We start from the raw sequence: 57,671 nt of genomic DNA on the forward strand, positions 1-57,671 counted from the left end.
TTGCTAAATCAATAGCAATTAAATTAGACTGTGCCATGTATGGACTCCTTAATTGGTAAAAGTTGTTTTGCAATTTCTTTATACCGTACTCTCCCGTTAATGGGGAGGAGTCCATACATCTGCTACGCGTTTTACCTAACCCATAAAACTATTTCGGAGGTCTATTTTGAGTAATCTAATTTTCAGTGACTCGTTTATTAATGGTGAATTTTATAAAACCAATAAACGTTTTAGCGTTGACGACCCCGCGACCGAAAAAAGTATTGTTGAAGTAAGTGATATAGACGAGCAAGGCGTTAATAGCGCAATAAAGGCAGCGCAAGGTGCGTTTGTTAAGTTAAAATCAACCAATGCCACTGAGCGAAGTGATACGTTAATGCGTTGGTATGAGCTGGTAATAAAACACAAGCAAACGCTTGCTGAGCTAATGACCAAAGAGCAAGGAAAGCCGCTTAAAGAGTCGTTAGGTGAAATAGACTATGGCGCTGGGTTTATAAAATGGTTTGCAGAAGAAGCTAAACGCAGTTACGGCGATGTGATCCCCCCAACCGACGATACACATAGATTAACGAGCTTTAAACAACCTGTAGGCGTTGTGGCTGGCATTACTCCTTGGAACTTCCCGGTTGCTATGGTGACACGTAAAGTGGCGCCAGCATACGCTGCAGGCTGTAGCTTTGTGCTAAAACCTTCTGAATATACACCTTTATGTGCTTTGGCGTTGGCATACCTTGCCGATCAAGCCGGGTTTGTAAAAGGAGCTTTTAACGTACTGATTTCGCAAGACGCAAAAACAGTCGGACAAATACTTACAGACTCAGAAGTGGTGCGCAAATTTACTTTTACAGGTTCAACAGGCGTAGGCAAGCAGTTACTTTCTCAGTGTGCGGGTACGATTAAACGTACCTCCATGGAACTTGGCGGAAACGCCCCCTTTATTATTTTTGATAACGCCGATATAGACGAAGCAATCGGCGGCCTCATGGCGGCTAAGTTTAGAAACAGTGGCCAAGCATGTGTAGCCGCAAACCGCATTTTTATTCAGCGCAGTATTTTAGATGAAGTGCTGAGTAAAATTACGCCTAAAGTAGCCGCATTAAAAGTAGCCAATGGTTTTGAAGAGGACGTAGACATTGGCCCCCTTATTTACCCAAAAGCGAAAGAAAAAGTGCAGCAGCTTGTGCAAGATGCACTTGATAAAGGCGCAGACCTAATAGGGGATAACGGCGACTTAGGCGGCAGCTTTCAAAACCCGCTCATTGTTACTAACGTAACGACCGAAATGGATATATACCACGAAGAAGTATTTGGCCCGGTATTAACGGTTATTCCTTTTGATGAGGAAAGCGAAGTACTAGCCCTTGCTAACGATGTTCCATATGGCTTAGCGGCTTATTTTTACAGTCAAAATATCAAGCAGATCTATCGTATTAGCGAAGGGCTTGAGTTTGGCATGGTTGGTGTTAACGAAGGGATTATATCTAACCCTGTGGCACCGTTTGGTGGAGTTAAGCAATCAGGCTTAGGCCGAGAAGGGGGCCATCAAGGGCTTGATGAATACCTTGAAGAAAAATACGTGTGTATCAAAGTTTAAAAACGATGACACCATAAACCATGAAAAATTGATTACCCAGCACGGTTTAGGTTACTAATACCAATTTGCTTAATTAAGTAATCAATTTGGGGATGGAAAAACGTGTTGATAGCTAGGCAAAAAATTCGCTATTTAGTTGTTCTCGGCAATTGCTCCTGCATTGCTCTACCTTGTGCATCCATGCAGTCGTAAATGAGCATTTTTTAACGCCAGTAGCGACACGTTTAGCCCAAAAAAATGATTAAATATTATTGCGAATTGGTATAGGTTTATAACTACAGGTTACCTTTTTATTGCTAGATATAGGCCTTAGTGCTACATTTACGGCATAATTTTTGTTTAAAAATAATCAAAAATAAAAAGAATTTCTACTTGTAGAAATAACCCGTGTGTAAATGCCACCGCAAGGTGGCATTTTTTATAGCTTGAGTAAGTTAACCTGGCTTATTTTATAGGTGAATAGCCCGGTAGGGTGGTTAAATCGACAAAGTCTAATTGCTCTGCAATTGCGTACTCATTTATGTAGTGCTTATACACTTCACTCTCTACAAATACCGCGAATATATCGGCGTCTAAATGGTTGTTCTCTACCATTTTTCCTAAAATAGCTAAACACTCACTCACAGGCTTTGCTTTTTTATAAGGCCTATCTACTGCTGATAAGGCTTCAAAAATGTCTGCAATAGCCATTAGCCTTGCCGGAATCGACATTTGCTCTTTAGTTAATCCTTGCGGGTAGCCTGTACCATCTAGTTTTTCGTGGTGGCCCAATGCATATTCAGACACATTACTTAAATGCTTAGGGAATGGCAGTGTGTCTAAAATATTTTTAGTCACATCCATATGGCGCTTCATAACGTCGCGCTCGCCGAGCGTTAGTGTGCCCCTGCGTATTTGTAAATTCTCTACTTCATCTGCGTTTAGTAACGGGGTATCTTTGCCGTTTATAGTTAAATGATAGTGAGATGCTATGCGGTCAATATTCGCAACATCTTCATCTAATAAAAACTCGCCACCCACATTAACTCTTTGCAGAAACGCGCGATCTAAAGAAAGTTGTTTTAATTCGGTATCGAGTAAGCGCTCAAATTGTAAAACCTCAATTGGCCTATTGAGCTTCATTGCAGAGATAATTTGTTTTTGATAGCTTATTTCTAAATCACGTTTAATAACTTCAAATTTAGCTTCAATGTGTTCAATACGATCAAAAATAGTTTCTAACTTGGTCGACTTTTCCATGATGTGATCGGGAGTCGCTATTTTGCCGCAATCATGAAGCCAGCCCGCTATATCTAGCTCATGACGGTCTGCATCACTCATTAAAAAGTTAGCCAAGGGACCACGGTCAATTTTATGCACAGCATCAGCAAGCATTAAAGTAAGCGCAGGAACTCGCTTACAGTGTCCGCCGGTATGAGGCGACTTTTCGTCGATGGCCATAGCAATGGTTTCTACAAATTTAGAAAATAGCTCTCCCATTCCATTAATAAGGGTAGAGTTTGTCAGTGATATAGCGCCTAACGATGCAAATGATCGTATCAATGTGACAAGTTCGTCACTATAAGTGATTATATTGTCGTGTTGATCTTTTACGTTGATCAGTTGGATCACACCAATAATATCATCGGTATGATCTTTTAGCGGAATCGTTAACATAGACTGAGTACGATACCCTGTAAGCGCATCCATATTACGCGCAGCGCTCATATCAAAGGGCAGGGCCGCGTAGACATCCGGAATATTAATAATCTCGCCAGAGTTAACCGCATGAGCGACAATAGCTGTTTCGTTTTCTTTTCCATTTATAAACAAATCTATATTAGGAAAGTCAACGGGCTTCCCTGAAGCTCCCCCTAAATAGAGGTCTAAAGATTTATTAATAACCGTTTCAAACTTTAGCTGCTTGTCATCTGTAATAGAGTAAATAGTCCCTGCGTCAGAGTTAGAAATAGACATAACAACTTGTAGAATTTCTTCAAGAAGTTTACTCGCATCCTTTTCTGTTGTTAGCCTAATACTAATATCAATAAAGTGATGAAGATTTGTTCTATCTTTAATGTACTCAGACATATCATTACTACTTTGTTTTGTGAATAAAGGCGCCATTCCAATCCTGTGCTAAAGTTTGCAAATCGGTATTTTTAATTCGGTTAATAAAAATGTGGTAAACGTGGTCAGTCAATAAGCTAGTTTCACTTAGCTCTTCAAATAACGATAGAGCCAGTTGCCAATTTTTATTATTGTAATGCTGCATAGCAGTGAACGACTTTTTAATTTCAAATAGCTGGCTTTCGCTTATATCAGCTATAAAGTTGACAGGCTCATATAGCTCAGTTGCATTTACTTTACCCACTACCTGTACTTTATCAATTAAGCGAAATGCAATATGTGGACAAGCGAGCATTGTCTCTTCTGTAACCAGAATAGCTACCCCGTAAAATTTGGTCAAGCTTTCTACTCTTGAGCCTAAATTAACTGCATCTCCAAGTACTGTATAGGCTTTTCTGTACACCGAGCCCATATCGCCAACATTCATTTCGCCAGTGCTTATACCCACACCAATGCTAATGGGAGGAAGCCGCTGCTCAGCAAATGCCTTATTAAGGCTTGTAAGGCCTGCTACCATTGCCATTGCTGCTTCAACACCGTGTTTTGCGTGGTCGCTATCTTCAAGTGGGGCATTCCAAAAGGCCATAATCATATCGCCTACGTATTTGTCTATTGTGCCACTGTGATCAAAAATAACTTTTGTAGTCGCCGATAAGTACTGATTTAAATAATCACTTAATTGATTTGCGCTCATTCCTTCCGACAGCGCAGTAAAACTTCTTATATCAGCAAATAATACGGTCATATTTCGTTTTATACTTTGCTGAGTAAGCTGTTTACGTTGGCGAATTAACTGCTCAATATGGTCAGGCGGTACATACTGATTAAACATCGATTTGATTTTTCGGCTGTGCTTCATTTCTGCTATAGAGCCAATAAAAACAAAGTAGGCTGCTAATAGGGAAATAAGTAACAGCGGCATAAATAGCGGCAGACTAATTTTTTGTACTGACCATAAATAAAAATTAAGCAATATAACCAGCCCAGCCACACTCACTGAAAGTGTGACAATAAAGCGGGCGCTTTTACGAAAGCTTAAAAACGATAAGCAACAGCCCACAAAGGTAATTATTAATAATGTTGCCCCTAAAGCCCATGTGGGTTGAGAAGGTAAAATTTCTGGATGGAGTAGCCCTTCAAAAGTATTGGCATGGACTTCTACCCCTGGGTATTGTAAACCCACTGGTGTTGCTCTTAAATCAGCTAAACCAATTGCGGATGTACCAATAAATGCTACGCTGCCTTCTAATTGCTGCTCGGTAACTTTTTTGGTTAATACATCTGTGGCAGAGTAATATTGAAAACTTTTAGCACGGCCTTTGTACGGGATATAAATTTGGCCGTACTCATCTGTTTGAATCCAATGCTCATGAAATTTAACCCCTTCAAAAAAGGTCAGGTCGCCTTGGGCACTCGCGCGTGTTTTAACACTGTCCGCTAAGGTATATAAACGTGCTGCCTCAAGTGCTAAAGAAGGATAGAGCTTATCACCGACTCTATTAACCAGTGCCGCTTTACGGATAAATCCGTCGTTTTCGCTGTGGGCATTTATAAATCCGTTGCCCGTGGCACTATTTTGCAGCATAGGTATATTAACAGTAGCGCCTAAAAACTGGGTTACTTGGGAGTTACTTTGCTCGCTCTTTGGCCATAGTACGCTTGTATCTGGCAACGGGTTACGCTGTTTGTAGGTATCGTTGTTTAATAAAAAACCCAATACGGTATCGTTACTATTGAGTGCTTTAGCAAAAGTGGTATCAGCATCTACCTGATGTTTAATATCATTTAACGCTACTTTGTATGCACTTAATAAATCAGGGGCTCTAGATTGAATTTGGTTAACAGGGTTTGTTTCCGGTTCAGAAAAAAATATATCAAATGCAATAACTACAACACCGGCCTCTGTGAGTTTATTTACCAGGTCTGCCATTTTTGCCCGGCTCCACGGGAAACGCCCTTGCTCTTGCATCGTTTTTTCATCTATGTCGATAATAACAACGGTTTCGTCGAGCTGACGGGGAGTATCGGGTAAAGTTAGCAATAGCCTAGAGTCGTAAATAATACCTTCGACCCTATTGAGCAGCTTGGCTAATGCGCCACTAGAGAATAATTCTACAGCAGCTATAAGCAGCGTAATGGCTAAGCCTACAAATAGGTGGCGGTAAATTTTAGGAATATAAACGCGAGAAATAACTATTAATCCTTACTTGGCGTAAACTCAAAAGTTCGGCCTTCTCTGGCACATTCAATATTAATATGCTCGCCATAATTTGCCTGTAAATGTGTTTCTATTGCGAGTAGCTCGTCATCGGTTCTTGCTGGGTCGTGGCTTATAATCGCTAAATTTTTAATACACGATTGCATTGCTAATTCAGCTACTTGCTTAAATGTACTATGCCCCCAACCGTGCTTAAGCGTGAGCTCTTCGGTAGTAAATTGTGCATCATGAATTAATAAGTCTGCACTTTTAATAAACTCAGCCCACTGGGTAACTGTGGTTTTAACAACACCGGGTGGGGCCAATTCGTTATCTGTTATATAAGCAATTTTTTTGCCTTCAGCATGCACACAATACGCTGTGCCGCCGCCTGGGTGATTTAACGGCGCGGTAAATACGTTAAAACTATTTAGAGTAAAGTTTTTTTGAGAAGCAAGCTGAGTGTTTAATGTAATGTTTGCAGGTAAGTGTTGGTAGCTAACCGGAAAAAAAGAGCCAGACATTTGCATTAAAATCGCATTTTTAGTTTGCTCGTCTTCAACATCACCTACAACAATGGTTATATCGCGATCGGCTTGGTAAATAGGCTTAAAAAAAGGAAAGCCTTGAATATGATCCCAATGATTATGCGTTAATAAAATTGCAATGGGGGTCGTGTGCTCTATGAGCTTTTCACCTAACTGTGCAATGCCCGTTCCTGAGTCGAGTATCAGGCTTTTGCCATTTGTTTGCTCAACATACACACATGAGGTGTTACCACCAAATTGGTGCGTATGTTCACCCGGAGATGGCATTGAGCCTCTTACGCCATAAAATTTAACTTTCATAATTTAGGGCTTAACTCCATCAGGGTAAAAGTTAAACTTAGATAAACTGACATTATTAGAGGCATTATCAAAGCATGTACTGCTAAGTACCACTTGGGTATCTGTTTGTAAAAGCATTGATGTAAACTGATGTGTGCCATCGCATTGATTAGCCTGATAATAACCAAGCGTATTTTCTCCAAATAAGGTGTCGATAGTGCCATTAGCTAATATACGGCCAATCACCCCTTTAGAATCACTCATGCCTGATAAAATTATATTACCTGTAGTATCAATCTCCGCATCGGTAACTTTAGTATCAGAACTTGATGCTAATTGGTATTGCCCCACACCACTAGTGGCAAAGCTAGTATCTTCGCTACCATCTGGTTGTAACTTGATGATCACCGCTTGGTTTGGCGTAGTGCCTCCATTAGCAACTAAATAGAGATTTGCCGCACTATCGGTGAGTATTTTTGCTGCTCTATTACTAATATCTGTCGAAGAGCGGCTATCTGTATAGCTAAATAGCGCGTTAGCATCATCGTCTATTTTCAACATTATTAATTGCGAGTCACTGCCAGATACTTGCTTGCCTGCAATATATATATCTTTATTTGCATCAATATAGAGTGTTTCAAAAAACTCATTTACGCTGCCGTAATAAGTACCGCTTGTAGCAAAGCTATTTTCTAATTTACCATCGCTTTTTAACATCGTTGCAAACGATCTTGTTACGCTTAAAGCATTAGTCGAAGAGCCTACAGCAACAATATAGCCGCTGCTATCTACTGCAACATCTGCAAAGTTAATATTGATATTTAATATATCTACAGTGGTATAAATACCTTCGCTGGCAAAGCTTTCATCTAGGTTACCGTCCTGGTCTACTTTTGCTATAAAGCCTTCTTCGTTTAAACCGTTTATGAGTGTACCCGCAATAATGATGCTGCCATCGCTAAGCTCTTTTAAAGTAATGGTTTTAAACGCAACATCAATATTTAAGGCTTTACTACCATCAAGGCTAAAGCTGGTATCAATAATGCCTGCACTGGTATAGCGAGTGAGCACTAGCTTATTATTAGTATTAAGTTGTGCAATAGAGGCACTTAAAAATTTATTGGCTTGCACGCCGTTTTGTAGCTGCAATACATTCATCGATAAGTCGTCTGAGCTAACACTTAAGTCATTTATACTTGTATAGCCATTTATTGCAAAGTCGGTGTTTAAATTTGCATCACTCGTTATTGACGTTACAAAAGGCTCATTAGATGAATCGTTAAATTTGCCTGATAACCACAGAGTGTCATTTACATCAATAGTTGATGCATTAGCAGATTGATGACTGATAACGTTAGAGACGATGTTTATGCCTGCATTGCCGTAGCTAGTGTCAAGCGCGCCATCAGATATAGATACTCGCGCCGAAAATAGTTGCTCGTTTTGGGTATCACCAGAGGCTTCCACACCTGTAGTACCTGAGAGAATGATTTGATTACTCATAGGGGCGTATTGCACACCCGTTATTTGTGCGCCGCCATTAGCAGAACCCGAGTTTTCATCAATATTGTATACGGCGATTCCTTCATCCCCTATATTCTCATCAATATTGCCATTGTTATCAATTGAGATCATTACAGCCTCTTTCTCACCTGAAGAGCGAGTAATATATCCCCCTAAAAAGGCATTAAAATTAGCTGCGTCTACTCCGCCAACTGCAAGTAGCTCATCGTCACCTTCTTCGTCCGATAAATCTAATATAAGCGCATCGCCAGAGTTAAAACTTCCATTATTGTTGCCATCCGGAATAAGGTATCTGATGGTTGCATCTAAATCACCTTCTTCACCTATGCTGCTGCCCACTACAAGTAAATCAGAGTTACCAAAGTTTTTAATAGCGTGCGATTCATCATCCAGGTTCTGGCCACTTACATCTACTATACCTGGGCTGCCTGATTCATAAGCGAGGGTCGATACATCAAATTTAAGAAATAAACTGTCTTTGTCTGAACCATTTACCGAGTAGCCAACGCCTTGTATTTTATTGTCGGTGAACTCAAGGTCGTTTATTACAGATTCACTAGCCAGTGTTGTACATTTAGTACCGCTGTTAGCGTCGCCAGAGTTAGTACTTATAACGCCTGCAGCACTCATTTTTAATAAACATGCTTCAGTTTCTGAGCCATTAAAGCTTGAATAACCTATAAATAATTCACCATTACCAGAGATAATAGCCGTGCCTGTTTCATCTTCACCAAAATCTATCGTTTTAAAGCCGCTGCTATTAAATGCAGTGTTTAAATCGCCCGTATTGGTATAAGAAACAACAACAATATCTGTATCTGTGTTGTTATTGTAACCTACAAAATAAAGGTTAGTGTTAAGCTCAATGCTATCGTTAAATTCACCATTTGAAAAAACGCTCGAAAGATCTAACTGTTCGTTAATCGCTCGTCCAAATGTATCATCTTCTACAGGAATTAACGGGTTTTCTTCATCCGTAATATTCACATTAATGGTTATTGTAGTGGTTTCATTTGGAGAGCCGTTATCGGTAATATCTATATTAACTGTGTGCTGTGTAGCTGTTTCAAAATTAAAGGCACTGTTGCCATTTACGGTTAACAACCCGCTATTGCTATCAATATTAAATAATGAGGTTTCGCCACCGCTTAGGCTAAATGTGAGGGTATCATTTTCAATATCAGACGCTGTTATAGTACCAATTGTTTCTCCATCAGTGGCATTTTCACCAATAGCAAAAGTTTGGTTTACTGCCGTTGGAGCATCGTTAATTGCTACAATTGTAATGGTTAAATTACCTTGCACCTCATCAGTACCATCACTTAACGTGTAGGTGAGTGTTGCTGTGCTTTCGTTGTTTAAGGCGGGGGTATATTTAATCTCATTATTTTCAACGCTCGCTGTACCAATATCTGCTGTAACGGCTGTTATAGCTAGGGTATCGGTTGTATCTGCATCGGTGTCGTTGCTTATAACGTCAATGGTTGTTTCGGGAGCATCTTCATTGATTGTTGCTGTATCAGGTTGCGCTACAGGCGCATCATTTACAGGGGTTACATTAATGGTTAATGTTCCCGCAGCAGTGTCTGTACCATCGCTTAGGATATAATTTACGATTACTTGGCCATTAAAGTTAGCTTCTGGCGTGTAAACAACGTTAGCACCAGAGCTAGAAATGGCGCCAACATCAGCATTTACAGAAGTAATAGAAAGAGTATCGTTTTCTATATCTGTATCGTTGCTCAGCACATTTATATTTGTTGCTGCGGCATCTTCTAAAATAGTGGCAGTATCAGGGTTTGCAACAGGTGCATCGTTCACTGGGGTAACCGTAATAGTTAACACGCCATTGGTTGTATCGGTGCCATCACTTAGAGTGTAATTTATAGTAGCTTGACCGCTAAAGTTTGCATCTGGGGTATAAATTACATCACCTGCAGAGCTTGTCACTGTGCCCGATGTGGCAGTCACAGCACTAATAGAAAGTGTATCGTTTTCTTCATCCGTATCGTTGCTCAATACATTTATACTAGTTGCTGAGGCATCTTCTAAAATGGTGGTAGTATCTGGGTTGGCAACTGGCGCATCGTTCACTGGGGTAACCATAATAGTTAACACGCCATTGGCTGTATCGGTGCCATCACTGAGGGTGTAATTTATAGTAACTTGACCGCTAAAGTTTGCCTCTGGAGTATAAATTACATCATCTGCGGAGCTTGTTACTGTGCCCGATGTGGCAGTTACAGTACTAATCGAAAGTGTATCGTTTTCTACATCAGTGTCGTTGCCCAACACATTAATATTTGTTGCTGCGGCATCTTCTAAAATAGTGGCAGTATCAGGGTTTGCAACTGGCGCATCGTTCACTGGGGTAACCGTAATAGTTAACACGCCATTGGCTGTATCAGTGCCATCAGTTAGGGTGTAATTTATAGTGGCTTGACCATTAAAGTTTGCATCTGGAGTATAAATTACATCACTTGCAGAGCTTGTTACCGTGCCCGATGTGGCAGTTACAGCACTAATAGAAAGTGTATCGTTTTCTACATCAGTGTCGTTGCCCAACACATTAATATTTGTTGCTGCGGCATCTTCTAAAATCGTGGCTGTATCTGGGCTTGCTACCGGCGCATCGTTCACGGAATTTATTGTGATATTAAGTGTAGCTGCTGTAGCCGCCTCGCCATCACTAACTGTATAGGTAACAACTGCAGTGCCGTTATAATCAGCTTGCGGTGTATATTGTATTTGATTCGCCACAATGGTTGCGCTTCCTGAGTCAGCAGAAACCGTGGTAATAGTGAGTGAGTCGCCCTCAGTGTCAGTATCATTAGCCACTACATTTACAGTAGTCGAGCTGTCTTCATTTATTGTGGCTGTATCAAGGTTGGCAACTGGCGAATCGTTCACAGGTGTAACCGTAATATTAAGTACCCCAGAGGCTGTATCGGTGCCATCACTTAGGGTGTAATTTATAACTGCTTGGCCGTTAAAATCGGCCTCTGGAGTATAAGCAAGGTTGCTACCGGCTACCGATACGCTACCAGTATTGGTACTTGCCTCGCTTATCGTGAGCGAGTCATTTTCAGGGTCTGTGTCGTTACTTAATACATTAATGTTTGTTGTTACGGCATCTTCTAAAATGGTTGCGGTATCAGGGTTTGCAATTGGGGCATCGTTAACGGGCGTTACAGTTATTGTTAGTACGCCCATAGCCGTATCAGTACCATCACTTAGGGTATAATTTACCGTTACTTGGCCATTAAAATTAGCCTCAGACGTGAAGATTACATCATTACCTGTACTTGTAACTGCACCTGATGTGGTCGTTAGCGCACTAATAGAAAGAGCGTCGTTTTCTTCATCTGTATCATTGCCAAGTACGTTAATATTTGTTGCTGCAGCATCTTCTAAAATAGTCGCTGTGTCGGGGTTAGCAACAGGTGCATCGTTAACTGCTGTTACTGTTACCGTAAGCACACCTGCGGCGGTAGTCGTGCCGTCAGTAAGTGTGTAATTTACAACGGCTTGGCCGTTAAAGTTTGCCTCAGGTGTATAAACTAGGTTACTGCCAGACACCGATACTGAGCCGGTGCTTGCACTTGCTGTGCTAATAGCAAGGGGGTCGTTGTCTACATCTGTGTCGTTAGCTATTACGTTAATACTCGTTGGCGCAGCATCTTCTAAAATGGTTGCGGTATCAGGGTTTGCTACCGGCGTATCATTAACAGAGGTGATTGTTACTGTAAGTATCCCCGAAGCACTTTGCGTACCATCGGTTATTGTATAGCTGACTGTTGCAGTGCCATTATTGTTTTCTGCGGGAGTGTATTGAATTTGAGAATTTACAATTGAGACACTGCCAATATCACTGCTAGCAGAGCTAAGAGTTAAGGTATCACCATCTATGTCTGTGTCGTTACTTAATACATTTATTAAGGTAGCAGTAGCGTCTTCTATAATGGTAATGCTATCGGCATTTGCTATTGGTGCATCATTAATTGGCGAAATGGTTACTTGTAAATTAGCCGTTGCTTCTGCGCCGTTATTATCGGATACACTGTACGATACAATTGCCACGCCATGGGTATTAGGTGCAGAGCTATACTGAATTTTATTATCAACAATGCTGGCTGAACCAAATTCGGTGCCAACACTTGTTATAGTTAAATTGTTACTGTCTATATCAGTGTCATTGGCAAGCACATCAACTAAAATTGGCGATGCATCTTCTTGCATTGCGGCGCTATCAGCCACCGCAATGGGGGCATCGTTAACCGGTATAATAATGAGGGTGGCCATTGCGCTACTTTGAGCTGGCGTGCCATCTGCAATGCCATCAGAAATCGTATAGTTTAGGGTTACTTCACCAAAGTAATTGGGCTCAGGTGTATACTCAATTCTATTGTTTACAATGCGTGCGCTGCCGATTGTATTTGTAACATTAGTAAGGGTAAGTGTATCGCCGTTGGCATCGGTATCGTTTTCTAATACGTTTAACAAAGTAGCAGGGCTGTCTTCTAATAACGTATATTCATCATCATTAGCTTCAGCAGGGGAGTTAGACCCTGTTTTACTTAATACAACTTGTGCTGTGGATGTTAGCCCTTGTTCATTTGAAACTGAATAAGTAAAACTATCAACATCTAATGCATCTGAATCAGGTTGATAGGAAAATGACCCATCAACGTTAAGTGCCAAAGTACCGCTTTGTACGTTAACTACGGGAGTGGTGTTAACGGTGAGATTACCTGGCTCTATGTTTACATCGTTTTTAAGTAAGCCATTTTCAGCTGAAATAACCAGTGTTTGATTATACTGAAATTGGTATTCATCATTTTGAGCATTAGGGGTATCAGGCATGCTATTTATTGTGAGTGTTGCCGTTGCAGTGGCAGTTGCACCGAAAGTGTCGATCACTTGGTATTGAAATTCATCGATACCGTAGTAATTAGAATCAGGAATATATGAAAAACTACCATCGGTAGCTAATTGCAATTGCCCATGGGCAGGTGAAATAAGATAAGTATCATCAATGATGAAAGTATCATTATTAGGGTCTGTGTCGTTAGCAAGTAGACCCTGGCTTGCATCAACTACAAGTGTGGTATCTTCATCTACACTATAGCTATCGTTTGCAGCAGTAGGCGGGCTATTTTGATCCAGTGCATTAATTGTAACACTTGCAATAGCCTCAGCACCTTGAGCATCAAAAATACGGTACTGAAAACTATCAGTGCCTTGCATATTTGCACTACCTACATATTCAAAGCTGCCATCAGCAACAAGTGTGAGAGTACCCTTACTCGGTAGGCTAACAGGCGTTGTATCTAGAGTGAGTAGATCTTGGTCTATATCGCTGTCGTTATTTAATAAGCCGGGGGCGCCAACTAATAACGTTCCGTCAGCACTTATATTGTATGTGTTATTAAGGGCTATGGGGGCATCGTTTACAGCGTTAATCGTTATTTCTACAATACCGGTATCTGTCATCCCAAGTTCATTAATTACTTGGTAACTAAATGCATCAATGCCGTTAAAGTTAGCTCGTGGCGTATAAGTAAAATCACCGCTTTCGCTGAGTGAAATACTGCCATGCTGAGGGGTAACTAAAGGGGTTGTGTTTATATATAGCTCCCCTTGGTACTCATCAGTGTCGTTAGTTAAAACGTTGCCTTGCAAGGCTTGATCTTCATTAACTAAAAATTGATCGTTTACCGCTTTTGGCGCAAAGTTTAGCTCTCCTCCTTGCGGTGCTACGTTAATTAACTCAGCAAAGCCACTTTCACCACTGCCATCTACACCAGTTATTAAAACTTGATAGCTTTTATCAGCTAATAGGTTGTCTACACTAAAGCTAGAGCCAGATACACTTAAAAACTGCTGGCCATTTTCTAGCGTATTTATATTGCTGGTGGTAATGCCAGCTTCGGTTGCTAAGTAAATATTGTAGCGGTTTAAGTTTTCGTTTTCTTTCCACGCTAAATTAATCGTTTGTCCGTCTCGCTGTGCTGTTGTGCCTTCTATTTGGTAGGGTTGCCAATTAGCCGTCACTGCGTCTGCAAGTACCTGGTTGTTAAGGCTATCGGTGATCCATATCTCTAAGCGTAGATCACCAGGATCAACGCCATAAAAGTAAGGGCTCAATCCTATAACCGGCTGCTCAAAATCTGTTCCACATGCTTGTGTGCAAAGTGCTAGGCTTTTATTTACACTCGGCAGTACTAAATTTACTGCGCTAATGCCATCGGGATCAGACACGCTAAGTAAAAAAGTGATATTGCCTTGTATAACTTCATTAATTTGTGAAAGAGTTATTGTAGCCTGAGAGTTTGCAACCGTTGTGCCTACAACCCCTCTGCTAGAGGCCACGGCACCCGACACCTGTGTTTTAGTAACAACAGAGTTACCCGTTATACCTGTAAGGTTTATCGGTGTAGCAGAAGGGGTGGGTGTAACTTGTTCTACAGGTAGCTGTTCAGAGTCTTGTTGAGCTGTCTCATCGGAGCCTCCACACGCACTAAGCAAAAAAACCATTGAACCGAGCAAAAAAAGGTTCTTTGCTGTCATTCTACATACTCCAATAAAAAGCTTTATATTCAAGTTACTTAATCTGAATACTAGTTAAGAAAATTATTACCCAAAGTGCAGGTTACTTAAGGTTCTAATCTAAAGTCGCCACCGGCATTTACAGCAGGGTTATTAATTTCACTAAGGCTAAAATCACCCGTGATGGTATCTATGTCATTTAAAAACACAGCATCAATTTGGCCAGTTGCTTTATTGTTGTTATGAGAAGCAAATGTAACGGCTAAATCTAGTTTGGTTAAATCAATTAAGCCGCTGTAAGCTGCGTACCAGTTGCCGCCAGCATCATTAAAGCTAATTTCTCCATCGGGAACTGTGCCGTTATCAAAATCTACCGACATAGACATAGAAAAATCACTGACTTCTCCTAGGCTCGACGACACATCAAAGCTGGTTGCTTGGTAATTAAAAACACCTTGGCGCTGCGCGATTTGGTCAATTAAGGTTGCATCATTTACCGCCTGAAATTGCTGCTGAGCATAAACATCAGTTATTGATATATCGGCATCTGTCGTTTTTTCTGAAGTATTGTTTTGTACTATTGATTGCTGCTCTGTTGGTTGCTCAGCACTTGTGTCATCACTAATAGTCGCTATGGTTTGGGTAAAAACAGCAGGTGCCTGAGTTGTTTTAATCACGCGCCCTAATGAGGTAACCTGCGCAAAAGAAAAAGGCTCATTACTGCCAAGGGATACAACGCTTTGATCTTCTAGTGTTAAATCTATTGCGCCATCCCAAACAGCTACATACATATCACCATCTATAAGCTGTAGTTCAAAATGGGTACCGCGAATACCAATTGATCCAACCGGTGTTTTAACACTGTACGCGCCACCATTTTTTTTAATAACACCCGAAATAGAACGCAGCCCGCCTTTTATTAGCTCAATAGAGGCAGAGCCTTGCTGAGTCGTTGTATTAAATTCATAGTTAGCAATATTTAGCTCAGAGTTTTCTTTTAATGCAATTAAGCCGCCATCAGACATTGAAAATTGCGCTTTGCTTTTTTCGCCAGTCGTTATTTTATCAACGCCATATACCGTGTCGCGTCGCTTAAGTGTTCGTTGTTGGGCGGATTCGGCATCTGTAGCAAGTACAGCGCCCCGAGCTAAAATAGTTTTTCCTGCAACAGTTGTGCTCGCTTGAGAATAAAAACTCACACAAAGTAAGGTGGTTAATACCGGAATTAAATGTTTCATAAGTACCTTAATTAGAATGAGTAACTTGCGCTTATATTGGTATCAAAGCGATCGTATTCGAACAAAGAAATATCACTGGTTTTGTCTTGATAGTTCAATGCTAATTGCAACGCTAAACTTTTATTAACTAAGTAGCGTAACGAGCTAGAAAGTATCAATAGGTCATCGCTTCGCTCTTGAAGAAATAGCGGGTGCTCATCCTGATATTCAATCCATTGATACCCTGTTTGTGCAGAGACTTGCCATTGTTGGCTAAGTAATGCATTTATTTGGTAATAAATTCCGCTAATGCTTCTTGCATTAAACTCACCTTCGTCAATGTTAGCGCTTTCATTTTTAAAGTTTGCGCTAACGCTTTGGTACCATTTTTGAGATAGATAACTTGCACCTATATTAAGAGTGTAAAAGGAGTTATCTAGTTTCTCGTCAAATGTATTATTCATAAGGCCAATTGATAGCGCTCCAAATACACTTAATTGTTTATTAAATTGGTAACTAGCTCCACTTGTTAATGATGACTCGGTTCTGTATAGCTCGCCATCTAACAGTAAAGGCGTAATACCAGCTTGCAAATACCACAGGGTGTTATCATTTATCTTTTGTTGGTATCGACCTGATATATTGGTATTAATACGGTCATATTCAGATAGCTCATTAAATTTATACCAATCGGTATTTACACCTAAAGCAAAAGAGCTTCGCTGATCAATGGGGTGAAAGTACCGCCCTTTATAATTTAGCTTTATATAATTATCGTCAGTGCTTTTACTTTCTGGTGATAGTAAAAACTCACCCAAATTAGGGATTAAAATTGTATCCTCAGAGGTGCCTGCATTAACGTTACCATCTACACCATATGCAAGCTCAATGCTCTGATCATATGTACGCTCTGTTAAGCGCTGCTTGTGCTGTGATGTTGCTAATAAAGAACGAGCCGCTTTTTTTACACCCTCTGGTGAAGTATCAGTATTAATTAATACATTCGCTTGAGCGTTAGCTGCAGGTAAATTATTGGCAGCAATATAAGATTTTACTAAATATAAACGTGCCTCATACCACTGTGGTTTTGCTTCTATTACTCGCTCAAAAGCAAATACCGCCGGAGCAGAAAGACCAGAATTTAGTGCTGAAACCCCAAGCAAGTAGTCAAAATCAGGTTCGCCCAAATATTTATAGTGTTTTTGACTGCTTTTGTACGCTTCATCAAATTGCTTTTGCGAAATTAAATATTGCAGTTCACCAAGTAGCTTTACATAGGAAATATTATTTTGGGCTTTTGCATTCAAGCTAGCAAAAGAAAGGTAACCAAGTAATAAAATAAAAATAGCGTGTTTGATCATGCTCGTTAGAATATCCCAAGAAGAAGTGGTGGTTTGCTAATACTAAATGCTATTAAACGTTAATAAGGTAACACTTTCTGTTTATATGTAAAGTATATTGGTGCATTATTGTGCGATTGTAAACAGCAAACTAATTTAGTATCTGATCAAGTAAGGTATTAGGTAAAGTAGGATAGATGAGCAAATTTAAATTTAAAAACGAACTGGGGATAAAACAGGAACAAAAGGAAAAGAATGGGGCGATTGACGGGGCTTGAACCCGCGACAACCGGAATCACAATCCGGGGCTCTACCAACTGAGCTACAACCGCCACTACACACCTCGTTTGGTGTGGCGCGCATAATACATAATATTATAAATGTTGTGAAGCCTAAAATTAAAAAAAATCAAAAAAAATAAATATTTCATAAAATTGCCTACTATCAGTAAAGGTTCATAAAGAGTGTGTAGCGTAATAGCGCTGACAATAAAAACTATTTTGTAGTGATAATTTACTATTTAATGAGAGTAAAATGTAAATTAATGTATACTCACTTGCGGGAAATTGCTTAATAAAAACTATTTGGAGTTACTATGGATTCAATACTTACTTGGCTAAACGAAAACTCAGGCCTAATTTTACACTACGGTATTCAAGCAGTTATTGCGCTTGTTATCTTTTTACTCGGTAGCCGTATTGCCAAGTTTTGTGCAGGTTTAACAGAAAAAGCATTCGATAAAAAGAAAGTTGATAAAGCTGTAGGCTCATTTGTATCGAGTATAGTTTATGCCATCGTATTTGCTGCCACTATTTTAATGGCACTTTCGCAAATCGGTATAGAAACAACCTCGTTTATTGCTATTTTAGGTGCGGCTGGCCTAGCTGTTGGTTTAGCGCTGCAAGGTTCGTTGTCTAACTTTGCATCTGGCGTACTTATTATATTACTTCGTCCATTTAAATCAGGTGAGTTTGTTGAAGCTGGCGGTAAAATGGGCTCAGTTAAAAAAATTGAAATATTCTCTACAGAGCTTCGCACCCCAGATAACAAAGTAATTATCGTACCAAATTCACAAATTATGTCTGGTGCAATTACTAACTTCTCGCGTGAGTCTACTCGCCGTATCGACTTAGTAATTGGTGTAGGTTACGATGCTGACTTACGTAAAACAAAAGAAGTATTACAGTCAGTACTTGACGCAGAGACTCGTTTACTTAAAGATCCTGCATATACTGTTGCAGTTTCTGAACTTGCAGACTCAAGCGTTAACTTTATTGTGCGTCCTTGGGTAAACTCTGGTGATTACTGGCCAACGTACTGGGCATTATTAGAGAACATTAAAATTGCATTAGATGATGCAGACATTACAATCCCATTTCCACAAATGGATGTACATTTACACAAGCAAGACTAATACAAATCCGCAATAATACTTAATCATTTTGCGGGGTTAAACGTGTCGCTATCTGCGTTGAAAAATTCTCATTTAGAACAACTAAATAGCGAATTTTTTTCCTGGCTATCAATACGTTTTTCCAGCCTCAAAATAGATTACTTAATTAAGCGAATTAGTATAATTTTTAGGATTAAATAGGTTATTTTTAATGAAATTAAAGCTTTTAACACTGTTAGTTGCAGCGTCTGCTGCAACTAACGCATTCGCTGAAGACGCAGAGAAAAAAACGTGGGAAGTAACAAGCGAGCTAGGTGCTATTGTCACTAGTGGTAACACTGAAACTACAACATTAAAAGGTGGTTTAAAGGTATTACATCACCTAGAAAACTGGAATAATGAGTACAAAATCGACGGCATCTATAAAGAAGATGAAGTAGAGGATGACAACGGCGACAAAGACAAACAGCGTACGAACGAAAAGTACTCTGCATCTGCGCAAGGTAATTACAAATTAAATGAAAAGAATTCTCATTTATTCATTTATGGTTCACACGTTTCAGACTACTTTGGCGCGTATAGAACTGAATCTGTAATTTCTGCGGGTTACGGCTTACGTTTAATTGACCAACCAGATATGTGGTTAAATGCAGAGTTTGGTCCGGGTTACAAATTTTTTGAATACTCAGACGACAGCACGCAAGTTGATGACGACGGTAACCTACTTGCGGGCGAAAGCGACAGTGAAGTAATTGCTTTAGGTAAACTTGATTACAACTGGCAGGTTTCAGATAGCGCACGTTTTACTCAACTTGTATCAGTTGAGTACGGTGATTCAAACACCAAAACGCGTTCAGAAACTGCATTGCTAGCAAAAATAAATGGCTCGCTGCAAATGAAAGTCGCTTTTAATGTTACCAACAACTCAGATGTTGCTGATGACGAAGAAAGCACAGATACAGAGACGTCATTAACGTTAGTTTACAGTTTTTAACTAAAAACTGTATTTAATGACATTTAAGTGACAAAAGGGGCGAAAGTCCCTTTTTTATTTGTTTAGATTTAATGTATTATAGCGACCTATTTTGGTTGTAGACCTAGGGATATACCTACTCGTGAAAGTTTTTACACAATTTTTTAGTGCTTTTATTCTATTTTGTAGTTTTAGTACCATGGCTTTTACGCCATCAGCCTCGCAAATTGAGCAATTTAAAAAGCTGCCAAAAGCCCAACAAGAAGCCCTAGCAAAACAATACGGTGTAGATATTTCTACGATCACTGGCGCTAATCAATCAAGTAATGAAAATACAAACGAGCAGCAGCCTACAATCGGTGAGCGTGAAAAACAAGAACAAGAACAAGAAGATTTAACTTACCAAGAGCGCTTTAAACCAAAAACAGAAGAGTTAAAACCTTACGGCTACGAGCTTTTTGCCGGTGAGCCCACCACATTTATGCCAAGTGAAAATGCAGCCGTATCCGACACTTATATAGTTGGCCCTGGGGATCAACTAAAAATTAACTTTTACGGAAAAGAAAGCGATAGTTTTGATGTAACTATTGACCGTGAAGGACGAATTAGCATTCCCGATTTAAGCCCTGTTGAAGTAGCTGGTTTAACTTTTGCCGAGATTAAAGAACTAATAAAAGTAAAAGTTGAGCAAGAAGTTATTGGTGTAAAAGCCTTTGTATCATTGGGCCAACTGCGTAGTATGCGCATACTTGTATTAGGTGAAGCTTACAAACCAGGCAGTTACAGCGTATCGTCTTTAACAACCGTATCACATGCTTTGTTTGTAAGCGGAGGAGTGTCTGAAATAGCTTCATTGCGTAACATACAAGTAAAACGCGCTGGTAAAACAGTAGCTAATTTCGATCTTTACGATTTACTAATCAATGGCGACAGCAGCAACGATATTGTTTTAAAGCCTGGCGATGTTGTTTTTGTGCCACCAGTAGGAGCCCAAGTTACTGTAGAAGGGTTAGTTAAACGCCCTGCAATATTTGAACTTAAAAAAGGTGAGACTGCTAAGCAATTACTCACTATGGCCGGCGGCTTAAAACCGGGTGCTTATGCTAAAAATGCCGTGGTAGAGCGTTTCAATTTTGATCGCAAAGAAGTTTTATCAGTAGATTTTACCAAGCCACAAATTAACTACATCCCGCAAGATGGCGACCGTGTACGCTTTAATTCTGTAAGCTCACAATACCAAAACTCTATTAGCTTAATTGGTGCTGTAGTGCGCCCGGGTAATTATCAATGGCATCAAGGTAAGCGTATTTCCGATGTTTTAAAATCAGTACGTGGCGACTTACTGCCACAAGCCGATTTAAGCTACGGCTTAGTTATTCGCGAAATTAATATAAATGGTGATATAGAAGCGCACCAGTTTGATGTAGCACAAGCCATTATTAAAAACCCTGAAAACAACTTAGCACTAAAAGCAAATGATAAAATTATAGTATTTAGCCGCTTTGAAGAAAAAGAAGCTGAAAAATCAGCACTTGCGAACATGGCACTGAGCCAAGAACAGCAAGAACAACAGCTTAAGGCTGAGCAATGGCATAAATATCAGCAAAAAGAGTTTGAAAAATATATCGGTTTAACGCTAAACAATACCATACTTGAATCTGAATCTGAATCTGAATCTGATACATACGCTTTATTTAGTCGGCATAACCTTTTAGCGTCCTTTTTGGCTAAGCTCAAACAACAAGCTACAATTGAGCAAGCTGTTCAGGTTGTTGAAATTAGTGGCAATGTTACGTTTCCTGGTGTATATCCCTTAGTTGTAGGCGGTGAAGTTCGTGATTTAGTAACCGCTGCAGGTGGCTTGCTAGAATCTGCCTACGTAAAACAAGCAGAAATTACGCGTATTGTTGCAAGCGACTCGTCAAAAATAGAGCACTTACGTTTAAACCTTGAAAGTGCGATGCGTGGAGATTTGCAAAGCAATATTAAACTGCAAAGCAAAGACAGCATTAACGTATTCGCCATCCCCAATTGGCAAGAAAACGTAAAAGTAGAACTTAAAGGCGAATTAAGGTTCCCTGGTACATACACAATTCGCCGCGGCGAAACACTCACAGAGCTTTTAGAGCGCGCAGGCGGCTTCTCTGATTTTGCTGAGCAAAAAGCAGCTATATTCACCCGCGCCTCGATTAAAGAGCAAGAGCAGCAACAGCTAGCCCGCTTATCAACTGAGCTACGCCGCGATATTGCATCAAAGAGCTTTCAAAATTCAGTGAGTAGTAATTCACTTTCTTATGATGAAATGAATAAGCTATTAAATGATTTAGCGAATGTAGAAGCGGTAGGGCGCTTAGTTATCGATTTACCACTTATTGTTGAAAACAAACAAAACTTAGTCCTTCAAGACGGTGATGTATTGTATGTACCTAGCAAACGTGACTCTATTAGTGTTATTGGTGAGGTTAATTACTCAACATCACACTTATATAAAACAGGCGTAAGTGTTGACGATTATATTGCCCTAAGTGGTGGTCTTAAAGAGCGTGCCAATGAAGATAGCATTTATATTATTAAAGCTAATGGTTCAGTAAAAATTCCAAATAAAGCTGGCTGGTTTGCGGTTAATAACTCAGAGCAGTTAGAACCTGGTGATACAATAGTAATACCGATGGATGCAAGCCATATGGATAAGCTAACGCTATGGAGCACTGCTACCCAGATCCTTTATCAACTGGGTGTAGCGGTTGCTGCGATTGGCAGTCTGTAATACAACTAAAGCCCCTCAGTTACATTATGCAGTTCAAATAAGTTATTGTTATCAGTAAGTAGGAACTGTGACCTAGGGGCGGAAGCATACCAGCAGTGCTGTTACATACAGAATATTCTTACTGATAAACATAGTTATTATTAAAATACTCCACTCTAGTAGAAAATAGTTAATAGCCTTAAAAGAGAACAAAATGTCTCAGAGCATAAAACAAAGTGAAATAAGAACAGACTCAATGAGAACGAATGACGAAATTGACTTAAAAGAGATTACAGTTGCTCTTTGGGAAGGTAAGTGGCTATTAATAGCAATTGCTTTTCTATTCTCTTTAATATCAGTTATATATGCGGTTACTTTGCCTAATATTTATAAGTCTGAAGCGCTACTTTCACCTGTCGAACAGGATGGGGCGAACAACTTGTCTGCGTTAGCAGGGCAGTTCGGAGGGCTAGCGAGCTTAGCAGGTGTTGATTTAGGTGGCTCTAGTAATAATAAAGCTAAGCTTGCTATTGAAATATTAAAATCGAGGAAGTTCATAACATCTTTCATCGAAAGACATGAAATTCTGCCAGACTTAATGGCTGCAAAATCTTGGGATATAAAATCAAACACAATAATTTATGACGACGACATTTACAGCTCAGAAGAAAAAAAGTGGGTAAGGGAAGTTGAGCTACCCTTTAAACAAAAGCCATCTTACCAAGAGGGGTTTAAAGAATTTGAAAAGATTTTTTATGTTGGTGAAGATAAAGAGACGGGAATGGTTACAATCTTTATTGAACATGTTTCACCATATGTTGCTCAAAATTGGGTTAACTGGCTCATACAAGATATCAATAGCGGAATGAAAGAGCGTGATGTTAAAGAAGCTGAGCTAAGTACAGAGTTCTTAACTAAACAACTAGAAAATACAGATATTTCAGAAATTCAATCGATTTTATACCAACTTATCGAAGAGCAGGCGAAAACTATCATGTTCGCAAATGTCAGGGAAGAATATGTGTTCAAAACTATTGATCCAGCTTTAGTTATGGAAGAAAAAGAAAAGCCAAAGCGCGCCTTAATATGTATTTTAGGTGCTTTTTTGGGGAGTATGCTTGGAGCAATTATTGTATTAGTTAGGCACTTTTCAGTTCGTAAATATTAAAATGTAAAGTATTCAATCTGGCGCCAGGTTATTTATAAACGCCTATCAAAGGTGTCGTACTTGTTTATATAAAAGGGTTTAGATTTGAGAGTTTTAGTTACAGGCGGTGCTGGTTTTATTGGTTCTGCAGTGGTCCGATATATTTTAAGCCATACTCAAGATGAAGTGGTAAATGTAGATAAGTTAACATATGCGGGGAACCTGCAGTCTCTTAATGCAGTTGAAAAAAACGAAAGGTATACATTTGAGCACGTTGATATATGTAATCGTGCTGAACTCGAGCGTGTTTTTAAATCACATAAACCAGACGCAGTAATGCACTTGGCGGCTGAAAGTCATGTTGATCGTTCAATCACAGGTCCTGCAGAATTTATACAAACTAATATTGTAGGTACTTACAATCTATTAGAAGTGGCTCGAGAGTACTGGAACACACTGGATGATGAGGAAAAGAAAGCGTTTAGGTTTCATCATATTTCCACTGATGAGGTTTATGGAGATCTTCCTCATCCTGATGAGCAAGAAGGTGAGCTTCCTTTATTTACTGAAAATACCTCTTACGCGCCAAGTAGTCCTTATTCTGCAAGTAAAGCGTCGAGTGACCATTTAGTTCGAGCATGGAATCGTACATATAGTTTCCCTACTATTATTACTAATTGCTCAAACAACTATGGGCCATATCACTTCCCTGAAAAGCTAATCCCTTTAGTCATACTTAATGCATTGGAAGGTAAAAGCTTACCTATTTATGGTAAAGGCGACCAGATACGTGATTGGTTATATGTAGAAGACCATGCACGTGCTTTATATAAGGTTGTTACCGAAGGTGTTGTTGGAGAAACTTACAACATAGGCGGCCACAATGAAAAGCAGAATATCGAGGTGGTAAAAACTATTTGTAATATATTAGATAGGTTAGTTCCAAAACCAACCAAGTATGAAGATCAAATTATATTTGTAGCAGACCGTCCAGGGCATGATAGACGCTACGCGATTGATTCATCGAAAATGGGTAAAAAGCTGAATTGGGAGCCCATAGAAACATTTGAAACAGGGCTTCGTAAAACAATAGAGTGGTATTTGTCTAATCAGCAATGGTGCGAAAATGTTCAGAGTGGCTCTTACCAGCGTGAACGACTCGGCGAAATATAGATAGGAGCACAATTTAATGAAAGGAATAATTTTAGCTGGCGGGTCAGGCACTCGCTTGTACCCAATTACAATGGGTGTATCTAAGCAACTACTGCCTATTTATGATAAACCGATGATTTATTACCCATTGTCAGTACTTATGTTGGCTGGTATTCATGAAATTTTAATTATTACAACCAAAGAAGATAGCGACTCGTTTAAACGCCTATTAGGCGATGGCTCACAATTCGGTATTAAGCTCAATTATACTATTCAACCGGAGCCTGAAGGGCTAGCGCAGGCCTTTATTTTAGGCGAAGAGTTTATTGGCGAAGATGATGTCTGCCTAGTCTTAGGTGACAACATATTCTATGGTCAGGGCTTTAGTCCTAAATTAAAGCATGCTGTTTTAAATGCTAAAAATAATCAAGGCGCAACAGTTTTTGGTTATCAGGTGAAGGATCCAGAGCGATTTGGTGTTGTTGAATTTAACTCTGAGCAAAAAGCAATTTCTATTGAAGAGAAACCAGAAAGCCCAAAATCTAATTATGCTGTTACAGGGTTATACTTTTACGATAACTCTGTTGTTCAAATAGCAAAAACTATTAAACCATCACAAAGAGGGGAGTTAGAAATTACCTGTCTTAATGAGATGTATTTAGAAAAAACTAAGTTAAATGTTGAAATGCTTGGTAGAGGGTTTGCGTGGTTGGATACTGGCACGCATGAAAGTCTTCTTGAAGCTGCACAGTTTGTAGAAACTATTGAAAAAAGGCAGGGCTTTAAGGTGGCGTGTTTAGAAGAGATAGCTTTTAATCAAGGATGGATTTCTAAAGAGGATGTTCTTACTAGAGCAAGATTAATGTCTAAAAACAGTTATGGTCAATATTTAATGGATATCATCACGGATAAGTTATGAAAATAGCATTGAATAAGCCATTAGAGCCTAACTTAGAAAAACTAACTACATACTTAGGGAAGGTAAACCAACGAGGATGGTACACAAATTTTGGACCATTACACGAGGAGCTAACAAGGCGGCTTGAGAGCTATCTTGGTGTAAAGAATTTATTGCTCGTCTCAAATGGTACTTTGGCCATTCAAGTTGCCTGTAAGGTGCTCAATGTTAAGGCTGCCATTACAACTCCGTTTAGTTTTGTTGCCACAACAAGCGCTTTGCTATGGCAAGGGATAGAGGTTGCCTTTAGTGATATTGACGCTAATAGCTTTAATTTATGCCCGAAGTCCTTGGCGCAATCAATAAAAAAAGACAATAAGTTTGATAGTATTATAGCAACACATGTATACGGTAACCCCTGTGACGTTTTAGCCATTGAGCAAATTGCAAAACTAAATAATAAAAAAGTAATTTATGATGCCGCACACGCCTTTGACGTGAAAATAAAAAACGATTCAGTTTTAAAGTTTGGCGACGCAAGTACGTTAAGTTTTCACGCTACTAAACTTTTTCATACTGTTGAAGGCGGAGCGATTGTCTTTAAGAAGCGCGCTGATTATGAAGAAGCGAAAAAGCTTATCAATTTTGGTATTTCTGATACTGGTAGCTTAGGGAACCCTGGTATAAATGCTAAGTTGAACGAATACCAATGCGCTGTCGGGCTTGTTCTACTTGATGATATTGAAATGATCGTATCCAAACGTACTCAATTATTTAACTTATATCGAAACGAACTTAAAGATGTTGTTAAGTTAGTTGAATGGCACAGTAATGCCAGCATAAACGGAGCGTACATCTGTATTTATATAGAAGAAGAAAGAGTTCTAGAAACTGTTATAAATCATTTAGAGAAACATGAAATTCAGTGCCGTAGATATTTTACTCCATCATTGGATACTGCCTACCCAGAAACGAAGAGTTTTGGTTGCCCTAATAGCCACAAAATCGCGAATAGCGTTTTATGTTTACCTCTACACTACTATCTTAGTGAAGACGAAGTATTGAGGGTTACGAGTGAAATTAAAACAGTGTTAGGTCATTAAACATGGGTATTTTGACTAGGCAGCACTTACTTGAGATGGGCTTTAAATCTTTAGGAGAAAACATCTTTATTTCAGATAAAGCAAGTTTTTATGGCATTGATAAAATTTCTATTGGGAATAACGTTAGAATTGATGATTTTACTGTTCTTTCAGCTGGCGAAGGTGGAATCGAGGTCGGTGATTTCATACATATAGCTGTATACACATCTATAATTGGTGCGGGTAAAGTAACCTTATCTGATTTCTGCAATATATCTTCTCGCGTAAGCATTTATAGCAGCAATGATGATTACTCAGGCGACTTCATGACAAACCCTATGGTGCCAAGCGACTTTTTAAATGTGACTCATGCACCTGTTGTGGTTGGTAAGCATGTTATTATTGGTTCTGGCTCGCTCATCCTACCAGGTGTAACTCTCCATCACGGCGCTGCTATAGGTGCTCATTCTGTAGTTAAAAAAGATTGTGAACCGGACTATATATATGCAGGTAACCCGCTAAAGCAAATTAAAAAAAGATCTGTGCAATTATACACCCTTGAGAAAAAGCTACTCGCTAAGCTGAAAAAAAACGATGAATGAGCTTAAAAGTAAAGGGATAAATGCTTTTTTATGGGATGTAATGGGAAAAGTTTCTACGCAAGGTATTACATTCTTAACAACCATATTTTTAGCAAGGTTACTGACTCCGGATGACTTCGGCTTAATTGCTATGGTTATGGTTGTTACAAGTATAGCGCAAGTATTTATAGATATAGGTTTAGGCACTGCACTGATACAAAAGAAACGAGTTTTACCAATTCATTTCTCATCAGTTTTTCTTTTTAACTTATTTATAGCAGCTACAATTACGTTATCTGTCTTTTTAATGGCTGGGCAGCTCGCAGATTTTTACTCTGTCAAAAAGCTGGAAGGTATTTTTGAGGTAACAAGCTTTCTATTTATTATTAACGCCATAGGAAGTGTGCCTACAACTATTCTTCGAAAAGATCTTAAATATTCCGTGATTTCTAAGGTATTGCTACTTTCTTCAATAATTGGAGGCGCTGTAGGAATTTTTCTGGCTTACCAGGGGGTTGGTGTTTGGAGTTTGATTTACCAAATACTGATACAGGCTATTATTTATAATATAACCATACTTTTATCGAGTGGGTGGACGCCCCATTTTGCTTTCTCTTTAAAGGCTCTAAAAAAATTATGGGTTTTTGGTTTTAGGATTTTTCTTTCCGGTTTAATAGATGCGATATTCACTCGTCTAGACTATCTGATTATAGGTAAAATATTACCAATAGCTACTCTTGGTTACTTTCAAAGAGCGAAGCAGTTTAATACGCTTTTAATAACGTACACTTCTGGTAGCTTAATATCTGTATTATTCCCTGCGTTGAGCAAAATACAAAATAGCACCGAAAAAGTAAGAGAAGTGGTACTAAGTATATTCCATATTTTATGCTTTATTGTTTTTATGCTGTTGGGATTGCTATATATAGAATCTCAAGAAATAATAGTTTTCCTATTCACCGAAAAGTGGTTACCCTCAGTAGAGTTACTTAAGCTTCTGCTGCTGAGCAGTTTTGCATATCCATTAAGTGCCTTACTCGTTAATGTACTAAGTAGTCGAGGAAACTCTAAAGCATTTCTAAAGTTAGAAATCTTAAAAAAAGTATTAGTGTCTCTATCATTCTTTGGACTGTTTATATGGGGAATAGAAGGCTATTTATATCTTTTATTTATTGCTAGTTTCTTTTCTGTTTTATTAAATATGTGGTTTGTATCAATCGAGATAAAGTTAAGCTTCTACTCTCAGTTTTATCCGTTTATGCAGCAGTTATTAATTAGTATAAGTTGTGTTGTTATTACTGAATTTTTATCCTTCAGTTTTGTGATTGCAGGTTTCTTATATATAGGACTTTTTCTATTAATTAACTTACTATTAAATAGTGTTGTTATACAAAGCGTAAAAAAAGAAGTTTTGAATTTAAAAGCGATGAAAAATACAAATGGATGAAAATATAATTAATAGGAGTGGGCTAAGAACAGAAGATGAAATTATCGACTCTTGGGCTATTAAAGATTTAACTGTTTCGATTGTATGTATAGTATTCAATCAAGAGCGTTATATTGAAGAAACAATAAAAAGCTTTTTGTTACAGCGAACAACATTCGCAATCGAAATTATAATTCATGACGATGTTTCTAGCGATGCCAGTGTGGCTATTATTGAAAAATATAAATCTTTATACCCGCGTCTTATAAAGCCAATAATTGCTTCAGAGAATCAATTTTCTCAATATATGTGCAAGCCTATTGTTAACTGTTTAAAAGTTGCTAAAAGCCCATATATAGCTTTATGTGAAGGTGATGATTATTGGGTTGATATCGATAAACTTGAAAAACAGTACCAAGCTTGTGCAAAGTACCCTAAAGCATCTTTGTGCTTTACCGCTGCAAAAGAAATTGATGAGGTAACTCGTAAAGAACAAGTAATATGTCAACCTTACTCAGTTAGAAAAATTATTTCTAGTGAGTACGCTATTGTAAACCGTGGGGGGTATATGCCCACTGCGTCTCTATTTATAAAATCATCCTATACACCGTTTATTATTGAAAACGCTAAGAGTTGGCCTATTGGTGATTTTTTTATTCAAAGCTACTTAGCAATAGTTGGCGAGGTTGTATTCTTACCAGAAATAACATGTGTCTACAGGAGAAACACTGAAAATTCGTGGACTGACTCCCAAAAAGCTAAAGAGCAAAGGTACAAATATAGTGTAAAAATGGTCAAGGCTTTGCCTTCTTTTCACAACAAACTTAAGGGCTATAAAGGTAGTGAATTTTTGGTACAACCTTTTGCATATTATGTAAAAGGAGGTTTAGCAGCGTCGAGTAGTCCCTCACAAGTTATAGAATTGCTACAACTGCTTGTAACCAAGTCATTCGTTTTTGTTTTAGCCAGTTTACCAAAATTAGTTTATAAAAAATTACTAAACCTTTTTAAATAGTGAATTAGATGAATTTTAAAAGTATAAAAGATTTAAATATTGATATAAGTAAAAACATATCAGTGTTGAAAAGTGAAAATTTTGACCTCATCGTAGGTATACCTAGAAGTGGTATGCTGCCGGCTTCTATTATTGCCCTTAAATTGAACTTACCACTTATGACTATTTCTGAATACTTAGCTGATAGTCAAGTAAAGCACGGTAGAACAAGAAAGCCTTCTAGTAATGTTTCTAGTGCTTACAACGCTAAAAAAGTACTTATAGTTGATGATAGCATTAACTCTGGGGATTCTATAGAAGAAGTAAAAAAACAGATACCGCAAGAAAAAATAGGTGAAGTAAAGTTTTTAGCCGTCTATGGGGTTCAAAAAAATAATGATATTGACTTCATACTCGATATCGTTCCTTCACCGAGAATTTTTGAATGGAATGCTATGTATCACGGCATAGTTGAGGATGCTTGCTTCGATATTGATGGTGTACTTTGTGAAGATCCTCTGGAAAGTCAGAATGATGACGGAGAAAAGTATTCTGAATTCTTAGATAGTGCAAAGCCTCTTTACCTCCCTTTATTTAAAATTGACACTTTAGTGACGAATAGGCTTGAAAAATATAGACCGCAAACTGAGGCATGGTTAGCCAAGAATAATATTCAATACAACCGCCTTGAAATGCTAAACATAAGCAGTAAAAAAGAGCGCTTAGAGCAGCAAGACTACTATAAGCATAAGTCTGATATTTACAAAAAGTCTAAGACAAAGATTTTCTACGAAAGCTCTCTTCAACAAGCTAAAGTCATATTTGAGAGAACACAGAAACCTGTATACTGCGTGGATGAGCATATATTGATTACACCATCCACTTTAAAAACGCTCTTAACACCTAGCTCAGCTAAATGGATAATCAAAGAGCGCTTATATGGTTTTAAACTGGTTAGAAGATTGCATAAAATAGCAAAGCGCTTAAAGATTTACTAAAATGTCTACTTTTGGTTTTCGCCTCATATGCGGGCTATATATATTCTTTAACCTTTTATTTTTTATATATTATGCTTTCGGTAATCCTTTATTAGGTGATTTTAAAGAGAAATACGGTACGGTCTCTATAGATAATCTAGTACTTGGTTTACTGGCGATAATTTCATCGTTATGGCTGCTGCTAACTTTTTGTAAATACGTATCTAAAATACCTATTAAGGCCAAAATCAAACTAAAGTCGAGCTTTATGCTAGATAGCATTTTTCTCGCCATTACATTATTTTACTTTCTTTGCGTCGCAGTTTTTAGTGTCGGAGTATCAGGTGTAGATGAAAGTCAATTGAAAGTTAGTAAAGCTATACTTTATGGGTATGCTTTGTTACAGCCAGGCTTTTTAGTATTAATATATATTTACTGTTTTTATCATGTAAAATCAAAAATGTATAACATTACGCTTCCCATTTTTGTTTTGACTTCAATTTTGAGTGGAGCAACGGCGAATTTAATTTTTATATTTTTGTTGTGGGCCAGTTATACAGCTCATAAAAAAAGAGTATTACTATTACTGTTTTTGGGCATACTACTATCTCCATTTATTCGTTTTATTAAATATGTATTACTCGCTTATAACCGAAACTTAAGCTCTGGCGAAGGTAGCGAGCTAGCTGAAGCATTTGCCACATATAAAACAGATGATATGTCATTTCTTGATACTTATATGTTCTTTTTAAAAGGAGCTTTTTCACGCTTTGAAATGATATCTAGTAATTCATATATTATAGAAAATAACCATATTATTTCATCGTTCGCTAACTCTGTTGGTTTTATATACCCTCAAAAGCTTTATTTTATATATAAGTTTATTGAAGAAAATTATTTTTTGTATTCTGAGAAAGCTCAGTATTCACTACAATATATTTTTGCCTATTTTTTGAGTGGCTCCACAGATTGGAATGCTAATATTGGCTTTTTAGGTTTTGCAATTATCGGCGGACCTAGTTCTATGATAGTATACTTGCTTGTCGCCATTTTACTTATGCTTACTGTCACTATGTCAAAAACACTCTATGGGGATGGAGCTATAAGTCAATTGACCTCTATATATGTCGTGATTGTGTTATGGCATGGTTGGGTTATTGCTTATATTTATTATGCACATGCATTAATTTTGTTTGCTTTAATAGTTTTGTTTTCTGGCAGATTTAAGTCTTACAAATACAACTAATTTTAATGTTTTTACTAGAGAGTTTCCTTTGACAAAAAGAAAGTTATTTGTTTTTCCCTCCTTTTACCCTGCCTATAAATCGGGTGGACCGGTTAGAAGTGCTACAAATTTAATTCGTTTATTAAAAGATAAATATATTTTTGATGTATTTACTGCTGATAGAGATTTAGGTGAGGAATCGCCCTTTAATAATGTGGAAATAGATTCGTGGAATAATAAATATGAAAAAGCTAATGTTTTTTATTCTTCTTCTAGCAAACATTCTTTCAGAAAGTTGTTAAGTGTTTTTAAAGGAAGAAAGTATAATACGATCTACGTAAATAGTTTTTTTAATTACAGGTATGCAATACAGTTTGTTATTTTGTACAAGTTAGGCTTTCTAAAAACTGAATCATTTATATTGGCTCCTCGAGGAGAGTTGACTAATGGGGCTATGAGTATAAAAAAATTAAAAAAGAAAGTGTATTTATATTTTTTTAGATTTTTTGGTTTAAAAAACAATATAACTTTTCACTTTACATCACCTCAAGAAAAAGAAGAAAGTTTGAATTTTATAGGTAAGTCGAAAAGTTTACTTGTACCTAATATGCATGGTGACCTGCCTGATTATATTTATAAAGAGAAAGCCGTTGGTGAACTTAATTTAACATTTTTATCGCGCATTTCTCCTAAAAAAAACTTGTTAATTGCTTTGGAGGCTCTTTCTAAAGTTAAAATCGGCTCCGTCATTTTTACCGTCGCTGGGCAGGTTGACGATGATGCTTACTGGGAGAAGTGTAAAGCTAAAATTAATAATCTACCCAGTAATATTAAAGTTAATTTTATTGGTGCAATAAATCGTAAACAAGTAGCTGAGGAATTATTCAAAAGCCACATGTTTATTTTGCCAACACTAAATGAAAATTATGGGCATGCGATTGTTGAAGCTATGATGCACTCTAACTTGGTTTTAATTTCTGAAAATACGCCGTGGACAGATGTCCAAAGTAACGGCGGGTGCGTTGTATATCATCAGTGTATAGACCAATATGCTGAAGAAATAAATAAAGCACTTTTACTTGATGGTTCGGAGTTTAATCGTCAATCACAAAGTGTATACCAATACTGCAATGCTATTTTACAAAGCAATGTGGCTTCTATAAATAAAATGTTTGAATAATTGGGTCTTATGTATGTTTACAGGTAAAGTTTTATTAATCACGGGTGGTACAGGTTCATTCGGAAACGCAGTATTGCGTCGCTTTTTAAGCACGGACGTAAAAGAAATCCGTATTTTTTCAAGAGATGAAAAAAAGCAAGATGACATGCGTAAATTCTTTAATTCAGATAAATTGAAATTTTATATTGGCGACGTTCGTGATAGCCAAAGTGTGTCAAATGCAATGCGTGGTGTTGACTATGTTTACCATGCTGCAGCATTAAAACAAGTCCCATCGTGTGAGTTTTATCCTTTAGAAGCGGTTAAAACCAATGTTTTAGGTACGGAAAATGTACTCGAAGCTGCAATAGCTCATAATGTTGAAAGAGTTGTTTGCCTCAGTACTGATAAAGCGGTTTACCCTATAAATGCGATGGGCATTTCAAAAGCGATGATGGAAAAAGTTATTGTAGCTAAAAGCCGTAACCTAGAGCACACCAATACAACTATCTGTTGTACCCGTTATGGTAATGTTATGGCCTCTCGAGGCTCAGTTATACCTTTATTTATACGTCAAGTAGTTAATGATGAACCAATCACAATTACTGACCCTACCATGACCCGCTTTATGATGACTTTAGACGATGCAGTTGACTTAGTGTTGCATGCTTTCGAAAATGGCCATAATGGAGATATTTTTGTTCAGAAGGCGCCCGCGGCTACGATTGAAACTTTAGTAACCGCACTATTAGAAATGCTAAATAAGCCTAATCATACAGTTAATGTAATAGGCACTCGTCATGGTGAAAAGTTGTATGAAGCACTGTGTAGCAGCGAAGAGATGTTTGTGGCCGAAGATCAAGGCCGGTACTTTAGAGTGCCTGCAGATAACCGAGACTTAAATTATTCCAAATTCTTCGATAAAGGCGATTGTGACCTATCAAAAGTTGATGACTATAACTCTCATAATACTGAACGCTTAGATGTTGAAGGTATGAAACAATTACTTCGCAAGCTTGATTTTATGTGTGAAATTGAATCAGGAAATATAATAGTGCCTGAGGGTGTTTAATAATGAAGGTTTTAGTTATTGGCGCAACAGGTATGCTTGGGTATAGCTTATTTACAAATTTAAGTGAGTACGCAAACCTAGACGTATATGGGACTGTTAGAACTCTTAAGGGGAAAGAAAAATTCTTTGAAGGTTTCATACAGCAATTAATTTCAGGTGTTGATGTTAACGACATTACCTCAGTCGAAAAAGCCATATCAGAAGTGGGCCCCGATATAGTCATCAATTGCGTTGGGCTAATTAAACAGCATGACATTGCAAAGCAGCATACCGAAGCTGTAGCAATCAATGCACTGCTGCCTCACGAGTTGGCAAATATATGCGACAAAAACAAAGCAAAATTAATTCACTTCTCTACAGATTGCGTGTTTGCGGGAGACAAAGGTCTGTATACTGAAGAGTGTTTACCTGATGCTCGGGACCTATATGGTAAGTCAAAATGTTTAGGTGAAGTTGACTATTCAGGGCATTTGACTTTGCGAACCTCAATAATTGGCCATGAGTTGAATTCAGCGGTTAGTTTAGTTGACTGGTTCCTTTCTCAAGAAGGTAAGACCAAAGGGTTTTCTAAAGCGGTTTTTTCTGGTTTGCCCACTTGTTATATAGCAAAGCTTTTAGCTGAGTTTGTTTTTCCAAACCCAAATATAAGAGGTTTACTTCACTTATCTGCAGAACCAATCAACAAATTTGAACTGCTCAAACTTATTGCTATTAAATATGCTAAAAGTATTTCGATAGGCGAATCTCAAACTTTAGTTATAGATCGCTCTTTAAATTCTAACAAATTTAGAGTGTTAACGAAATTTACTCCGCCTTCATGGAGTGATCTGATCGATTATATGCACAGAGATTATGTAAAAAGGTATAAAGGATGAAAAAGTTAAAAGTAGTTACAGTAGTAGGTACTCGCCCAGAGATTATTCGTTTATCTTGCACAATAGCTAAGTTGGATGAGTTTTGTGAGCACATTTTAGTACACACTGGCCAAAATTATGACTATGAATTAAACCAAATATTTTTTGAAGATTTAGGTATAAGAGCACCAGATATATTTTTAGAGTGTGCTGGGGCCACTGCTGCAGAAACTATGGCACAAGTGATAAGTAAATCAGATGCAATGTTTGCAGAGGTAAACCCCGATGCAATGCTTATTTTAGGAGATACTAACAGTGCAATGGCCGCTATACCTGCAAAGCGTAAAAAAATTCCAATATTCCATATGGAGGCTGGAAACCGTTGCTTTGACTTACGTGTACCTGAAGAAATCAATCGTAAAATAGTTGATCATATATCTGACGTAAACATGCCTTATACGGATATTGCAAGAGAGTACCTTTTAGCTGAAGGACTTAAGCCTGACCTGATTGTAAAAACAGGGAGTCCGATGGACGAGGTACTAAATCGCTATAAAGATAAAATCTCTCGCTCAGAAATACTAGACAAGTTAAACTTAACTTCTTGCGAATACTTTGTTGTTAGTGTTCACAGAGAAGAAAATATCGACTCAGAGCTAAACCTTCATAACTATGTTCAGGCCTTAAATAAGATTGCTGAAAAATATCAGTATCCAATTATTGTATCTACGCACCCTAGAACTAGGAAGAAAATTGATTTATTGAACCTTAAATTTCATCCCTTAGTACAGCTTTTAAAGCCGCTTGGCTTTAGTGATTACGTAAGACTTCAGACCGAAGCAAAGGTAGTTTTAAGTGACAGTGGTACAATAACAGAAGAGTCATCGATATTGAATTTCCCTGCTATAAATATTCGTGATGCCCAAGAGCGTCCTGAGGGCTTTGAGGAAGGAGCTGTTATGTTCACAGGGATGAATATAGACCGAATATTGCAAGCAATCGAAATATTGACTACACAACCTCGTGGAGAGCAAAGGCTAATAAATAAAGTACAAGACTATATTGCTCCAAATATTTCTGAAAAAGTTCTCAGAACAATTATTAGTTATACCGATTACGTCAATAGAGTTGTGTGGAAAAAATATTAATGAATTTAGCATTAATTATTGACGATTATTTGCCCGATAGTACTCGTGTTGGCGCTAAAATGTTTCATGAACTTGCTCTAGAGTTAATTAACTTAGGGCATAATGTAACTGTTATCACACCATCAACTGGGCAGAAAGAGAAGCTAATTAAAAGCCGTATTGATGATGTAAATGTATGGCGCTTTAGATCGGGCCCCATCAAGGATGTCAATAAGTTTCAAAGAGCTATCAATGAAACCTTACTTTCATACAATGCATGGGCTGCTATAAAAGATGAAGTTGCACCAGAACAGTTTGATGGTGTCATATATTACTCTCCCTCAATTTTTTTTGGGGAGCTAGTGAGAAAGCTTAAACAAAAATGTAGATGCACCTCATACCTAATATTAAGGGATTTATTCCCACAATGGGTTATTGACGCAGGAATGATCAAAAAAGGGTCTGCTCTTGATAGGTATTTCCGAATTTTTGAAAAGTTTAACTATAATGCAGCAGACACTATTGGATTAATGTCTGAAAAAAATTTAGAGGTTTTTGAATCTTTTAATACACAGGTATTTCGTACAGAGATACTGCGAAACTGGTCTAAACTGCAGCCTTCAAGTCACTTAGGTAAAAGTAAGTCGATAAGAGCTGAATTAGGGTTAGAAGACAAAATTATCTATTTCTATGGCGGTAATATTGGCCATGCGCAAGATATGGCTAATCTGATGCGTTTAGCCAAAGGGATGAAAACCTATAAAAATGCTCATTTTCTCTTTGTAGGGCAGGGCGATGAGTTCGATTTAGTACAAAGGCTTGCACATCAATGGGAACTATCAAACTTCACATTACTGGAGTCAGTAAACCAAGAGCGCTTTAAAGAGATTTTAACTGAAATCGATATAGGATTGTTTTCTTTATCCGCCAAGCATACAGCTCATAACTTCCCCGGAAAGCTATTAGGATACATGGTGGAATCGAAGCCGATTTTGGGGAGTGTAAACTCAAATAATGATTTACTGGAATTGGTTAATGAGAATGAAGCTGGCTGCATTAGCGTAAATGGTGAAGACGAAGAGCTATTGAACAATGCTATTTTATTATACAAAAACGCAAGCTTAAGATCTCAAGCTGGCTGTAATGCATATCAGCTTCTTCAAAAGGAGTTTTCTGTGTGTAATATTGCAAATCAGCTTACTAATAGGTTACAAAAACATGCAATTAGTTAAAACAGCGCAGATTGATGCTCTTTTCAAGTCGGCAGAAAGCTCGTTAAGAAAGCGTGCTCATTTAAACTTGCATAAAACTTATGAAGATAAAGTTCAGCGTTTGTATATTGCCCTAGTTTGCGGAAGTTATGTCGAGCCGCATTATCATGAAAAGCCCCACCAATGGGAAATGTCATAGTTAAGTTCGGACTAGTAAGAGTAAATATCCACAACTTTGAGGGGGTTGTAACAAATTCGTTTTTAGTTGGTGATGAACAGGACTCATTTACAGTAGAGTTTTTACCTGGGGATATACATAGTGTTGAATGTATATCAGAAAAGGCGCTTTTATTAGAAATAAAAGAAGGCCCTTTTATAGAGACGGAAGCAAAAACAACACTAAAATAGTTAAGTATCACTATGCATGTACTTTGACTAAAGGAGTAGGCTGAGAGATAGACTTGTTTAGCTGCCTATTAATAAAAACTTAACGCGTAAAATTAACCTCACGGATTCTGTATGTTTTTAGATCTTTCATTCACGTTTGTTATTGCCTTTGCAATGCTATTTCTGATGCGTAAAGTGGCGCGTAATATTGGCCTTGTAGACATACCCTCTGGTAGAAAGGCCCATACCGGTAATATCCCTTTAGTGGGTGGCGTGGCGATATGTATTACTATTGTACATTATATTTATTCACACCCCGGAATGATCAACCACGAAAACTTATTTATGTTATGTATAACCGCATTAACAGCAATAGGTGTGCTCGATGATAAGTACGATCTGAGTGTAAAGTTTAGAATGGCCGTTCAAACGGGTATTTCAATTATTATGATTTACTTTGCTGAGGCGCAAATGCAGACATTAGGCAATATGTTTGGGCTTGGGGAGGTTAATTTATCTTGGGTTGGGCCAATAATTACAGTATTTGCTGTTATTGGCTGTATCAATGCGTTTAATATGGTTGATGGTATAGACGGGCTTTTAGGAGGCTTGTCTATCGTAACATTTGGCAGTATCGCTATTTTATTATTCTTTACCGGTGAACAAAAGTTAAGTTATCTTTGCATGCTGTTAGTAGTAACTATGATCCCCTACATTATAATGAATCTAGGTCTATTCGGACGTGCTAGAAAAGTATTTATGGGTGATGCAGGAAGCATGATGATTGGCTTTACTGTAATTTGGCTGTTGATTGGTGCCAGCCAAAATCCAGGTAGTCCAATGATTCGCCCTGTAACAGCTCTTTGGTTAATAGCAGTGCCATTAATGGATATGGTCGCAATAATGGTGCGACGAATAAAGCAAAAAAAATCGCCATTTAAACCAGATAGAGAACATTTGCATCATATCTGTCAGAGAATAGGTTGCTCTCCAATGCAAACATTGGCATTAATTTGTTTGATCGCTTCAATCTTTGCTGGAGTTGGGATGATCGGAGAAGTGTATAATATTCCAGAGTATTATATGTTTTATGGTTTTCTAGCTGTATTTAGCCTTTATTTATACGCACTTGCAAACTACTGTAAAGTAATTAACTTTATAAGGTGCAAGTTAGGTCTACCTAAGCTTACAATTCAACAATAACTTCTTTTTTGTCCAGTAGAGTAATAGCCTTATAAGTAACTTTTATTACCACAGAGAACATAGAGAACTGAAGGAGAAGAGTTTATGTTTTTCCTCTGAAGCGCGTAGCGCCTCTGTGTTTTCGGTGGTAAAAGTGTTTTGTATTAAGCTATCTTCCAACCTCAATTTTTACGTCACTACCTAATACCTCTTTATACTTACTTGCTAATGCCCGCTTTGCATCTTCATCGCCGTGTACAATTTTTATATGGCTTGGCTTTTTACGCATGCCGGTTACAAATTTTACTAATCCGTTTTGATCGGCATGCGCGCTGTAACCGCTAATGGTATGCACCTGTGCGTTAATTGTAATGCGTGTATCGTTTATAAAAATATACCCATTGCGGGGGCCATATTTTTGTATATCGCGCCCCAGCGTGCCGCGGCCTTGGTAGCCAACAAACAATACATCGGTTGTTTTGTCTGGTAAAAAGCGCTCAAGGTAATTAACTATCCGCCCGCCAGTGCACATACCGCTGGCAGCTAAAATAATTGCGGGAGTTTGGCGCGAGGCTAAATAATTAATAATAGCGTTATGCTCGCTATGGGTATCAACGGCGGTTAGGTTTTCAAAGTCTAGCGGGTGGCGGCCTTTGGCTACTTTGCGCTTAGCCTCTGCATCCCATAAGTGTTTAAACTTAATATATTGCTCGGTAAAATTGGCAGTCATGGGGGAGTCTAAAATTACATGAATACTCCGCCAAGGCGATCCTTTAGCTGATTGATGTATTAGCTGCTCTAGCTCGTAAAGTAGCTCTTGTGTGCGGCCAATACTAAATGCCGGCACTAACACTACGCCGTTATCTGCTACTGCGCGTTCAATTACATTTTTTAGTGTTTGGGTGCGCTCCTTACGGCCTTGATGATTTTTATTACCGTAGGTTGACTCTATAACTAATGTGTCGGCCTTATAAGGAGGTTTTGGAGCCGGTAATAGCGGCGTGTAGGGCGCCCCTAAATCGCCCGAAAACACAACTCTATGGCTTTTATTATTCTTTGTATTAATGCCAACATCTATTTCTACATAGGCTGAACCTAATATATGCCCAGCACGCTGAAACCGCGCTTTAGCTATTTGCTTGTTGGTGCAAGGCAGCTCAAACAAAGTATTAAAATTAACCGCTACTATCTGCTTATTTAGCAAGCTTAGGCAAGCATTTATAATTTTTGTATTGCGGGTAACACCTACCTTTAACGCATCTTCAATCACTAGTGGCAGCAAGCTAGCCGAGGCAGGCGTAGTATAAATGGGCCCCTTAAAACCGGCTGCTAATAAATAAGGAATGCGCCCCACGTGGTCAATGTGGCAATGGGTAACAATAAGCGCGCTAATGTGCGCAATATCAAACTCTATTGATAAATCATCTTTTGCGTCTTCTCCCTGAAAAAGCCCGCAATCTATTAGCACGCTGTTTATACTATTAATAACTAATTCGTGGCACGAGCCAGTCACGCCATTTACCGCTCCGTGGTGAAGTATTTGCATAGGGTATCTATATTTAGTTTTTTAAAGATAAAGTTAAAAGTAGAGTCAAACAGTTATTTAAGCAAAGTTTAGTTATGTTGTAGCAGCGGCTTTATGCCGCGTAAAAATTTGTAGAGCTATCGCGAGGTAAACTCGCTGCTACTAGATTAGCGAAAATTTTCCGTGTTTAGCTTGTAGGCGCCCAGCCTGCTGGCGTAATGGGCGAAGGCTACAATAGCTGCTGCGCGGCTTTATGCCACATAGCTTATGCTAGCACTAGTATTCAAATACTGATTTAAGTTTAATACTAGCGATTAAACGCGTAATTGTTACAACAAACCTCACTATTACAATTAACAAGGTTAGTAAATATTTACAATAAACACCTATTTACTTAATGCGCTTAAATTGTTTATAATTACGCGTTATTAAATTTAACGTTGTGTTTTTTGCAATTATAGTTGTAGTAAGGATTACTATGGAAAGTTGGTATTTAGTTACGTGTAAGCCTCGGCAAGAAGAGCGAGCAGCCACCAACTTACTAAACCAAGGGATTGAAGTGTTTTACCCCAAGCTAACCACCGAGAAACTGGTTAAAGGTCGACGTACCGTTAAACAGTCAGCTCTATTCCCTAACTACCTATTTGTTTGTCTTGTGTCACAAAACGGTAACTTTTCTGCGGTAAAAAATACGCGCGGAATTAGCGGCTTTGTATCTTATGGGGCAAATTATCAAATTGTACCTACAGCCCTAATAGAACAGCTTAAAAGTGAGCGTTTACATACTAATGATTCTACTATACCTAAAACGGGTGATGTAGTTAGCGTAAATAACAGTTCATTTAATAATATTAAAGCTGTTTACAAAGAGCCAGACGGTGATATGCGCAGTATTTTGCTAATTAATCTACTTAATAAACAAGTAGAAATGAGCGTAGATAACAAAGATATAAAACAATACTAGCAAAATGCACAGCTTCGGCTTTATGCCAAAAAATTTAAGTAAGTATCAGTACGTAGGAACTGCAACCTAGGGGCGGAAGCGTGCCCGAAGGGCTAGATAAGCAAATAGTTTTGCTTTCAAGCTGGAGCGAGAGGAGCTCTGCGACGAACTGGAACGTGAAGCGTGCCCGAAGGGCTAGACAAGCTCGAAGACGCGCAGCTTGCTGGCGTAATGGGCGAAGCCCACAGTAGTTGTGGCAGGGGTTTTATGTCGCGTAAAACTAATAAGAGTAAACGCTAGGTAAACTCGCTACTACTCAGTTGGTGTACTTAAATTGCTTTTTTGCACTTTTGACCAACGCGTTGGCTTTTAAATTTGGCCTTAAAATTAATACGCATAAAATGATTCGCGCTTGCGCGTTATCAGCCCTCATGCTTTAATTACACCGCTAAAAAAATAAGTACTCACCAAGGTTGGTGAGCAAGTGCAATATTTAAAATAATTTTGGGATTCTACAATGGCGTTAAGCTGTAAATCACTCGTAACTTCTCTCATAATGCTAGCAATATCGGGATGTACAATAGTACCCGGTAGCCATTTTGAAGGCATAGACTCAGGCGAACAAACATATAACCTTGAGCAAGATCTCGAAAAAGTAAACATTCAAATTATCGACTCAAAGCTTTTAAACACACAAAAGCTAGCGCAATCAGCCGCTAAACCTATTTCAAGTAGCGCTGGTGTTAACACTAGCGATTACGAATACAAATTGGGCGTAGGTGATGTACTAACAATAGGTGTGTGGGATCATCCCGAGCTTACAATCCCTGCTGCAGTACAGCGCACCGCTGAGTTTGATGGTTTTAGAGTACAAAAAGACGGCACAATTACTTATGCATATGCCCCTAACATACCTGCCGCAGGCAGAACAATTAGCCAAGTACGTGAGGACTTAGTAAAGCGCTTAAGCCGCGTAATAGAAGATCCACAAGTAGATGTAAAAGTAGTGGGTTTTAGAAGTCAAAAAGCCTATGTAACAGGCGAGGTTAAACAACCTGGCGTTTACCCTGTAACCGAAATACCACTTACCTTAATAGATGCACTAAATCAGGCCGGCGGTTTAACTGATTCAGCCGATTGGCGCACAGTTACTTTTACCCGTGGCGATAAAACAGAAGTCATTCAGCTTGATGAATTTTATGCGAATGGGGACATTTCGCAAAATCGTTTATTACAGCACGGCGACATAGTGCATGTAAGCCGTAACGATGCGCAAAAAGTATTTGTACTAGGCGATGTAAAAAAAGCAGGGTCAGTGACCCTTAATCGCTATGGTTTAAACTTAGCCGAAGCATTAAGTGATTCGGGTGGCTTAAATGAAGCAACCGCCGATGCAAACGGCGTTTTTGTACTGCGTAAAAGTGACGTAGAGCAAACGGGCTATATAGCTAACGTATATCAACTACATGCAAAAAATATCGCAGCTATGGTATTAGCGGAACAGTTTGAACTGCAGCCAAGCGATATTGTATACGTAACCTCAGCACCGCTTGCACGTTGGAACCGCGTAATAAGTTTATTATTACCATCGGTAGCATCAATTGATAGCTTAGATGATATTTCATCAAACTAAGGATCTTTAAAGTGTTTGATTCAGTTTTAGTTGTATGTGCTGGTAACATATGCCGCAGTCCTACCGGTGAATATGTGTTAAAGCAAAAGCTTGAAGGTAAAAATATTAAAGTATCGTCGGCTGGGTTAACAGCACTTGAAGGGAAACCTGCCGATGCCACAGCAAAGCGAATTGCCCTAGCAAACGGTGTAAATATGGATGCCCATCAAGGTAGGCAGTTATCGTCAAGCTTAGTTGCGCAAAATAGCGTTATTTTAGTAATGGAAGAGCGCCATTTAAACGATGTACATGCGCGTTACCCCGAGGCACGCGGTAAAACCTTTTTATTAGGTAAATGGATTAACGACACTGAAATCCCAGATCCCTATCGCCAAAGCCAAGAGGCTTTTGAACACGTGTATAGATTAATCGATAGCGCGTGTAGCGCTTGGCAAAAGTATTTATAAGGAATGGCTAAATTAATGACTTCTCAGCCTAATAATAAAAGTAACAACGCACAGCCTTCACAAGAAATTGATTTAATGGCACTGCTAGGAGCATTACTCGACCGCAAATATTTCATAGCCGGTATAACCGCGTTATTTATGTTTGTAGGGATTGTTTATGCGGTGTTAAGCACACCAGTTTATCAAGCAACCGCTATGATTCAGGTAGAAGATGGCAGTGCATCGGTACCTGGGTTTGACGATATGGCCGGTATGTTCGAGAGTACATCAGCCGCAGTAACAGAAATAGAACTACTTAAATCGCGCAGCGTTATCGGTGAGGCAGTAGATACACTGAAGCTAGATATAACAGCAGAGCCTAAGCTATTCCCATTTATTGGTAATCGCGCTTACCGAAAATTTATGCCAATGAGCGAGGGTGACCTAGCCGAGCCAAGTTTTGGTGCAAGTAGCTATGCTTGGGGTGGCGAAAGCATAAATATATTTAGATTCGATGTTCCTCGCTCTGCAATTAATAAGACCGTTACACTTGTAGCACAAACAAATAATGGCGTGGAGCTTTTAAATGCTGATGGCGAACAAATACTCGCTGGTAAAGTAGGTGAGGAGCTTACCAATGGTAAGTTTAACTTAACAGTACGCGAGCTTAATGCACGCCCAGGCACCGAGTTTTTACTTACACGCCATGATCGCCTAAATACAATACTTGATTTACAAGCCGCTATAGGTGCCAGTGAAAAAGGCAAAGATTCAGGCATAATAAATTTAAGCCTGCAAAGCACCAAGCCAAGTTATGCTGAAAAAGTGCTTGATAAAGTGGCTGCTATTTATGTACGCCGCAACGTAGAGCGCAACAGTGCTGAGGCACAAAAGTCGCTAGAATTTTTAGAAGTGCAATTACCCGAAATTAAAAAACAACTCGAGTATGCAGAACAGCGTTTTAACGACTACCAAATTAAACGCCAATCAATAAACATAACTCTAGAAACCCAAGGTGTACTTGAGCAAGTAGTAAAGCTTGAGACTAAGCTACAAGAGCTAAACCTGAAGCGCTTAGAGCTTGGCCGTAAATTCAAGAAAAATCACCCTGCATATCAAGGCATAATTGAGCAAATTCAAGCAGTCGAAAAACAAAAAGATCAGTTAATTGGGGAAGTAGGTAGTCTACCTGAAACGCAACAGGAGCTACTACGTTTGAAGCGTGATGTTGAAGTGAGTAACCAAATTTACACACTCTTACTCAGCAAAACCCAAGAGCTTGACATTGTACGTGCAGGTACGGTGGGTAATGTACGTGTTATAGATTACGCTGAGGTAAACACCAGCAAACCAGTAAAGCCAAAAAAAGCGTTAATAGTGGTTATGGCGACTATGCTTGGCGGTATGCTAAGTATTGCAATTGTACTTATTCAAAAAGCAATACACAAAGGGGTGGAAGACCCAAGTGAGATTGAGGCGTTGGGTATCCCTGTTTACGCTAGTGTACCCCACTCAGAATACCAAGATAAGCTAACTGGCTTTGCAAAAGTACGAAAAAATAAAACCATAAAAGCTAAAACTATACTAGCGCTCGATAACCCTGCCGACTTATCTGTAGAGGCACTACGAAGCCTCCGTACCAGTTTACATTTTGCGATGATGGAAGCTAAAAACAACATTATTGCTATATCAGGCCCAAGCCCTGGTGTGGGTAAATCGTTTATATCGGTTAACTTGGCTACCGTATTGGCACAAAGTGGCAAAAAAGTACTGATTATTGACGCCGATATGCGCAAAGGCTATTTGCAAACCCAATTTGGCTTAAAGTGGGATGATGGCCTAAGTGATTACTTGTCGGGGCGTTTAAACCTGGAGCAAGTGACTAAAACGACCAAAGTAGAAGGGTTAAATGTAATTACCCGCGGGCAAATACCACCAAACCCATCAGAGCTGTTAATGCACAGCAACTTTAGCAAGTTGGTTGAAGAAGTAAGCAACGCTTACGACATAGTAATTATAGATACACCACCAATACTTGCAGTAACCGACCCAGCCATTGTGAGTGCTCATACAGGCACCACATTATTAGTGGCTCGTTTTGGACAAAACCACTTACGCGAAATAGAGCTTACCCGTAGCCGTTTTGAGCAAAATGGAATAGATGTAAAAGGACTAGTCCTTAATGATGTGGTTAAAAATGCTAGCAATGCTTATGGATATTACGGTTATTATAACTATGAATATAAGAGTGATAAGTAGTTTTTTAGGGGGCCTATTGGGCACTTTTTATAAAAAGTACAAAAACAAGATATTACAATGAGATAGTTAAAGTTGACTGTCTCATTTTAGAAAAAAGTGTCTCAGTGGAGTGTTGAACCACTGAGATGCTAAATTGCAAAATTTAATTCGATAAGCTTTGAGTGATAACGCCTTTTTTGCTTGTCAGTGTTGTAAAAGCCAAAATATTCAGAGGTAAAATGTTTTTACTCAACTTTTCCCGATGCGGATAGAGATGAAAGAGCCTAACTTGCAGTCGTTTTTATTTAGCACTACAAATCTAAAATCGTAGTACAAAAGATATAAGCGATAAAAGCAAATTATATATTTAGGTTATTATAGTTAATAATATAAATCACAGGAATAAAGGAGATTCATGAAAATTCTCGATTGTACATTAAGAGATGGCGGCTATTACAATAATTGGGATTTTGAGTCTGAAGTTGTAGAAGCATATTTAAATGCAGTAAGTCGGGCAAAAATTGACTATGTCGAACTTGGCCTGCGTAACTTTCCTAAGCAAGGTTTTTTAGGTGCCTATGCTTATACAACTGAATCGCACATTAACTCCTTAGAGTTACCTCAAGGACCTATTTATGGCGTGATGGTTGATGCTAAAACTATTTTAGAATCTGGTTTTAGCATTGAAGATGCAGTAAGTAAATTATTTGTACCAGCTAGTGAGAGTAAAATTGGTCTTGTACGTATTGCAGCCCACTTCCATGAAGTTGAAGAGTCAGGCTCAATAGTTAAGCAGCTAAAAAAATTAGGCTATTTAGTAGGCTATAACCTAATGCAAGCAGGCGGTAAGGCTGATGATGTAATTGCCGAAAAAGCACGACATGCAAAAGAGTGGGGAGTGCTAGACTCGTTATATTTTGCTGATTCATTAGGCAATATGGATGGAGATGAAGTAACTCGTATAGTTAATGCATTGCGAACGCAGTGGGATGGTCCGTTAGGTATACACACTCATAACAATATGGGTAAAGGATTAGATAATACTTTAACCGCTAAGCAGTTAGGGGTTACTTGGCTTGATACAACTATAACAGGTATGGGGCGTGGTGCAGGGAATACACAAACTGAAAGTTTATTAGCAGTGCTTGATAAAGAGGAACCTGAATATAATTCAAAACCTATTTATGAACTTGTAATACGTCATTTTGAGCCAATGCAGAAAAAATATGGTTGGGGGAGTAGTTTACTATACTTTTTAGGGGCTCAAAACAACGTACATCCTACTTATATCCAGAACTTATTATCCAATACCCATTACGGTACAGATGAAATTGTAGGCGCTATTGATTATTTGAGTAAGCTAGAGAGTACGACTTCATATAATGGTTCTGTTTTAAATACAGCACTATCGTTCAATGCAAGTAATACTGAAATATCAGGTACTGAAGATGTAAGCGGTTTATTTAACGATAAGGATGTACTACTTATTGCGAATGGTCCAAGCACTAAAAAATATTTAGATGCAATAAAGCTATATATCAAACAGTATAAACCTGTAGTGATATCAATAAATATTAGCGATGTGATGCCAGATGATTTAATTGATTTATATGTAATTTCACATAACTCAAAGTTTTTAGCTGATGCTCAACGTTATAAAGCTTTAAACAAACCTATAATCCTACCAGTGCACCGTTTTTCAGAAGGTGAACTATTGCAACTTAATGGTCTTGATCTACTTGATTACGGTGTATTAGTGAGAGAAGACGAATTTAAAGCCAATAAAACATACAGTGTGGTTCCTTCAGATATAACTACAGGGTATATACTATCAATACTGTTAGAGTCAAATCCAAAATCGGTTAAAGCAGTTGGCTTCGATGGTTACGATAAAAATGACCAACGTCAGCAAGAAATGATTAAAGTTTTAGATCTATATAATAAACATGAATCCTCAATAGAGGTAGTATCGCTAACACCTACGACTTACCCCCTAATTAAAGGCTCGGTTTATGCACCCTGTAATTAATTACGATGTATATATTTTTGATTGCGATGGAGTCATTTTGGATTCTAATCAATTAAAAATTGATGCTATGCATAATGCTCTTTCTACAATTATTTCAGACAGTTCCAAAGTTGAAAAGTGTGTTGATTATTTTCGAGTGAATTTTGGGCTTTCGCGCTTTCATCATGTGGATATGTTTATTGAGCAGTTCTTACAATTAGATAAAAATATAGTAGAACAAACAAAAAAATCAATACTTGATGCGTATTCTAAACATTGCAGAGATCTATATTTAAAAGCTGATTTAACCCCAGATGTTATCGATTTTATAAACGAGCTTAAAGGCACTAAATTTGTTGCTAGTGGCTCTGAGCAGGAAGAGTTACGAGATGTTTTTAAGTTAAGAGGGCTTGATACCTACTTTGATGGTATTTATGGCTCTCCAATTAAAAAATCTGATTTAATTGCTAATATACTTGAGCTTGTAAAAAGTAATAACGCAATTATGTTTGGAGATGCAATTTCTGACTTTGAAGCTGCTAAAACTAACAATATTGATTTTATTGGTTATTTGCCATACTCAAATGTAAGGGAAAAGCTAGAGATACTTACTGGTAAAACTGGTGATATAACAATAAATAAATGGAGTGAGTTATCATGATTACAGCTTTTTTACCTTGTAGGAAGGGAAGTCAGCGTATTCCAGATAAAAATGTAAAGCCGTTTGCAGGAATTGAAGGCGGATTACTAAAAATAAAGTTAGATCAGTTGCTTGGGTGTTCTTCTATAGATTCGATACTAGTTTCATCAAATGATGATCGAGTTTTAGAATTTGTAAAAAAAATCAATGACTCTAGAGTGATTATTGATCACAGGCCTGAACATTTGGGTAATAGCTCTACAACTACTGATGAGTTAATTAGATATGTAGCCTCTCTTGTCCACGAAGGTGACATATTATGGACCCATGTTACCTCCCCATTTATGACGGAAGAGGATTACAGTAGCATTATTAGAACTTACTTTGAGCAGCTAAATCATGGCTATGATTCATTAATGACAGTACTTAAGCTGCAAGGATTTATCTGGAATAAGAATAATCCTGTCAGTTATAACCGTGCTGACTTGAAATGGCCAATGACACAAAATATTGAACCTCTTTACGAAATTGATAGCGGTGCATTTTTATCATCTGTTGATAATTATAGACAATTTAACGATAGGATTGCTACTAAGCCATATTTGTTAGAACAAGATAAGCTCAAATCAGTAGATATTGATTGGCCTAACGATTTTATACTGGCTGAGTTGCTTTGGAACTCCCTAGGCCATAAATAATGAGCGATCTATATTTAATACGAAATTTATTATCGGCGACAGCAGCGTTATCAATAGTGCGTCAATATGGTAATGCAGAAGCGTTATTTTCAGTTATAAGCGGTAATGAAACTCTTGAAAATGCTATAAAAGGTAGCATTTCAAGTAATGGTGAACATCAAGTTATTGATACATTCAAACTAGAACTTATGCCATTTAAATTAAACTCCTTTTATAAACAGAGATTAAAATTAAATAATATAAAAGAAAAAATATTAGAACTTTATGAAGAAGAAGGAGTTAAAAAGCTTTTTTTAACATATCCAATGCACTTAGATTCTTATCTATATTATACCGTAGCAAAAAAAAATAATATTGAAATCTGTTTTTTTGAAGAAGGCCCTTGCTTTTATAGAGGAGGAGTGACTAAGCAATACAGTGTTGTAAACCTGAAAAGTTTTTTACGTAAAATATATTTTAGCATTGTGGGTCTAAATTATGGGTATGGATTTAAGCCAGACGCTTGGTATTCATCGCTTCCAATTAAGGAAAGTTATAATAAGATCGATTTATTATATAAAAAAGTCCAGTTTCCCGAAGAAATAAAGAACATTTTTTTATCAAGGCCTGTTTCATGTGATTTTCCTGAAATCAGCTTACTTGATGAAGTAAGCGCAATAAAAAGTTTTTACTTTAATCTTGATCTAAAAGGTCATCTATTCGTTAAGTTTCATCCAAGAGAGTCAGAAGAAAAAAGGAGGAAATTGATATCACTCCTGAGAAGCGAAAATGTTTTAGTTGAAGACTTAAATGTTGAGAGCTCGTCGGAAGATATTGTTTACTCGATGGGTCAGGGGAAGGTAATAGGTTATGATACTACTACTCTTGTATATTCAAATAAAATCAATCCTAAAATACAAGCTTACTCTATATTAGCTTTAATAAAAGATAAGGAGTCATCAGGCTTCCTTCAAGAGTGTTACAAAGAGTATTGTGAAAAGTATCCTTTTATTAAAATGATAAAGTAATAATTAGCAAATTATCGAAAGTGAAATCTATTTATTGTGTCTTATAACTACTGAATTTTGGATTCTCCTTAGTAGTTATAAGAAGAATGAAATAAAAAAGTGGTACGTAGATATAAAATAATGGATGTATATGTTAAAAAACAAAAAAATGTCGCTGAATACTCTACTTTACATTATGTGCGACGTTATTGTAAAAGGGATTCCGTTTTTACTTTTACCCATTGTTGCTCGGTTTTTAACAGTTGAGGAGTATGGACAGGTTGCAATTTTCCAAACAAGTGTTGAAATATGCGTGATATTAACAATTTTAGGATCTCACCAATATTATAGGTATGAGTATTTTAAAGGGAAAATATTAAGAAGTGAGTTATTCTTACTCGCTATATTTATTAGCTTTATTACTTTTTTATTTATTCAAGTTATATTAATATTATTTTATCTATCAGGATTTTTTTCTATAAGTCCTTGGTATTTAATCATACCTATAACAGCTTTTTTTCAATCAATAATCTCACTCTATATTTGCAAATATCAAAATGAAGAAAAACCTATTTCTATAGCAAAAATAGTCGCGATTAACTCACTTGTAGCTTTAATTTTATCGATAGTTCTACTTTTTTATGGTTTTGGGGTTGAGTCTAGATATATTGCAATCTTTTTTACAGCTGCACTAATAGGTACATTGAGTCTATTTTGGGTTTATAAAGAGCTTACACTAGAGCTCTTTAAAGGTGCTTATACTAACCTAAAAAGCTGTTTTCATTTCGGTTTAAAGTCACTTCCTACTAGTCTTAGCTGGTGGTTTAGGGCTGGGTTCGATCGATTAGCATTACTTAATCTTTTAGGTGCTTTTTCGGTTGGAACTTACGCAGTAACTATGCAGTTTTCTTTAATTTTAACGGTTATTGGCGGAGCTGTTAATAACTCTATTATGCCTACCATGTTTAAAAATGTTGAAAATAACGAAAGTAAAAATAATAGAAAAATATTCTTATATGCACTACTTTTCTTAGTATTTAATTTGTGTATATTGAATTTCTTTTTGCCAGTTGTTATTGAACATATTTTACCTGAAAATTACCACGGTTCGATAGAGTTTTTAGATATTGCTCTTATATGTGCACTTTTTAATCTTATCTTTTTAATTAGTTCCAATTTTTTAGTGGCTAATGGTTTTGCTGGGAGCCTTTCTTCTATTTCGATAATGTGTTCTGGGGTTCATGTCGCATTAGTTATTTTGCTTATTCATGACTTAGGAGTTCTAGGGGTTTTTTATAGTGGGGTTATCTCATATGGAGTTGGAATTTCGGCTCTCTTTATAGTTTATAAATTTATGATAAATAGTAAGGAAATACATTGAGATTACGTAAATCCTATACTTTATACTGTATTAATTATCAAAGTCTTCAATTAGGGTTTTTATAAATGAAAGTTATAATTATTTCTCCCTCATCAATATTTGGTGGTGGTGAAAACCATATCGTTACATTAGTGAATAGGATAAGAAAAAGTCCCATTAGTGTATATTGTCTAAATGAAGAGCTATTTAATAGACTTCAAAATATTGAAAATGTTAAAGCGCAAATATTTAAAACAAAGATAAGCTTATTTTTCTTTATGTTCTCTTTATTATTCTCTAAAGGAAAGCATATAGTATTGAATGGTTTATCTGAAAGCCGCTTTTTATCACTTTTATTTATTTTTAAAAAATATACATTAATTTCTCATTCTGCAGAGGAATGGGGAAGTAAGTTCGACGTTGGGTATAAGAAGAAGTTACGTACGAAGATAAATTGCTTTCTGTTAAATTACCGAAGCAAGCAAGTTGTTACTGTATGTGAGTATGCAAGAAAAAATTTATGCTTAAACTTACCATCAGCCAAGATCACGTTGATATATAATACTACTGACAGACGATTAGATTCGGTGAAGCATGTATCTTCAAACGTTGATAAGCCTATTACATTTGGCTATTTAGGTCGATTATCAGAGGAAAAAGGAATCCATGTTCTTTTATCTGCAATTAATAATATTAATTGCTCTAAAGATATAAATATAGTGATTGCTGGCAGTGGTAAATTGTCTAGCGAAATTAACTTTCCATCTTACTCAAGATTGGGAATTAATGTTGAGTATTTAGGTTTTGTTGATTCTGATTTCTTTTTTTCTAGTGTAGATTGCTTGTTACTACCTTCATTAACCGAGGCCTGTCCTTTAGTCGTTATAGAAGCAATGTCTAAAAAAGTACCCACAATTGCTTCTGATGTTGGTGGTGTTCCTGAATTGGTACAGCATGGGGTTAGTGGTTATCTATTCCCAAAAGAAGATTCCCTAAAACTTTCACAATATATTGAAGATATAGTTTCTGATGAGAGGAGACTAGAGTTTTTTAAAAAAAATGCAGAACTTATATTCGAGTCTAAATTTAATCCTGAAGTTTTTGTCAAAAAGTATAATGAGGTTTTATTTAATGAGTAAATTACTTGATGCAAAAGTGTATGTCGTTTCAATGGCTAGTAATACAGACAGGAGATCTAAAATACAGGCTCAGCTTTCATCAATAGGTCTCACTGCTAAGTTTGTTGATGCTGTTGTCGGTAAAGATATATCATCAGGGGAGTATTTTAATCTTGCTGTGGCCGGAAGAAAGCGATTATTAAGTCCTAGTGAACTAGGTTGTAGCTTAAGTCATCAATTAATCTACAGTGATATTATAGAAAATAATATAGAATCGGCAATTATTTTAGAGGACGATGTTTTACTTGATGTTTCTAAGTGGGCTAAATTTAAAAATATAACTTTGTCGGAAGATGAGCTGTGCTTTTTAGGCGGTCAAGAGGGAATGAAAAGAAGTAGGCTGCTTAGTGCCGTTAGAAAAAACAGCTATGGAGAGTACTCTCCTTTATTAATCAGCTTTTTTTATCGTACCTGTGCTTATGCTATAAGTAAAAGTACTGCAAAAAAAATGAGTGAGTTAGCAAAAGAAAAAATTTATCTAGCAGATGATTGGCCATATATAAACAAGGCCTGTAATTTTTCTAAGTTAGTGTTTGCTCCTATTTTCTCGCACCCACTAGATGCAACAGGATCTCTAATAGAGCAAGAGAGATTATCTTTAAAATGACGAATGTAGATTTAAACCATAACTCGGCATTTCCTTGTGCATTACTTTTACTACTCTGGTTACTTTCAAATTTAGGTCTTCACTTATACCTATTGTTTACTTCTTACTTGTTTATACTTTATATGACCCCAGGTTTGAGAGCATACTTAGGCTCTGAGTACAAAGTTTTAGCCATAACTACTTTAATTCTGATCGTTGGTTGGTATAGAGTACCAGAAGGAAGCATAAGTGAGGTCGCTTATATTGGTTCATTTCTATATTGTTTATCGGGAGTCTTTGCAATAAGGGCTTATTTTAACTTTAGCTCAGTTAACAGAGGGCAGGCACTTGCCTATTTATGGTACTTGTTTGCAATTATTATTATCTTACAGCAAGTAATTTATATACTTTTTAAATATTATATTGATTTACATTCTTATATTACATTATTTAGTTATGACGCAAGATATCAGAATAACTTTTACTTGCTATCTCTTTTAATAAGACCAACTGCTTTTTTTCAAGAACCTTCGAATTTTTCAATTATACTGTTCACTTTAGCGTTTCTTTCAAGAATGGAGTCCAACGATAGGTTGTTCAAAAAGTTTTTGTTATTGTGTATGTGTACACTATCTTTTGCAGCTATCTTTATTGCTTTCATTTTATTAGCCTATAACTATTTCTCAAAAATAAAGCAATTTAAAAAATACTCTATATATTTTATCTTAATATCAGTACCTTTTTTAATTCCTTTATTGCTTGCTCGCATAGAGTTATTAGATTTTGGATACAATGCAGTTGGATATAGGCTTCAAGTATTTGAACTTTTGTCCAGAATTTCAAACCACGAATTACTATTTGGATTAGGGCTGTTTTTTATAGAAACTCCGGTAACTGTTTATGACTTAACCATGAATAGTTCACAGTTCAAAGACTCTGGCTTTGTTATTAATATCTTGATATCTTTTGGTGTTTTAGGTGTCGGAGGGTTTCTTCTTTGGCTATGGTCTTGTATGAAGAATAAAGAGCTAGTGGTTTTAGTATTATTGATTTTTTTCTTGAAGTTTGATTTTAATATGCCAGCTCTTTGGGTGGTGGTTTTTTCTATATCTTTTTATTCTAAGGGCATAATAAATTATGCAAAAAGTTAAAATAATAGTTCCGATACATATTTCAAAAGGAGGTGGAATAGAACTCTTTCGTGAATTTTTGTCTACGCATTTTGAGTATCATTTAATTTGCGATTTTATATTAGTATGCCAAGAAAAAGAATTCAGCATTGAACTAAATTCAATTATTCAGGAAAAAGGGTTCCAGTGTTGCTTTATTTCCAATATAGGGCCTAACTACGGAGTTGCTGTTGGCCGTAATATTGGCTTGTCCGTATGTCAAAAAGGGGATTACATAAGCTTTTTAGATTTCGATGATAGATTGAACCCTTCATATTTTAATTATGTCGAGAATAAATCTCTACTTGAGTCTTATTCTTTGCATATATTTAATTACTCTATAGAATACTTAGACAAAGTTACATTATATAGACTACCAACATTATCAGTTACAAATTATATAGTCGCACATGCAAGGGAAAATTATACGCCTTGTTTAGGAACTACCTTTAGGTATGATGGTAAAGTTACTTTCGATGAAAATGACAAGATTCAAGAAGATTATGTTTTTTGGCATAATTTATTAAAAGATGTGCTTTTTGATGAAATATCTTTTTCTGATATTAATTCAGGTATTTATAGGCCTAGAAAAAATAGTCGTTCTGCAACACAAAGGTTGAATATAATCAGTAGATACATGACTTATAGAAAAATGGGTTATGGTTTTTTTTACTTTACTTATGATTCAGTACTTAAGCTGTATAAAGGAATTCGCAAATATGGCTTTAATATTTTTAAATTATAGAACGGTCAAAATAATGTGTTTCCCATCAATTTAAAGTGAATTTATAGCCATGGTTTATTTAAAATACGCATCAATTACTCTACTATAAGTAAGACTCATATGTTTCCACGCTCTACTAGATTACAAATTGCATGCAAGTACGTTGTTATTTGTATATTAGGCATCAATCTAAATAGCTTAAAGGTGAAAGTATATGACGCAGAAAAAATTGCTGTAGCTCCATAAATGTAGTAATTATTCGAAACTCGATTAGTAAGGTGGGTACAAATTACTTTCTCAGCATTAAATAGAAAACTGTTTAGTAAGTACTATCTTTGCTCACAAAGTATATTTATAAATAAGAAAAACGCTAGTAAATGCTACATAACTTTTATAGCTAGTTTCTTACCATTCTTAAAAAATTATTGATAGCAATAACTTTCGATATTTACATAAAGTGGGCGCTAGATTACAGAAAGCAATTTATATTAATTGTGATAAGTACAGCTGAACAATACATTGAGGTTAGTGAATTGAAACTTTTAATAACAGGGGCTACAGGTTTTATTGGGAAAGAATTAGTAAAAAAACTCGATATGAAAGATGTTACTATATTATCTCGAAAAAAAAACAGTAACCTTAAAACAATTAACTGTTCTCTTGAAGAATTATTATTTAAAAAATGTATAAATGAGCACTATGACATTGCTGTTCACTTAGCTGGATTAGCTCATGAAAATTATAGCGTCGATGAATTAAGAAAAATAAATGTTGAATCTACATTAGCACTTGCTAGACAACTTGCAGATAATGGTTTACGTCGCTTTGTTTTTATTAGCTCTATTGGCGTTAATGGTAATAAAACGATTGATCCCCCTTTTAACGAATCTTCAATCCCAAACCCACATTCAAATTATGCAACATCTAAACATGAAGCTGAGATTGAATTAACTAAATTATCAAAAGAACTCGATTTTGAACTTGTAATTATTAGACCTCCTTTAGTTTATGGAATAAACGCCCCAGGCAACTTTAAAAGTTTATATACCATTGCATCTAGGAGGTTACCTTTACCGTTTGGACTTGTTAATAACTCGCGAAGTTTTATTTCTGTAAGCAATTTATGCGATTTTATAGTGTTATGTGCATATCATCCTAAGGCTGCTAATGAGTTGTTTTTAATTGCTGATGACGGTTTTATGTCAACAAAGGATTTGATAAAAAATATTTGGCAGGCTCAGAACATAAATATGATACTTATACCAGTACCTGTTTTTATTTTAAAGCTCTTACTGACCCTATTAGGGCGTTCTTCAATATCAGTACAATTATTTGATAACTTAGAAGTAGATAATGCTAAAGCTAAAAAATTACTAGGCTGGCTTCCAAAACAATCAATGATTGATGTATTTAAGAAATAATAACTTTATATTAACTAAGAGTTAAACATGACAAAATTACTTATTCGCATATTAGATTTTACATTCTCTCTCTTTGGGCTCTTATTCGCTTTCCCATTTTTAATTATTTTAGCGATAATCGGTTACTTTGATACAGGCTCACCTATATTTATCCAAGAACGTGTAGGTCGAAATAAAAAGCCATTCACTCTAGTAAAATTTAGAACAATGACTGTTGATACTGCATCAGTTGCGAGCCACTTAGCAAGCACTGCATCAATAACTCCTTTTGGTGGATTTTTGCGTAAAACAAAGCTGGATGAGCTACCGCAGCTTTGGAATGTCCTTAAAGGTGAAATGAGTCTAGTGGGCCCGCGCCCGGGTTTATTTAACCAAGAAGAGCTAACTCAAGCCCGAGAGGCTAAGTACGTATTTGCTGTACGCCCTGGAATAACTGGCCTTGCTCAAGTTAATGAAATTGACATGTCGACTCCTGAGTTACTTGCAAAAACAGACCGCGAGATGATAGATACTATGACTATCGGAAACTATTTTAAATATATATTAATGACGATAACTGGCAGTGGTAGTGGTGATAGGGTTAAATAGCGCTTACTTTTTATAATGGTAAATTAGACCCGATAGTAATATCTATTGGGCCTAAATTTCTGTTGCCTTTAATACATTAATTTAAATACACTATTTCTTGAAGAGTGTCACGCGTGAGACACTCTTGAGACAGTTTTTAGGCATTATTTACTGCACCAATAGTCACATTACTTATATATTTTAACTGTCTCAATCAAGCGCTTAAGCTGCAATTGCTCCCTAAGCGTGTAACAAATAAATCATCATTTAAGACTAATTACATTAATGAGTTTTTTGTTATAGTTATATTATTGTTAACTTCAAACCTCATCATGGGTTATGCCCTTTAATTGAACCGCAAAGGAACGTGTTATGGATAGCTTTATCCGCTCAATTATTAATGCCCCGCGTGCTAAAAAGCGTGTTATTACTTTATGTATCGATTCACTTTTTATAGCAGCCGCTTTTTGGTTAGCGTTAATAGTAAGGCTTGATAGCTTAGAGCCATTAAGTGTTACTAGTAATTGGTTATTATTAATACTTTTAACTCCCATTAGTTTATATACATTTATTAGCTTGGGCTTGTATCGCGCTGTTTTGCGGTATATGGACTCACAAGCAGTATGG

Annotated in this window: 44 protein-coding genes and 1 tRNA gene (1 of these 45 running past the window's edge); 37 read left to right on the top strand and 8 right to left on the bottom strand. The window is 37.3% G+C overall.

Translation table 11 applies throughout. The features are described from left to right. Positions 1-166 precede the first annotated feature (166 nt). Positions 167-1,594, top strand: coding sequence for an NAD-dependent succinate-semialdehyde dehydrogenase (locus PSI06_RS11440; protein WP_273603378.1), 1,428 nt, complete (start codon positions 167-169; stop codon positions 1,592-1,594). A 444-nt stretch (positions 1,595-2,038) separates the two neighbouring features. On the opposite strand, the gene PSI06_RS11445 is transcribed toward PSI06_RS11440, so the two are convergent. The 7 genes from PSI06_RS11445 to PSI06_RS11475 form a co-directional block, all read right to left on the bottom strand. Next, positions 2,039-3,700 (bottom strand): HD-GYP domain-containing protein, encoded by a 1,662-nt coding sequence (locus PSI06_RS11445; protein ID WP_273603379.1) that lies wholly within the window; start codon positions 3,698-3,700, stop codon positions 2,039-2,041. Further along, positions 3,672-5,894, bottom strand: a complete 2,223-nt coding sequence (locus tag PSI06_RS11450) for a CHASE2 domain-containing protein (protein ID WP_407073073.1) — start codon at positions 5,892-5,894, stop codon at positions 3,672-3,674. Before PSI06_RS11450 ends, PSI06_RS11445 begins: the two co-directional genes overlap by 29 nt. Positions 5,895-5,899: 5 nt before the next feature. After that, entirely contained in the window at positions 5,900-6,748 is an 849-nt protein-coding gene (locus tag PSI06_RS11455; RefSeq protein WP_273603380.1) for an MBL fold metallo-hydrolase, read from the bottom strand. Between the two features lie 3 nt (positions 6,749-6,751). Further along, positions 6,752-14,821, bottom strand: a complete 8,070-nt coding sequence (locus tag PSI06_RS11460) for an Ig-like domain-containing protein (protein WP_273603381.1) — start codon at positions 14,819-14,821, stop codon at positions 6,752-6,754. Positions 14,822-14,907: 86 nt separating this feature from the next. Beyond that, positions 14,908-16,038: a FecR family protein gene (locus tag PSI06_RS11465; RefSeq protein WP_024032474.1), complete on the bottom strand. Its 1,131-nt coding sequence runs from the start codon at positions 16,036-16,038 to the stop codon at positions 14,908-14,910. 11 nt (positions 16,039-16,049) lie between these two features. Next, the gene (locus tag PSI06_RS11470; protein WP_004585783.1) at positions 16,050-17,378 is read right to left on the bottom strand and encodes a hypothetical protein; all 1,329 of its coding nucleotides are present in this window, start codon (positions 17,376-17,378) and stop codon (positions 16,050-16,052) included. A gap of 235 nt (positions 17,379-17,613) precedes the next feature. After that, positions 17,614-17,689 (bottom strand) — tRNA-His (locus tag PSI06_RS11475). A 263-nt stretch (positions 17,690-17,952) separates the two neighbouring features. Here PSI06_RS11475 and PSI06_RS11480 point away from each other — a divergent pair. The 20 genes from PSI06_RS11480 (at position 17,953) to wecA (ending at position 38,964) form a co-directional block, all read left to right on the top strand. Beyond that, the gene (locus PSI06_RS11480; RefSeq protein WP_273603382.1) at positions 17,953-18,771 is read left to right on the top strand and encodes a mechanosensitive ion channel family protein; all 819 of its coding nucleotides are present in this window, start codon (positions 17,953-17,955) and stop codon (positions 18,769-18,771) included. Positions 18,772-18,961: 190 nt separating this feature from the next. Continuing rightward, positions 18,962-19,744, top strand: a complete 783-nt coding sequence (locus PSI06_RS11485; protein WP_273603383.1) for a DUF481 domain-containing protein — start codon at positions 18,962-18,964, stop codon at positions 19,742-19,744. Between the two features lie 121 nt (positions 19,745-19,865). Then, complete coding sequence (locus PSI06_RS11490) at positions 19,866-22,490, top strand: SLBB domain-containing protein (protein WP_273801102.1); 2,625 nt, start codon at positions 19,866-19,868, stop codon at positions 22,488-22,490. A 193-nt stretch (positions 22,491-22,683) separates the two neighbouring features. After that, positions 22,684-23,637: a Wzz/FepE/Etk N-terminal domain-containing protein gene (locus PSI06_RS11495; protein WP_273603385.1), complete on the top strand. Its 954-nt coding sequence runs from the start codon at positions 22,684-22,686 to the stop codon at positions 23,635-23,637. An 84-nt stretch (positions 23,638-23,721) separates the two neighbouring features. After that, positions 23,722-24,789, top strand: a complete 1,068-nt coding sequence (gene rfbB / locus PSI06_RS11500; RefSeq protein ID WP_273603386.1) for a dTDP-glucose 4,6-dehydratase — start codon at positions 23,722-23,724, stop codon at positions 24,787-24,789. Positions 24,790-24,805: 16 nt separating this feature from the next. Then, the gene (rfbA, locus tag PSI06_RS11505) at positions 24,806-25,687 is read left to right on the top strand and encodes a glucose-1-phosphate thymidylyltransferase RfbA (RefSeq protein WP_273603387.1); all 882 of its coding nucleotides are present in this window, start codon (positions 24,806-24,808) and stop codon (positions 25,685-25,687) included. Beyond that, positions 25,684-26,769 carry a DegT/DnrJ/EryC1/StrS aminotransferase family protein gene (locus tag PSI06_RS11510; protein ID WP_273603388.1) on the top strand — a complete coding sequence of 362 codons (1,086 nt, stop codon included), beginning with the start codon at positions 25,684-25,686 and terminating at the stop codon, positions 26,767-26,769. The genes rfbA and PSI06_RS11510 overlap by 4 nt, the downstream gene beginning before the upstream one ends. Positions 26,770-26,771: 2 nt before the next feature. Further along, positions 26,772-27,350 (top strand): acyltransferase, encoded by a 579-nt coding sequence (locus tag PSI06_RS11515; protein ID WP_273603389.1) that lies wholly within the window; start codon positions 26,772-26,774, stop codon positions 27,348-27,350. Then, on the top strand, positions 27,343-28,776 hold the full coding sequence (locus PSI06_RS11520) for a lipopolysaccharide biosynthesis protein (protein ID WP_273603390.1): 1,434 nt from the start codon (positions 27,343-27,345) through the stop codon (positions 28,774-28,776). Before PSI06_RS11515 ends, PSI06_RS11520 begins: the two co-directional genes overlap by 8 nt. After that, the gene (locus PSI06_RS11525) at positions 28,769-29,770 is read left to right on the top strand and encodes a glycosyltransferase (protein ID WP_273603391.1); all 1,002 of its coding nucleotides are present in this window, start codon (positions 28,769-28,771) and stop codon (positions 29,768-29,770) included. Before PSI06_RS11520 ends, PSI06_RS11525 begins: the two co-directional genes overlap by 8 nt. A gap of 8 nt (positions 29,771-29,778) precedes the next feature. Continuing rightward, a complete protein-coding gene (locus PSI06_RS11530) occupies positions 29,779-30,747 on the top strand; it encodes a phosphoribosyltransferase family protein (protein WP_273603392.1) in 969 nt (322 codons plus the stop codon). Between the two features lies 1 nt (position 30,748). Next, complete coding sequence (gene wzy, locus PSI06_RS11535; RefSeq protein ID WP_273603393.1) at positions 30,749-31,972, top strand: oligosaccharide repeat unit polymerase; 1,224 nt, start codon at positions 30,749-30,751, stop codon at positions 31,970-31,972. 28 nt (positions 31,973-32,000) lie between these two features. Beyond that, complete coding sequence (locus PSI06_RS11540) at positions 32,001-33,131, top strand: glycosyltransferase (protein WP_273603394.1); 1,131 nt, start codon at positions 32,001-32,003, stop codon at positions 33,129-33,131. Between the two features lie 13 nt (positions 33,132-33,144). Beyond that, positions 33,145-34,182 carry a polysaccharide biosynthesis protein gene (locus tag PSI06_RS11545; protein WP_273603395.1) on the top strand — a complete coding sequence of 346 codons (1,038 nt, stop codon included), beginning with the start codon at positions 33,145-33,147 and terminating at the stop codon, positions 34,180-34,182. Between the two features lie 2 nt (positions 34,183-34,184). After that, entirely contained in the window at positions 34,185-35,057 is an 873-nt protein-coding gene (locus tag PSI06_RS11550; RefSeq protein WP_273603396.1) for a dTDP-4-dehydrorhamnose reductase family protein, read from the top strand. Beyond that, complete coding sequence (gene wecB / locus PSI06_RS11555; protein WP_273603397.1) at positions 35,054-36,184, top strand: non-hydrolyzing UDP-N-acetylglucosamine 2-epimerase; 1,131 nt, start codon at positions 35,054-35,056, stop codon at positions 36,182-36,184. Before PSI06_RS11550 ends, wecB begins: the two co-directional genes overlap by 4 nt. Continuing rightward, a complete protein-coding gene (locus PSI06_RS11560; RefSeq protein ID WP_273603398.1) occupies positions 36,169-37,395 on the top strand; it encodes a glycosyltransferase family 4 protein in 1,227 nt (408 codons plus the stop codon). Before wecB ends, PSI06_RS11560 begins: the two co-directional genes overlap by 16 nt. Further along, positions 37,382-37,573, top strand: a complete 192-nt coding sequence (locus PSI06_RS11565) for a WbuC family cupin fold metalloprotein (RefSeq protein ID WP_273603399.1) — start codon at positions 37,382-37,384, stop codon at positions 37,571-37,573. The genes PSI06_RS11560 and PSI06_RS11565 overlap by 14 nt, the downstream gene beginning before the upstream one ends. Next, positions 37,558-37,782 (top strand): hypothetical protein, encoded by a 225-nt coding sequence (locus PSI06_RS11570; protein WP_273603400.1) that lies wholly within the window; start codon positions 37,558-37,560, stop codon positions 37,780-37,782. Before PSI06_RS11565 ends, PSI06_RS11570 begins: the two co-directional genes overlap by 16 nt. Positions 37,783-37,893: 111 nt before the next feature. Continuing rightward, positions 37,894-38,964 (top strand): UDP-N-acetylglucosamine--undecaprenyl-phosphate N-acetylglucosaminephosphotransferase, encoded by a 1,071-nt coding sequence (wecA, locus tag PSI06_RS11575; RefSeq protein ID WP_273603401.1) that lies wholly within the window; start codon positions 37,894-37,896, stop codon positions 38,962-38,964. A 148-nt stretch (positions 38,965-39,112) separates the two neighbouring features. On the opposite strand, the gene PSI06_RS11580 is transcribed toward wecA, so the two are convergent. Then, positions 39,113-40,489, bottom strand: coding sequence for an MBL fold metallo-hydrolase RNA specificity domain-containing protein (locus tag PSI06_RS11580; protein WP_273603402.1), 1,377 nt, complete (start codon positions 40,487-40,489; stop codon positions 39,113-39,115). 457 nt (positions 40,490-40,946) lie between these two features. On the opposite strand from PSI06_RS11580, the gene rfaH reads away from it, so the two are divergent. The 16 genes from rfaH to PSI06_RS11660 form a co-directional block, all read left to right on the top strand. Next, positions 40,947-41,432: a transcription/translation regulatory transformer protein RfaH gene (gene rfaH, locus PSI06_RS11585; RefSeq protein WP_273603403.1), complete on the top strand. Its 486-nt coding sequence runs from the start codon at positions 40,947-40,949 to the stop codon at positions 41,430-41,432. A gap of 496 nt (positions 41,433-41,928) precedes the next feature. Then, positions 41,929-43,044: a polysaccharide export protein gene (locus PSI06_RS11590; RefSeq protein ID WP_273603404.1), complete on the top strand. Its 1,116-nt coding sequence runs from the start codon at positions 41,929-41,931 to the stop codon at positions 43,042-43,044. Positions 43,045-43,055: 11 nt separating this feature from the next. Then, entirely contained in the window at positions 43,056-43,490 is a 435-nt protein-coding gene (locus PSI06_RS11595; protein ID WP_138611103.1) for a low molecular weight protein-tyrosine-phosphatase, read from the top strand. Positions 43,491-43,505: 15 nt separating this feature from the next. Beyond that, complete coding sequence (locus tag PSI06_RS11600; RefSeq protein WP_273603405.1) at positions 43,506-45,728, top strand: polysaccharide biosynthesis tyrosine autokinase; 2,223 nt, start codon at positions 43,506-43,508, stop codon at positions 45,726-45,728. Positions 45,729-46,122: 394 nt separating this feature from the next. Further along, positions 46,123-47,736: an aldolase catalytic domain-containing protein gene (locus tag PSI06_RS11605; RefSeq protein ID WP_273603406.1), complete on the top strand. Its 1,614-nt coding sequence runs from the start codon at positions 46,123-46,125 to the stop codon at positions 47,734-47,736. Next, positions 47,720-48,376, top strand: coding sequence for an HAD family hydrolase (locus PSI06_RS11610; RefSeq protein ID WP_273603407.1), 657 nt, complete (start codon positions 47,720-47,722; stop codon positions 48,374-48,376). The genes PSI06_RS11605 and PSI06_RS11610 overlap by 17 nt, the downstream gene beginning before the upstream one ends. Beyond that, positions 48,373-49,053: an acylneuraminate cytidylyltransferase family protein gene (locus PSI06_RS11615; RefSeq protein WP_273603408.1), complete on the top strand. Its 681-nt coding sequence runs from the start codon at positions 48,373-48,375 to the stop codon at positions 49,051-49,053. Before PSI06_RS11610 ends, PSI06_RS11615 begins: the two co-directional genes overlap by 4 nt. Continuing rightward, positions 49,053-50,060 (top strand): polysialyltransferase family glycosyltransferase, encoded by a 1,008-nt coding sequence (locus PSI06_RS11620; protein WP_273603409.1) that lies wholly within the window; start codon positions 49,053-49,055, stop codon positions 50,058-50,060. The genes PSI06_RS11615 and PSI06_RS11620 overlap by 1 nt, the downstream gene beginning before the upstream one ends. A gap of 130 nt (positions 50,061-50,190) precedes the next feature. Beyond that, entirely contained in the window at positions 50,191-51,420 is a 1,230-nt protein-coding gene (locus tag PSI06_RS11625) for a lipopolysaccharide biosynthesis protein (RefSeq protein ID WP_273603410.1), read from the top strand. Between the two features lie 65 nt (positions 51,421-51,485). After that, on the top strand, positions 51,486-52,538 hold the full coding sequence (locus tag PSI06_RS11630; RefSeq protein ID WP_273603411.1) for a glycosyltransferase family 4 protein: 1,053 nt from the start codon (positions 51,486-51,488) through the stop codon (positions 52,536-52,538). Beyond that, positions 52,531-53,184: a glycosyltransferase family 25 protein gene (locus PSI06_RS11635; protein WP_273603412.1), complete on the top strand. Its 654-nt coding sequence runs from the start codon at positions 52,531-52,533 to the stop codon at positions 53,182-53,184. The genes PSI06_RS11630 and PSI06_RS11635 overlap by 8 nt, the downstream gene beginning before the upstream one ends. Beyond that, complete coding sequence (locus tag PSI06_RS11640; protein WP_273603413.1) at positions 53,181-54,314, top strand: hypothetical protein; 1,134 nt, start codon at positions 53,181-53,183, stop codon at positions 54,312-54,314. Before PSI06_RS11635 ends, PSI06_RS11640 begins: the two co-directional genes overlap by 4 nt. Then, positions 54,301-55,077, top strand: coding sequence for a hypothetical protein (locus PSI06_RS11645; RefSeq protein WP_273603414.1), 777 nt, complete (start codon positions 54,301-54,303; stop codon positions 55,075-55,077). The genes PSI06_RS11640 and PSI06_RS11645 overlap by 14 nt, the downstream gene beginning before the upstream one ends. A gap of 512 nt (positions 55,078-55,589) precedes the next feature. Next, complete coding sequence (locus tag PSI06_RS11650) at positions 55,590-56,477, top strand: NAD-dependent epimerase/dehydratase family protein (protein ID WP_273603415.1); 888 nt, start codon at positions 55,590-55,592, stop codon at positions 56,475-56,477. 27 nt (positions 56,478-56,504) lie between these two features. Then, positions 56,505-57,065, top strand: coding sequence for a sugar transferase (locus tag PSI06_RS11655; protein WP_273603416.1), 561 nt, complete (start codon positions 56,505-56,507; stop codon positions 57,063-57,065). A 351-nt stretch (positions 57,066-57,416) separates the two neighbouring features. Then, positions 57,417-57,671 carry the start of a polysaccharide biosynthesis protein gene (locus PSI06_RS11660; protein ID WP_273603417.1) on the top strand. 1,710 nt of this gene lie beyond the right edge of the window, so 255 of the gene's 1,965 nt are visible here — the first part of the coding sequence; its start codon is at positions 57,417-57,419; its stop codon lies beyond the right edge, outside the window.

Source organism: Pseudoalteromonas sp. GABNS16E (assembly GCF_028598715.1).
GTDB lineage: Bacteria > Pseudomonadota > Gammaproteobacteria > Enterobacterales > Alteromonadaceae > Pseudoalteromonas > Pseudoalteromonas atlantica.

Bases quoted from the DNA above. Each gene is read 5' to 3' on its own strand.
- PSI06_RS11445 (WP_273603379.1), bottom strand. From the start codon at position 3,700: ATGGCGCCTTTATTCACAAAACAAAGTAGTAATGATATGTCTGAGTAC.
- PSI06_RS11455 (WP_273603380.1), bottom strand. From the start codon at position 6,748: ATGAAAGTTAAATTTTATGGCGTAAGAGGCTCAATGCCATCTCCGGGT.
- PSI06_RS11460 (WP_273603381.1), bottom strand. From the start codon at position 14,821: ATGACAGCAAAGAACCTTTTTTTGCTCGGTTCAATGGTTTTTTTGCTT.
- PSI06_RS11465 (WP_024032474.1), bottom strand. From the start codon at position 16,038: ATGAAACATTTAATTCCGGTATTAACCACCTTACTTTGTGTGAGTTTT.
- PSI06_RS11470 (WP_004585783.1), bottom strand. From the start codon at position 17,378: ATGATCAAACACGCTATTTTTATTTTATTACTTGGTTACCTTTCTTTT.
- PSI06_RS11480 (WP_273603382.1), top strand. From the start codon at position 17,953: ATGGATTCAATACTTACTTGGCTAAACGAAAACTCAGGCCTAATTTTA.
- PSI06_RS11485 (WP_273603383.1), top strand. From the start codon at position 18,962: ATGAAATTAAAGCTTTTAACACTGTTAGTTGCAGCGTCTGCTGCAACT.
- PSI06_RS11495 (WP_273603385.1), top strand. From the start codon at position 22,684: ATGTCTCAGAGCATAAAACAAAGTGAAATAAGAACAGACTCAATGAGA.
- rfbA (WP_273603387.1), top strand. From the start codon at position 24,806: ATGAAAGGAATAATTTTAGCTGGCGGGTCAGGCACTCGCTTGTACCCA.
- PSI06_RS11510 (WP_273603388.1), top strand. From the start codon at position 25,684: ATGAAAATAGCATTGAATAAGCCATTAGAGCCTAACTTAGAAAAACTA.
- PSI06_RS11515 (WP_273603389.1), top strand. From the start codon at position 26,772: ATGGGTATTTTGACTAGGCAGCACTTACTTGAGATGGGCTTTAAATCT.
- PSI06_RS11520 (WP_273603390.1), top strand. From the start codon at position 27,343: ATGAATGAGCTTAAAAGTAAAGGGATAAATGCTTTTTTATGGGATGTA.
- PSI06_RS11525 (WP_273603391.1), top strand. From the start codon at position 28,769: ATGGATGAAAATATAATTAATAGGAGTGGGCTAAGAACAGAAGATGAA.
- PSI06_RS11530 (WP_273603392.1), top strand. From the start codon at position 29,779: ATGAATTTTAAAAGTATAAAAGATTTAAATATTGATATAAGTAAAAAC.
- wzy (WP_273603393.1), top strand. From the start codon at position 30,749: ATGTCTACTTTTGGTTTTCGCCTCATATGCGGGCTATATATATTCTTT.
- PSI06_RS11545 (WP_273603395.1), top strand. From the start codon at position 33,145: ATGTTTACAGGTAAAGTTTTATTAATCACGGGTGGTACAGGTTCATTC.
- PSI06_RS11550 (WP_273603396.1), top strand. From the start codon at position 34,185: ATGAAGGTTTTAGTTATTGGCGCAACAGGTATGCTTGGGTATAGCTTA.
- wecB (WP_273603397.1), top strand. From the start codon at position 35,054: ATGAAAAAGTTAAAAGTAGTTACAGTAGTAGGTACTCGCCCAGAGATT.
- PSI06_RS11565 (WP_273603399.1), top strand. From the start codon at position 37,382: ATGCAATTAGTTAAAACAGCGCAGATTGATGCTCTTTTCAAGTCGGCA.
- PSI06_RS11570 (WP_273603400.1), top strand. From the start codon at position 37,558: ATGGGAAATGTCATAGTTAAGTTCGGACTAGTAAGAGTAAATATCCAC.
- wecA (WP_273603401.1), top strand. From the start codon at position 37,894: ATGTTTTTAGATCTTTCATTCACGTTTGTTATTGCCTTTGCAATGCTA.
- PSI06_RS11580 (WP_273603402.1), bottom strand. From the start codon at position 40,489: ATGCAAATACTTCACCACGGAGCGGTAAATGGCGTGACTGGCTCGTGC.
- rfaH (WP_273603403.1), top strand. From the start codon at position 40,947: ATGGAAAGTTGGTATTTAGTTACGTGTAAGCCTCGGCAAGAAGAGCGA.
- PSI06_RS11590 (WP_273603404.1), top strand. From the start codon at position 41,929: ATGGCGTTAAGCTGTAAATCACTCGTAACTTCTCTCATAATGCTAGCA.
- PSI06_RS11600 (WP_273603405.1), top strand. From the start codon at position 43,506: ATGACTTCTCAGCCTAATAATAAAAGTAACAACGCACAGCCTTCACAA.
- PSI06_RS11605 (WP_273603406.1), top strand. From the start codon at position 46,123: ATGAAAATTCTCGATTGTACATTAAGAGATGGCGGCTATTACAATAAT.
- PSI06_RS11610 (WP_273603407.1), top strand. From the start codon at position 47,720: ATGCACCCTGTAATTAATTACGATGTATATATTTTTGATTGCGATGGA.
- PSI06_RS11615 (WP_273603408.1), top strand. From the start codon at position 48,373: ATGATTACAGCTTTTTTACCTTGTAGGAAGGGAAGTCAGCGTATTCCA.
- PSI06_RS11620 (WP_273603409.1), top strand. From the start codon at position 49,053: ATGAGCGATCTATATTTAATACGAAATTTATTATCGGCGACAGCAGCG.
- PSI06_RS11625 (WP_273603410.1), top strand. From the start codon at position 50,191: ATGTTAAAAAACAAAAAAATGTCGCTGAATACTCTACTTTACATTATG.
- PSI06_RS11630 (WP_273603411.1), top strand. From the start codon at position 51,486: ATGAAAGTTATAATTATTTCTCCCTCATCAATATTTGGTGGTGGTGAA.
- PSI06_RS11635 (WP_273603412.1), top strand. From the start codon at position 52,531: ATGAGTAAATTACTTGATGCAAAAGTGTATGTCGTTTCAATGGCTAGT.
- PSI06_RS11640 (WP_273603413.1), top strand. From the start codon at position 53,181: ATGACGAATGTAGATTTAAACCATAACTCGGCATTTCCTTGTGCATTA.
- PSI06_RS11645 (WP_273603414.1), top strand. From the start codon at position 54,301: ATGCAAAAAGTTAAAATAATAGTTCCGATACATATTTCAAAAGGAGGT.
- PSI06_RS11655 (WP_273603416.1), top strand. From the start codon at position 56,505: ATGACAAAATTACTTATTCGCATATTAGATTTTACATTCTCTCTCTTT.